Source organism: Caldalkalibacillus salinus (genome assembly GCF_016745835.1).
In the GTDB taxonomy this organism is placed as follows: domain Bacteria; phylum Bacillota; class Bacilli; order Caldalkalibacillales; family JCM-10596; genus Caldalkalibacillus_A; species Caldalkalibacillus_A salinus.
Window position 1 is genome coordinate 57,672 of the sequence record NZ_JAERVL010000018.1, and the last position, 57,671, is coordinate 115,342.

Here is a 57,671-nt window from a genome sequence, read left to right on the forward strand (position 1 = left end):
GTGTACCAGGGTTAATTCTCATCTTAGTGATTGCCTTGATTATATTTGGACCTTCAAAACTACCAGAACTCGGTCGGGCAATAGGCTCAACGTTAAGAGAGTTTAAGAAGTCGACTCGAGACCTGGTCAATGACGAAGAGGCAAAGGAAAAAAAACAGGAGCCAACGACCCAAGATGATAAGACTGCATGAAACTAAAAAAAGAGAGATGACAGGCGTTGAACGCACGTCTGCATCTTTCTTTCAACAGAGGTGTGACAGTTGGAGAATCAAGAAATGGACCTCGTAGGTCATTTAGAAGAGTTACGAAAGCGATTGATGATAACGTTCGGTACCTTTATTGTTTTCTTAGGCCTATCTTTTGTGTTTGTACAGGATGTTTATGACTGGCTCGTCAAAGACATTCCAGTGAAACTGGCTATATTAGGCCCTAGTGATATATTATGGGTCTATTTCGTGCTTTCGGGTGTGTTGGCCATAGCGATCACGATACCCGTTGCCGCACACCAATTGTGGCTGTTCATACGCCCCGCCCTAAATGAACAAGAACAGAAAATAACGCTTGCTTATATACCGGCCCTATTCATCCTCTTTCTTCTCGGCATAGGGTTCGGGTACATCCTTATCTTTCCGCTCGTCTTTGATTTCCTTCTTACAATGTCAGAAGGGATGTTTATGGATTTTTTCACTGCTGAGAAGTATTTTCGTTTTCTGGTGAGTATGACATTGCCGTTTGGCTTTTTGTTTGAATTGCCTGTTGTTATCATGTTTTTAACGCGTATGGGTATCATAGATCCTAATCAATTAATGAGAATACGAAAATACGCTTACTTCGTGCTTATCGTCATTTCTGTGGTCATCACCCCGCCTGATTTTCTGTCTGATATATTGGTGATCATTCCTTTATTCTTTTTATATGAGTGTAGTATTTTACTATCTAAAGTGGTTTATCGTCGAAAACAAGATAAGACAGAGCTCGTAGCCTAAACTTGAAAGTCCTCAATGCAGGTCACTTTCGAGGAGCTGATTGTCTTTGGGGATCTGACTTTCTTCATGCGTAGTGTAAGAGAAGTGATGACACCCATTTTTCTATGGTCTGAAACATCCAGTTCAATGATGACCCCTAACAGATCATATCCGGGTGGGTCCAATACGCCCCCTATCGTAAGGACCTCCCCGTTAGGCCGTACGACTTCCGCCCCTATGATGCTATGATAAAGCCCTCCTCTCTCTGTCTCATTTTCAGCCCGATGTTCACTATTTCCCTTGGGACGGAACACCTGAGACCCCCTCTCTCGCCAAGCGTTGGGTACATCTTGGGGGGTATTCACCGATATCCCCTGTGGTAGATCTAAAAGATTAAAACCAGGCTGAACAACCACTGCTTCGTTCTCATCATCGATCTTTAAGAGACGATCCATTTTGGCAAGGCTCACCAACACTTCTCCACCCGATGGTGTAACGTCAGCACGACCACTCGTAAGCGCCCCTGTCTCATAGAAATGGTAGGCAAGACGATGTTTGTCTAGATACCGTAAGACGTGCTGAACATCTTGTGTACACTGCGGGTAGATGATAGCGAGGGGAAGGTTCGCGGTCACGTTCTCCTGATCACTTGCCTTATCGTCAATACCGAACCCTACCCTAAGTAAGTCCTGTTTGCGATACAGCACGTTGTCTTCTTTTATCATTGATATGAGTGCCTTAACATGTTCACCAGCTTCCTCCTCCGAGGGTCTCCACTGACGAGTCAGTTGTTTAACTAATCTTCTTAATCCGTTATGTCTTTCTTCGTTATGCTTATTGGTATCTCTTTCCTCGGTTTGTGATTGTTGTGATTGTAAGGATGTCTGTTCGGTGGTGTGATCACTTCCATCTATGCGGCTCAATTTACACTCCTCCTATCATCAAACGTTTAGGGCTGAGAACATGATCAGGGTCCATCTTGTTTTTTATATCCAGCATGAAGTCGATATATGAAGGATGTGCCCCCCACGGGTACACGTTCTGCCTGAAAGTTAGAGGCGCGTGACTGACGATAACATAACGGTTCGACCCTCGGTAGAATCCCCGACACTTCTGTACGTAAGCTCTTAGTTGTTCAGTCGTGCCTGTGAGATAAGCCTTGATGAGCCCTGTCCCAGCACTAGCGTGTGACAACACTCTTACATCCAGTTCTTCTGCGAGTATATCTAGCGTTAGCAATACATCAACCGCCTCCACCGGTTTCACCCCAATTTTCAAACCAATATGTATATGCTCAGGACGTTGGGCCGTCGGATAGCGGATATGGCTGCAATTAGGATACAAGTGTGAAAATGATTTCCACCATGCATCAGTTTCCGGTGTATCCAGGGTTAGCACTGCTTGACAGTCTTTTTGCTCAGACAGTAGGTCCTGCACCTGTGCCTCAACCATTCGTTGTTCACCCTCGAAACCGACAGCGAGTACGTAGGACACGTTGCCCCCGTGCCTGTCATTTTGACTGTCATTTTGACTGTCATTTTGACTGTCATTTTGACTGCTGTCATTGTGACCATCATCGTTATCATGTTCTGGCCACATTTGTTTTAACGCTTCGTTGTCAGCTGATACTTGCGCGTTTACCGCCGACGCTAAACTTTGATTGAGAAGTTCCAAACAAACAGGTTCAAGAGATGTAGCCTGTTTGATGTGTCGTATGCGTTGCCGTACCGCATTTGTATCATTGTACTTGTAAGTGAAAAGCACGAGGTGTCTCGTGCTAGGGATCGGTACTAGCTTCAAGGTTATGGTAGAAAAGATGCCTAAGGTCCCCATCGAACCGATATACACTCTCACACTGTTGCATGTGTCAGCATCACTCAATCTCTCGCCAGCTTGTCGCACATCACCGTTTGCATGAATCACCCTCATGCTAAGCACGTGATCACGTGGGGCGCCGTAACGCATGCGCTTCGGACCACTATCGTTGGCTGCCACAATACCTCCGATCGTCGCTTTCTCAGGACAAAAGGAGTCAAAAGGAACCATTTGCCCCGTTTTGGCCAGCTGTTCGTTCAGTGCTTTCAGTGGTGTACCAGCTTTAACACTGACAATCATATCGTCTACTGCGTGGTCAATGACGCCTGTATATCTAGATAGCGAGCAGCGTATATCGAATTGGGATAAAACCCCGCCTAATCCTTTTTTGGTTTCCCCACCGGATGGGATACACGTCCACTGATAAGAGGAGCACATCCGCATCATCTGCTGAATGTGTGTTTCTGCTTCAGGGTAAACGACGAGTTTACCTTGATTCCCAAAAACATCTAAATGAACGGGTTCGTACTCTATCTGTTCCTGATCCAGAATTCTAGATAACTTGTCTAGCAAGCCCACACCCCATTTCGCATAGATCCATACGTTCTCATTCATACGTCTATATAACCTTATGAGGACGTGCATGAGTTTATGATATACCATCAAATGAAAGCGCTTATATTATTCGTTACTCGAAATGTCTGTTATAATAGAGTTTAAACAATCATAGACTTTATATTCGTTACTGTTATAGTCAACGTAGAGAGGAATGTGAGGACTTTTGGACAAGTGGAAAAAGAATCTTGTCATTCTGTGTGTCGGACAATTCATTTTCATGGCTTCTATGAGTCAGATTATCCCGTTCCTACCCTTATACTTACAAGATTTAGGGTTGAGCGATCCCGAAGAGGTTAGTCGGTGGTCGGGACTCATCTTTGGGGCGCAGTTTCTTACTGCGTTTCTAATCTCTCCTATATGGGGAAAGATAGCGGATCAATATGGTCGCAAAATGATGCTGATACGTTCTGGTATCGGTATGGCCATCGTCACAACTCTAATGGGGTTTGCGACAAGTCCCATGCAGCTGCTTTTACTTAGACTGCTTAATGGAACCATTTCTGGTTTCATTCCGGCAGCTATCGCTTTAACGGCGACTAATACACCTAAAGCAAGAACGGGTTACGCCTTGGGCATTCTACAGTCTAGTGCTGTTGCCGGCTCTATATGCGGTCCCTTAATGGGGGGTGTACTGGCTGAGTTCCTCGGCTTTAGTACCATTTTCATGTATACCGGCATTTTTATTTTTATTGCTACATTAATTGTCATCTTTTTCGTCCATGAGACATTTGAAAGAAAAACGTCACAAGAAAAAACGAGTTTCAAGCAAGACTTTAAACTTATTATTGCTAGAAAACCGATACTGTCCCTCTTCATCATTGCCACTTTGGTACAGTTAGCAATGCTTGGAACGCTACCACTCATTCCATTATATGTACAGGAGTTAAGAGATTCTGAACAGTACCTGGCCTTTTTTGCTGGTTTAGCGGGGGCTGTCATGGGATTAGCTAATATGCTAGCTGCACCCAAGCTCGGTAAAATAGGAGACCGATATGGCTCTCAGTTCGTCCTCTTCTTTGCCACGCTTGGCGCTGCTGTTATGACCTTACCACAAGCATTCGTGTCGAGCTTATGGCAGCTCATTGCGATGAGGTTCCTCGTCGGTCTATGTATGGGTGGCATGTTACCTTCCATACACGCCTTACTACGTCATTATGCACCTGAAGGTATGGAAAGTCGGACGTATAGTTATTCTAATTCTGCTATTTTCTTAGGTAATCTCATAGGACCTATCACTGGCGGTTTTCTAGCATCACTCTTTGGATTAAGCAGTATCTTTATCTACGCTACGATACTCTTAGTCATTTCAGCCCTTTGGGTGAAATGGACCGTGATTCATCACATGAACCAAACGAGCGACACCAAACAGATTACAACCACTTCGCAGAATACAAACAACCCGTCCGTTTAAGTCTCATACTGTTTGAGCATAAGTTTAGATATTGTTCGAAAAGATCAAATAACTTAAACAGTGCCTTCACAAAAAGAGCAGGTCCCTTCGGCCTGCTCTTTTGTTTACGTTTATTGTTTATTTCATCTATCAAAAACTTCTGCCGTAATACTGCCAGAGTTCGTTTCCAAGTAAAGCGTGTTCGACGCTTCCGGTAACTGCCTTATGGCTCGTGTTTGCTGTTCATTTATGTCTGACCAAAAGGTTTCATTTTCGTGAATGTGACCGTGAAATGCGTTGGCATGGACATTGACGTCTTCTTGATTATTTACCCGTGCTGAGATGGACCGACTCTTAATGTGCCAATCTTGCTGTATGGCGTCCACTTTTATCGTCGTATCGCTGTTCACCATGTCCCCATTTACGCTTAAATGGTGAGGAATGGCGATACTAATTTGACCTCGTGCAGGTGGGTGAAAGAATAACTTGTTTTGAACATTGTTTAATGTGATATACATCGTTTGCCCTTCAATTGAAGTCTGAATCGTATTTTCTATTAAAGCACGTGCCTGCGTTTCACTCTCTGCAAAAATATTTCTCCAATTGGAGTGGATTAACATTCGGTCACTGTCTGTCGTCTCCAGCTGTAGCGCTGCCACTTCACTTCCTACGATCATAACCTCCTCGACTTGGTCTGGGATATCTTGTTCAACGGGGGTACTTTGAATACTATAGGACTGACTTGCAAGCGTTTGATGGGCAAAAGTGACCACACCAGACTCTTGGAAAGCATACAGAAAGAGTGTTGCAAATGAAAATAGGATCACAATGAAGATGGACAGGATATCATAACGAATCTTTCCGTTTTCGTGTGACGCTTCGCTTGATTTTGTTCGTTTAACACCCCACAGAATTTCTCCCCCGATCAAAATCAATAAGAGTGGCCACCAGTTTAATAACTGACTTACCACGGAAAAATCAAAAAATAACTGAAGTAACAACCCTAATCCTAAACAGACGAACAGTATGCCGGCACTCGTTGTTCCTACTCGATAATTACTCATGGTCTTTCCCTTCTTTCATCGCTTGACTCTCACCCTGCTCTGTACTTGATTTTCTAGACTTCAAGAGACGTGTACCAATGAAAATGAATATCGCAGCTATAAAAGCGTCCCTCAGTTGGTAATACGGCAAGCGATAATCAAAAGCGATACGCATAATATCTCTCGTCATTGGTACGAGAAATTTCTCAAACATGATAAATACACCGAGTACAATGAGAGCGTATGCCACCCACCGATGGTTGAGACGCTCAAATCTAAGCATTTGTAAAGGTTCATCCTCAATGACCCCTTCATTGACACGCTGACGAGCCTGTAAAGCGTCAAAAAAACTGTAGAACCAGATGACCGGTAACATCACCATTAACGCATCAATTCTAATAAAGTGAATGACGAAAGCAGAACCAAAAAACAACAACATGAATTGCAACCCGCGAGTCATGAGACCAAGGTATAAATGTCCCACACCAGGTACAAATGAGAGTATTAATGTGGCAAATTTACTTTTTTCCAAGTAAAATCCTCCTTTTTATTTCTATGAATCGACGCTATCGATTAACCATTCCCACCAATCTAGAGGTGTTTGTTGTAGACGTGTCAGCCAAGAATCGGTCTGAGCTGTGATCACTTCAGTTTGGTCCATGGCATGAACAAATTGGTCAAAAAAACCAAACGTGTAGATCAGGAAAGCGAATGATGCCGCAACCGCGTAATGGAAAAACGTTGTGAAATCACGGTCCTTCTTCTTTTTCACTATGACAGGAGCTTCTTGGTCAGCTTTGGAGGAAGCATTGTCGACTTTGGCTGAATGCATGACAGGAGTCGATTTAATATCAGCCATGACGTCTTCAACGATATCTGGCGCTGGCCCTATCGCCTCTTCTAATTGATCTAAGTGAAGCTGAATGGCATGTTCGTAATAAGTTAAACAAGAATCACATTCGGCGAGATGCGCTTCTAATTGGTCCGCTTCCACTACTGACACTTGCTGGTTCACATAACGTTCCCAGTCCTCGTAACGATAAAGACAATTCATGACTTAACCTCCTCCTTCCACATCACCTTTAGCTTCTGTCTGGCACGGTATAATCGAGATTCTATCGTTTTCGTTTCTACACCTTCGTGTAAGGCGATCTCCTGGTAGCTTTTCTGCTCAAAATAGTAGGCATATATAGCCTGTCGATACACATCAGGTAATTTTTTTAGATACTGATGAATGGTTGACTTAGACTCCTGATCCAACAAAGCGACTAACGGATCGGGGTTGGGATTGTCCTTCGCCTCGTCTACGATATCATGCACATAAGACACTGGTGTAGGTTGTTTCTTTCGCTTGTAATCTAGGGCTTTATTAATGGCAATCCGTGTCACCCATGTAGAAAACGATGCGCCCTGTTTAAAGTGTTCGAGTGATCGATAAGCTGAGAGGAAAGCTTCTTGAGTGAGATCCTTTGCTTCTTCACGGTCTTTAACGATATTAAATATAGCGTAATACACCCTCTTTTGGTAACGCTGAATGAATGCTTGGTAAGCCTGTTTATCTCCTGCTAGTATGCTTTGAATAGATTGATATTCACAAATAAGCTTCCCTCCTTTCGACCCTCTCACCTATTAGACGTAACACCCTCACGTTACCCCTGCAAAAAAATAATATTTTTTCTGGAGTAGGAAATAAGACAATATCGTCGAATATTGTCTATGCGTGTAAAAATCTGGCGCTCAAACGCCCGACCGCTCCACAATCATCTGCTACAAATCCAAATAAAATCATCTGCTACAAATGCAAATAAAATCAACATAACTAAGGTGGTAACATGACACAAAATAATATGACAAAAAATAGTCAACATTTACTCAATGCGCAGGCGACTAGTCGCCCTCAGTTTGGTGTTTATATAGGTGCCTTTTTATTTCCTACTCTATTAATGAGCCTCTACTTTTTTGTACTATATGGCGCCTATCCGATAGGTGATTTGACAATTCTTAGGATTGACTTATTTCACCAGTATGTGCATTTTTATAGCTATTTTAAGGAAGCGTTGACCACAAGCAGCAGCTTTTTATATAGTTGGCACTCTGGGTTTGGGGCCAATCACATTGGCACGCTGGCCTACTACACTGCTAGTCCATTTATGTTCCTTTTATTATTATTTCCGAAAGCTTACTTGCCTGAAGCAGTGGCATTGATGGTCCTTTTAAAAGTAGGTTGTATGTCAATGGCTATGTGTTATCTGATCAGGAAGAAGTTCAACCTGGAAACGTTAGAGACGGTCATCTTCTCCACCTTTTATGCCCTTATGGCCTTTAGCGTTGTCAATTATCATAATGTGATGTGGCTAGATGGGCTCATCTGGTTACCCATACTCGTCTTAACCATTGACTTACTCTTAAAAGAACAAGTCATCACGCCTTTTATGCTCATTCTCTCTCTATTGTTTATATCTAACTTCTATATTTCGTATATGGTTGGCTGTTTTATCTTCTTGTATTTTATCACGAACCTTGTGCAGCGCGGTCAACAGTGGGCTAAAGATCAAAAAATAAAGATTTGCGTTAAATTCTTTTTGGGGACGCTTATTGCGGCGGGCATATCAGCGTTCCTTACTCTACCAACCTATCAACAACTGACAACTGCGGGTAGTGGGGTGACGCACAACGGTTTCAGCCCTAATTTTAACAGTCTCGTATTTATTCAAAATCTATTCAGTGGTTTCTACGATTCTATATTATCGGGAACACCTTATATCTATGTTGGCACCTTTGTTCTCTTATTAGTGCCCTTATATTTTTTCAATCGTGGTATTGCCCTGTCTCATAAGATAACATGGGGCATCATCCTTGGTATATTACTCGTCAGTCTGCAAATCCCTTTCCTTGAATGGACATGGCACGGATTTGCCTCACCAAATAACTATCTATATCGCTTTAGTTTTCTAGTGTCTTTTGTCTTACTGTATTTAAGTATTGTGGCATTGACACAAATCAAGCATATCAGTAAGTCTACTTTGGTCGGTTTATACGGGTTTATTCTCAGTGGTATAGGTCTAGCGCAATGGATGAACGTCATAGACGTCAATCTAGTGATGAACTTAATCCTCATATCGTTATTCTTTGTTTACTTACTGTTATACATCATGAACTATAAACGTTTCTTATATATCTTGCTCCTCATCTATGCCATAGGTGAACTGACCTTTAACAGTGCCACTAGCTTTATCGCCCTTTCACAGGAGACCGGTTCTGTGCCGAGAGAGATGTTTGATGCTTATGAGGCGTATGAGCAAGCGGTGCAAGTGATTAATCACCAAGACTTAGAAGGTCAGCATGGATTGTATCGTGCAACTAACGACCTTAAAACAACACCTAATGATGGTCTTTTACTAGGATATAGCGACTTTAATCAATTCAATTCTATGTTACGGGAAGATTTTGCTGAAAGCATAAACAAATTAGGCCTGCACATCTCAAAGGCCGTGTACAGAGAAAATGGGGCAACGGTATTTACTGACTCGCTTCTGGGTTTGTCCTACTATATAAGTGCTGAAGACGACGTCAGAAGCGGGTATTACGTTCCGTTTGCGGAGCATCAAAATCTGACCCTATATCGGAATGACCTGGCCTTACCTGTGGGTTTCACGGTTGACGAAAATTTTGGCCATATAACATTAGATGATATGGATCAACCGTTTGAAAACCAAAACAAGGTGTATCAAGCCTTAAGCGGACGTGATGAACCATTATTCAAAGCTTTGGACCCTGAGCAAGTGACGACAACATATGAAAATGTAGCGGACATTGAGCAAGAGCAAGGGCGTATGATATTAACACGTGAGAATGAGCATGCCCCACTGACAATTAAACATACGCTGGATGTGAGAGAGGAAAATACACTGATGTATGCCTACATCACCATGCCCGCTATGTGGAAGCAGTATTTAAATTTCTCTGATATCGTACCAGAAACATACGTTAATGGCGTTCTGATAGAAGAATATCCTAGATACGAACATGAGGGTATATTAGACATGGGGACCTTCTCTCAAGGACAGGTGACGATGACAATTAACATCGATGCAGACGATTTCACCTATGAAGAGATGCAATTCTATGGTTTAGATATCTCGGCTTATCCCACTATGGTAGAACACATCGATGTCCAGGGTTTAGATGTTACTTTACGAGAAGGTAACAGATTACAGGGAACGGTCAAAGCTGAAAATGACCATGATTTTCTCTTCCTCACTATCCCCTGGGATGAAGGTTGGCGTGTGAAGGTAAACGGTGAGACGATACAACCTAAGAAGCTCTTGGGTGGGTTTATGGGCATCCCTACAACGGTCGGCGAAAACGACATAGACATGACTTTTATACCGCAGGGATTTCTCACTGGGTGTATCACGTCATTCGTAAGCTTGATTCTACTTGGCTTAATCGCTAGAAAAGAGTACGTTTCGTGGAAAAAGAAAACAACACAAACCTCTACTAAAATGAACCTGTAATTTGGTTTAACAAAAGCTGGTTAAGGCCACGCCCCTAATAGCGTGTAGCCTGACCAGCTTTTCAATGATCTTACATTATTGGTTCATTTATTAGCCTTTTTGTAGTACTAAAAATTGGGCCATCACGGTCTTTTTAGTCTAGGTTTAGTCTAGGCTTTTGTCTGTCAGTTATAATCCTCACTCTGATTCTTCGAAAACGACAGGTCTAAGGTCTTCAGTCCCCTCAAGCGACGAGATCATCTCGACTAACAAGTCAATCTCTTCATTAATATCTTTCAGGCTGACTGTTTCAACTGGGGAATGCATGTACCGGAGTGGTAAAGAAACAAGTGCGACTGGCACCCCTTGTCCTGTTAAACGCATCCGATCTGCATCCGTTCCAGTCGAACGAGGGGTAAGCTCATACTGGACGTTAATTTGTCTTTTCGCTGCTGCTCTCTCTAACCATTCATTCACTTTGACATGAATCGGTGCGCCTTTCGCTAATACTGGCCCACCGTCTAGTTTGATATCACCATACTTATTGGTGTTAACACCCGGATAGTCTGTGGCAAAAGTGACATCGCAAGCCATGGCTATAGAAGGTTTAATGCCAGCCGCTGCAAAGTAGGCGCCTCCTAAATTCGTCTCTTCATTAACAGTGCTCACAGCATATACACCGACTTTCGGTTTCTGCTCGGCGAGTTTGCGACACACCTCAGCCACAATAAAAGCACCTGTACGATTATCTAACCCTCGACCACTCACTCTGTTATTTAGTAGAATTTCTGGGTCTCTTTTATACACAACCAAGTCCCCGATCTGTACATAGGGTTCAACCTCTTCTTTACTCTTTGCGCCACAGTCAATATACAGGTCTTCGTAATCAAAGTCATCCTTAATCCCACCGTGGTGCTCCGCATTGACACCGATCACCCCTACGAGTGATTTGCTTTTCCCTCGTATCGTGACCTTCATTCCAATAGCAGGCTTATGGCTAATCCCACCCACTTTAGAAAAACGCAGGAAGCCATTATCGTCTATTTTATTAATAACAAAGGCGATCTCATCTATATGGCCTGCAAGAAGTACTTTAAATGGGGCTTTAGGGTTAAGCGTTGCATAAGCGTTTCCAGCATGGTCCGTATGAACTTCATCAGCAAATGGATGTACGTACTTGAGCCATTTTTTCTGAATGTCCATTTCCATACCTGACGGTGAAGGCGTTCTGAGTAGTTCCATTAAAAAGTCTTCAGACGATTGTTTCATTGTCATGTCGTCCTCCTTTATAACCAATGGTTGTCAATATCTCATAAATGTCGTGTTGTATCATAAATCATAAAGCCTAAAAAGATAATTAACGATTGACCACGTTAATAGGGTCCCCTTGTAAGAATTGATAAGCGTTGTTCACTGCAATATTCATCAGTCTCGTCCGCGCTTCAACTGACGCCCACGCCATGTGCGGAGTCATGATACAATTCTTCACGCCGTACAGAGGATGTTCAGCTTGAGGCGGCTCAGTTGAAAGGACGTCTAATGCGGCCCCAGCGATCCGCTTTTCGTCTAATGCTTTTGCCAAATCCTCTTCAACGATGAGCTTTCCGCGGGCTGTATTAAGGAGCAACGCCTCCTTTTTCATCATTGATAGCGTATGTCGGTTAATCATCCCTTCCGTCTCAGTCGTTAATGGGCAGTGTAGACTGACGATGTCCGCACATTTGAACACTTGATCTAAATCTGTTGCCCACTCAAACCGTTCATATGGTGGTGTGCCTCCGGGTGAACGACGATACGCCATCACATTCATTCCCATTACATTGGCGATCTTTCCAACCTGTTCTCCTATAGCCCCATAGCCTATAATTCCCATCGTTTTCCCCTGGAGCTCTATTTGCGGTGTCAGCCAAAAAGAAAAATCCGATGTTTCTGACCATTGTCCTGCGTGTACTGCATCGCTGTGTTTTTGCACACGATGGGCCAGAGAGAGAAGTAAGGCAAAAGTGAACTGAGCAACTGATGCTGTTCCGTAAGTAGGGATGTTGGTGACCACGACTTCATGCTGTATTGCACTATGTATATCAACTTGATCAAACCCAGTTGCTAAAACCCCAATGTATTTTAATTTGGGACAAGCTTGTATCGTTTCTGCACTAATAGGGGTCTTATTGGTCAAAATGAGGTTCGCTTCCTTTGCCCTTGGGATAATGTCTGCTTGAGATGTTCGATCATAAACGGTCACATCGCCAAGATGCTCAAGGCCTTGCCAACTTAGGTCTCCTGGATTTAAAGTATAGCCATCTAGCACAACAATCTTCATCCGGTACATCCTCCTATACCATGATATAAGTAAATAACACGCATCCTGCCGATGCATGTTATTATTTCAATTATCTGCTGTTCATTCTATCTTTTTTTCTACACTAGGACAATTTTGTCATATGATTCGCCTTAGGTTTTAGGACACGCGTGGTGAAGGAAATGGCGTAAAAGGACTGTTAGGGGAGTGTTGCTTGCGTAAATATTCTTGTATTTTTTCTTCAACAGACATCTTCAAACCCTTTAATCCTATGTTCCCAAATAATACGTTAAACTCGAATATATACAGATGATCATTAACGAGAGCCACATCAAACCCTGCATGATTAATATTAAGCCGTTTTGCGATGTCCTCCACAAGCTGTACCGCCTCATAGGGAACGAATTCATATGATACGTGTCCACCCTGTGAAATATTATTCAAATGACTGTGGCTATCCCCTATTCGCCAGTAGGCGCCGATGACTTCATCGCCCACATATACCAAGCGCATATCTCTATCAATCGGGAGATACTCCTGTACATAGAGCACCCTATTTTGTCGCGCATACTCGTGAAACTGTGCCTCATTTTCTATATAGAAAACACCTTTACCCTGCGAGTTTCTTACCTCCTTAGCCATGAATGGCATCGGGCATTCATCTAGCACGCGTCGTACATTAGCGTCTGTGCTGGCTAGGATTTGTGTATACGGTACGTGTTCGGGTACGATCATATTTAATACTCTTGTCATTTCAATCTTGTCATGGCCGAGATGGAAGGTTTCAATACTTGGGAAAATTCGTTTTTTTAAGCCGTATACCAGCGAGTTAACCTGCCAGTACTCCGGAAATAGAAGCCAGTCAGCCTCTTGTATCCCTTCTTTTTCTTGAAACATGAGCTCAGGTTTAATATATTTGGTATTCGGTATACCAATCGTTCGTAAAGGATTAAACGTCACATATTTCATGTTGTTCCCTCTCCCTCATCCTTACCCTATGCGTATTTTATTTTTTATAGCCTATCATCTTTATACGATATTTTTTGACAATCGTCTATACTTTTTTCACGAATGAATAGTGGGAGCCTCGATGATATCTGTACATTGCTTGAGATCATCAATGGATGCCACGAACTTCCTCTGAACGTTGGCGGAAGGGAGCATACATGTATCCTGTTGACCAAACCAACGATATCTATTTCTCGCCACAAAGCGATAAATGAAATCTCTTACAAAGCGTGGGACTATGCCACCCACAGTAGCTAGAACACGCCAGGTTCCACCAAAACCATACAGTACTCGGAGGGCCGCTGAGGATTGAATCTCATATCCTTCATGGTCAATATAGATAAAGGTATTCAGTTGACGATCACTTAAGCCGTATTGTCTTATAAGATATTGTCCCGCTTCAGACTGTAAGGAAGCATACATAAAGCGATCGTGTTTATCCCTTTTGAGGACAAATTGAACCGCACTGTTACATAGGTTGCATACACCGTCGTACAAAAGAATGGCTCTACCATTTTTAGATTGTTGTTCTCCTTCTGCTTCGTTGTTATGTCGAAACGGTTTATTTGCCACAAGAATCCCGCCTTTTTACCGCTTATCTTGTTCATCCATACGTTAGACTCATTTCCCCCATTACTTATCTGTACATGACTTAATCATACATTCACTCATTCTACTTCATTATACTACACATGAAGATACTTTTGATATTTGAACCCTAGGACATAATTGGGAAAGAAGACCCTCATAAAGGCGGTAGATAAACCCTCCAGTACATCCCTTCACCCCGCAGTGTTTTTGATTTTTCCGTCTATCCCAACATATCTTGTAAACCCTAAAAAAGAGTTCAGAGCTATAGCTCCGAACTCTTTTTAGTCAAACGTATTTCTCTCTAGTGGTACGTCTCTGTATTACTTTTTACCGATTAAGGCCTGTTCATAAACGACGTTGCCATCTGCATTCTCTGCCTCAAGTGTGACTGTCCAAGGCGCTTTCCCAGACATCTTAAGATCTTGCGCATCAAACGCTAAGGTATTGACATCCTCTTTATCAAAGTCCGCTTTGGTCCAATGGTACAACTCGTTACCATTAGCCGCACGTACGACCAAAGAAACTGAGTTGATATCTTCGATACCACCCTCATTTGTCACTGCTGCTTGAACATCTACTGTTTCATTACCGGATATGCGTTCTGGCGTCACATATAATACGGCATTGATTTCCTCTGCAGCATCTGTTTCGTAGGAGACTTCCCAATTACCACTATAACTTGTGACTGTGTTATTTCTCCCATCAATGCGAACGGTCCACGTCCCAGGTTCAGGGAATGTGACCTCCACAAAGCGAGAATTTGAAGTGTCTAATAGAGCAGCTGATTGTGCCGTCGCTGCGTTCGTATCCGATACATCTGCGCCTGGTTCATAAAGAGAGATATAAAGGTTCTCGGCTTCATTCTCCCAAGAAAGATCTGCATAAGCTTTTAAGGCGCCTTCTTTCACTTCAAACGTATGCGTTTCATACCCTTCGTTGGATTCCCAAGTGTTAGCAGGCACTGTGCCTTCATATGAGCCTGACTTAACATCGAGCTGAGCCGGCCACTCGAAGGTAACAAGATCTTCTTCCGTTACTTGAGTTGGTATATCATTGTTAACCGCACGTTCCACCGCCAATTGGGCATCAACAAAGCCTGCTCCAGTATCATGGGTTTGATACCCGTGCATCACTTCTTTGTTTGCTGTTACTTCCGTTAGACGGATTAAGTCTAATGGACTAAGGCTGCCATCATTGTTCTCTTCATAAGCATCAATGACAAGTCCCAGTACGCCTGTGACCATCGGTGTGGCCATCGACGTTCCACTTGCAGCGCCGTACAAAGTACCCGTTGTGGTCATCGGATGGAGCGGATTTTGTGCTGAAACGATATCCGCACCTGGCGCTGTGACAGACGGACGATAAAGACCGATTGGGTTGGCATCGAAATCCCATGCCTCTTGCTCGTCACTAGAAGCAGCAAGATAAGCTTCGAAGTTTTGTAGGGCTCGTTCACGATCGTGGTTGGCATCTTCGATTCCTCTAGATGAGAAACCTGTTACTTTGTACGCTTTATCCGTTGCACCAATTCCTAAAACATAAGGGGCTGTCGTATAAGGGTTACAAGTATTCACATCAGGACCTGAGTTCCCATAAGCGAATACGCTAAGGATGCCCTCTTGATACGCTTCATACGTTGCAACATTTACAGCGTTATGCGGGTTAAATTCACATCCTTCTGAACCCCAGCTGTTGGAGATCAGACGGATATCTGCGTCATCGTTTTTCACCTGGTCAAGGATATGGTCGTATGCTTCTACTGTGAAAACGAGTAGGATACCTGCTGATGAACTGTAGCTTTGTACGCTGGCCTGAGGAGCCATCCCACGGTAGTATCCGTCAGACGCATCACCTGTACCTGCAATTGTTCCGAACACATGAGTGCCGTGTCCATATTCATCTGTGTTGACTGGAACACCAGTCTCTTCCTCCACATCGATAATAGACGTATCGACATCAATCCCATCTGGTGTCGTACTCACATACCCTGAGTCACTGATAAGCGTCCCAGCAACCTGCCAGTTGTGAGTCATGTTGTCGATAAGATCCGGGTGAAGGCCGTCTGCACCCGTGTCAATAATCGCAATCTCAACATCTTCACCATCATAGCCTAACTCTTGTTGTACAGCTTCTGAGTTAGTCATTTCACGTCCTTCTGCATTAAATGTCTTCATTTTGCGGTTCGGTTCAATGAAACGGACCGTATCCCATTGTGTCACTTCTGCGATTTCAGAAGGACTTAAAAGGACACGCGCGATTGGTAGGTGATTGAATGACTTGACATCGCGATCAAAGCGGTCTAATAATGTCACGCTTTCTTTTGAATCAAATGTAATCAGAACATCATAATATAATAGTTCTGTTGTGTTCTCTAGTTCAGATGCAAAAGCTTGATCCAACTTGTCCGTGTCTACAGTCGATGTGGCCTGAGCATCACTATAGGCATAAATAAAAGGGGTTGCTAACAAGGCCATTACAATTAAAAGGCCAACTAGCTTCTTTCTTGTGTCAAATAAGTGCTGTGTTTCCGTCATATACATTCCTCCTCACCAATTTTTGTCGACCGCAAGCAACGTTTCACGCATTTCAGATAAAATATCCCTGGTAAGCAATACCTAAATCATTTACGCACGACCCAACGGTTCGACATAATTGGCTAAAATTTGCGAACACTTAAAATATTTCTTTCTGTAAGACTGATATTCCTGCTTTTTTACGCTATAGAAACATTGGGAAACATAGCAAATGGATGATCATCAATAGCTATGTATGAAGACACCATTGCGCAAAAATTACCATTCGCTTTCTCATGTGTCACTTGCAGTATAATGAACCAAATTCAGGTATAAAAAAAGGACCCCTGGTATGGGCCCTTAAATCGTGATCTATTATAAACAACCTTTTATTCTTTTTCCATCTTTTTCAGATAATCGTAGCAGTACTGAATGACATCACTTCTGCGAATAATCCCAATGAACACCTTATTATCATCAACCACAGGGACAAAGTTTTGCTCAGTGGCAAGTGATATGAGATCTTCCATATCAGCATTAATCGGGACTGGCTTATTTTTTTTACGAAAAGGGATTTCAGATAATGGGATTTGATCTGTATTTTCAAAAGAGACTTCTGGGGAGTCCTTTAATTTCCTCAATAGGTCTCCTTCTGTGATCGTGCCGATATATTTCCCTCTATGATCTATAATTGGAAGTGCGGTATATCCATGATGGTCTAATTTTTCTAGTGCTTGACGCATCGTCGCCTCAGGTGAGACAAATACCACGTCATCTTTAGGAACTAAAAAGAATGCTACATTCATGTGTTCTCATCCCTTCAAGTATCATGACATTTCTTCTGTTAATATACTCCTAGTCTGTTCTGTTAATAATATGGCGATATCATCAAATAAATAATGACGCCTGTTAAACTCACATATAGCCAGATTGGCATGGTCCACCTTGCGATTTTACGGTGCTTCTCAACCTGCATATTGAGCCCTCTAGCGACTGTGGTTAAGGCAAGTGGCACAATGACAATAGCTAAGATGATATGTGTTAATAGGATAAAAAAGTATAGGCTTCTAATGATACCCTCTCCACCAAAAGGCGTTGATTCTGATAGAGAATGATACGTGACGTAATTGATTAAAAACAGGGCAGTCGTTGTGAATGCTGCATAGATAAAGCGACGATGTAAAACGACTTGTTTTTTGATAATAAAATATAAGGCTAACAATAGAAAAATAAAAGTAAAACTGTTAAAGATGGCATTAAACATAGGCATTATGGTCAAATCTAAGTGGTCAAAGCCACGATAGCCGGGTAAAATGAACAGAATAATGACGAGTATATTAATGCCAAGGGATAGTCCAATAATCCATGGCGTATAATTTCTTTCTTTTACACCGTATTCGTTGATGTCACGATGTTCGTTTGTTTGTGATTGTTGGGTAACCACTGGTTCTTCTTGATTGGCATTCGTTTGTTTACCATGATCGGTCATCTCGTTACATCTCCTTAATTTTCCCTAGCTCCATGTGGTTCATATTCTTACTCTCTTAGAATATATAAATAGCAACATCATGACAACCTATGTAGTTAAAGAATTATTACATCTTTTTAAAACTTTTGGGCTTAAAACTTTTGACCCTCGTCTTCTTCTAATTTAAAGGCTTGAAAGTCTAAATACATCTGTTCATAGTATCCCTTCTTACCTTGCTCGTGCCATTCTTCATGAATATCATACGGGACCTCTCCCCTTCTACCATTCTCATCATATAAGACCACTTTTGTTGCATGTTCCTCTAATTTCAACTTAAGGTTAATGCTTTCTAACGCACGGACCAATGGCTTTTCAAACATGACCTTTCCTTCGTGGTAAGTCAAGTCATCCCTATGGTTTTCTACTAAGTAATCATGAATCGTCATCTCTTATCGCCTCCTGCAAGGTATACATCGTGATCAAATAGACGACAATGGAATAAAAAGGACACATCACACGACACATACTGTGTCCCATCGAGGGTTAAAATTTAAGTCAGTGATACATGAAGGAGGTTTCTTGCATGCCATTCTATTGTTGTCCTACATGCCAAGCGAGGTCTAGGTTTAACGTCATCGAACAGCACGTGACACCCATCAAGATCGACTTCGCTACGGGTGAAGAGTCTGTATTAGACCAGTTAGAACCTTTTCATATACAGTATCAAGGTCCGGATAAAAGAATCCAATGTGGAAGTTGTGGTCAAGTTGATGAGGAAGTGCGTTTTGTAAAAATGGCCGAACGTATGCGTCAACAATAAAGCCTCTGGCTACATATAGCGTTTGACCGTCCTTCGGCTGGCCCCTATAGCTATGCGAGCTTACATAAAATCTTCTAAGGTGAGTTGCTCATAGTCCAAATCTTCGAGATTGGAAAAACGTACACCAAAGAGAATGATTGGCGTCTCAGCAAGATGTTGTTGGTACAAGCTCTGAACATGATCATATAACACACTTTGATCCTTCGTTCCTTCCGCTAAGGTGACACTTTTTGAGTGAGAGCCTTTTCCTCGTTCTAGCTTATAAACGACGGAAACGGTTCTTACTTTCTTACGCTTTTGTTCCAACTTGGATGCCAGTTGTTCGACCATTCGACTGGCTAAACTCTTAATCAAACCTTGGTCGGTGGTGTGGTTCTGAAACGTGGTTTCTTTTCCAATGGTTTTGTCCCCTTTTTCTCGATCCGGATATATCACAGCACTTCCCTTGCCTTGGGCTGCATGCTGTAAGTGCTCACCTCTTTTTCCTAAAATTAATTTCACTTGGAGTGGATCTGCCTCGGCAAGATCACCGATTGTGAAAATATTATTTTTCTCAAATTTCTCTGCTGTCTTCTGTCCACACCCGTGTAATTGACTCAAAGGTTGGGGATAAAAGTATGTGCAGAATTGCTTAACACCTAATTGCACATAACCACGTGGCTTTTTAATTTCTGCTGCCATTTTGGCGATGATGCGATTGGACCCTACTCCTATGGAACAAGGCATATGCAACTTTTTCCATAATGTGCTTTGAATATACGTGGCGATATCCTGTGGCTTTTTCCCCTTTTGTACCAATGGTGTAATATCAACATAAGCTTCATCAATTGAAGCGACCTCAGTGTCACCGATCAACCGCAGGAAGTTCATAATTTTAGTAGAGTAGTTTTGATATAAAGTGTGATCTCTCATGACGAATATAGCCTCCGGACACTTTCGTTTAGCTTCATAGCTACTCATCGTTGTATAGACGCCCTTCGCTTTGGCTTCATAGCTTGCAGCGATAACCATCCCTCTCCTTTTAGAGGTTGTTGATCCACCTACGATGACAGGCTTATGTCTCAGAGCCGGATCTACACTTTGATGACAACTAGCGAAAAACGAGTTCATATCGGCTAACATAATATAACGAGACGGCTGTCCGTGCTGGTCATGATGTTTTTGCAGTTGAACATCACTCATCATATCAACTCTCTTCTTCGACGTTGCTTACACTATTATTTTGCTTAAAAACTGCGATTATAACCATGCAATCATATGTAGTCCGGTCAGAACGAATGGAATGAGTAAGACAAGAAACGCGACTAACCGTCCGTTTTGTTTGGCTACACGCCAAGGTGAAATGTTCATCAAACTAGACGCCATCAGTACTGAACCGGAAAAAGGGGAAACGGATGTCGCTAAGGCCCAGGCACATAGGAGTAAAATGGCCATATATTCCGAGCTCACAGAGAAAAGTTCAGGCTGTAGAGCGCCGCCAATGCCAATGACAACCACGACAGGATGAAGCCCCACAGTGGCTAAAAAAATGACAAATATCATGACGATAATAGACATCAGGTATATATGTCCGAACGAGGCGTATATGATTAAATCTGCAAACCACTCACCAACTGGTGTAAAGGTGAGGGCGACCCCGAAATACCCTGCACTGATGAATATCGCAAGCTCGTTTTTAAGCCGAACAAAAGATCGTTCAACGTATTCTACAGCGTCATAGATATAATGACGAAACTGGCGCACAGCAATGGACCAAAGGAATGGATATATTAATCCCATTAAAGACACGATGGTCAACATATTAATGTTGGTCACAGCATCTAAAGAAAGTGAAATAAAAAATAGAAAAAAAGAGGCGATTAGTAGGGTCTTTAGTTTTCGCTTAACACCTGGCCATTCTATATCTTGTGCAGATGCTTTGGCATCTACCCCCGCATCTTCAATTCCGTCCGTTTGTAGCGTTTGTGTCTGTGGTAACGATTCTCCATTCGTTTCTTTCACTCGTTTTTGGCCGGCCAGGACATCGTGTTCAAAATGGGTCCAGCGAAAGAAAACCATGCTACAGATTAGGTAAATAAGCGCAATCCCTAAACCGACCAATCCGATGTCGGCCCAAGATAAGTCGTATAAAACAGATATTAAGCCCACATTAACAAAATAGGGTGACCAAAACATACAGAACACAAACGCGCGTAGTATAACCTGCCCCATCCTTTTCTTATAAAACTGTGAAAAACTTTTCTCTGCAATGCGGAACACGATTGGCATGGAGCCGAGGTTAAGCACGAGCCCCATTGTCGACGTTAGTACTGTACTGAGTATATAAGGGTGAGATTCCCCATTTCGCTCCATCCTGAAAACCATCGCTTTTAGAGCTGATAAATATCCACCTACGGATATCATGACACCGATCAAAGGCACAATCACGAACAAAGCTAACAGATTCATGTTCTGCCCAAACGCATGTAGCACGTCAAGGGCGGGAACTTTCTCAACGATAAAAATAATACTGCCGATAGCAAAGAGGAGGAGGGCCGTGATCCCATTCCCTTTCCGAACTGTGCATACTGCTACAGCAAGCAAACATGCGGCCATGACACTGTATAGGAGGTGGATCCACTCCACTTCCCAAAAAACATGCACGAGATAAAGTAGAACAGAAACAAAGCTCATGATGCCTAAAACTCGCTCTGCTCTACCTATCGTATGATTCATTTTGGCTTGCTCTCCTTTTTAACCCGTATTAAACAATACGCGTACGAGTGTCTCTAGTGTCTTCTGTCGTCATCAATTTCGCTAGCTTCAATTGTAACCGACCTATACGTTTTTCATAAGCTTCTTTGTCACGTCGATCCGATTCTTTCATGCGTAACCGGGGCTTAGGACTACTCTGCCACTTCTCGTATGCTTTTTGTGCATAATGTAACGCCTTCTCGTAATCTTTGAATTGATGTTCGTATAGTTTAGCCAACTCTATTTCAACCTCTGAGGGGCTGTCATGATGGTGAGAAAGCTCTTCCCAAATGCATGTCGCTTGCGTGTACGATTTTGCCTTCTTCAGTAACAGGGCCATTTGATGTTTAGCTGGCCTTTGCCATCGTCCTTCACGTTGGGCTAACAGTTGGTATAGTTCCGATGCGATATGGACTTCGCCAATCGTCTCATACCAGCTTGCAATTTTGAATTTTTCCTTGTCGTGAGCCCGTTCCGGCTGGATATCCAGAAGCAATTGTGAAAGATGAATATACAGGGTCACTAGCGAACAGACGTCCCACTCGTTATGCTTAAGCACGCCCGCAACGATATCGGGGTCCTGCTCCTCTAGATAATCAAAATAGAGCATCGGTGCGAGATACCCTGGTGTATCTTCTATTCTCTTAAAGTTTAAGACTTCCTCTTCAACAACGGCTAATCGACAAGAGGGTAGATCGTGCTTCCATAGTCTTCTAGCTGCGTGTAATAAATCAAAATGTCCAAAACTCGGCAGTGTGGGCAACATGTCTCTAATCAACGTGTGTCGTGTCTTCACCTGTGGCCAGTCAAACGCTTTACCATTGTAGGTGACGAGGCGCTTCATCACTTTAATATCCTCTAAAAAGGCTTGATACATCGCTACCTCAGCCGAAGGTCCAGGTAAAAAGAGTTGCTTGACTTTCATTTCATGATCCAGCACTCGACTATACCCTAAAAGGAATATCGTCGTCCCTGTCCCCCCAGCCAGTCCGGTTGTTTCAGTGTCAAAGAAAAACAGATCTTCCGGTGAAAGCTGATATGAAGATAGGGGATGCGAACGCCTCTTCTTATTCCATGCTTCGATTACGTCTAATAGTTGACCATATCGATAACGGCCATGCTGATGCTCCAGAGGGTAACTCACTTCTCTGATCACTGCATTCTCTCCATCAAAATGAAACGGTCTAGCTTGTAATTCTCGCCACTTATGTTCATAAGGAAGACTGTGACCCGCTTCTAACGGAGGGTCTACATTTGGCTGAGCCACTTCATCCTTGACCTCATCAGCTTGATGAGACAAGTGTGTTTTATATCTATTGAGCTTATTTTTCAATGACATGATGTGCACCTTCCTCCTGTAGGAAACCAACGAGCTTTAACGATAGTTGCTTCATGTTCTCATCACTATCTAGGGTGCCGATACAAGAAGGACAACCACTTTCACACTGACACGAGTGGATGACGTGTTGCACTTCATTCAAAATGAGATTCAGCCCCTGATAAACCTGTTCGCTTAATCCTACGCCTCCAGGGTAGTGATCATATAAAAAGATGGTCGGTAACCCCGAGTGTACGGCTTTCACTTGTGGCACAACATGAATGTCTTGCGGGTCGCACATGACGAACAAAGGGGCCACATGGCGCAGAACATGAGCCAACCCCGTCAAACCTTGCTCTAGCTTCTCACGCCCATGTTCTTCCTCCCAATCGGCACTCAAGCTCAGCCACATGGCGGTGGTATGTAACTCTTCCTCAGGTAAATGAATCGGGCCAGAACCTATATTTTCATGCGTTTCGAATTTTATTTTCTTAAAAATGGTTGCTTTGGCGTTGACCATGACGTCCCCGTAGCCGATTTCGCCCTGTGATGCGAGAGCTTTGTGTTTATCCACTTCTATCACTTTGAGTTGAACAGCTAAGTTAGCGTCGGTGTAATAATCGGTGCTCACCTCACGGACAAAAGCCTTTTTCTCTTCATAATCTAACTTTTCAACCTGATACTGAACGCCTTGGTGTAAATAGATGGCTTCATCATGCAGCAAGGTCATGGCGCTAAAGCGATCCATTTCCCCTATCACACGGACATGAGCGACATCCGACTGATCGATGATGACCACATTTTCTTGTGAGGCTGATCGCAAACTGACATTATGGGCAGGGAAGGCATCGTTCATCCAATACCACTTCTGATTCTGATAATGCAACACTTGTTCTTCAGTGAGATACTCTAATACCTCTTCTACTTCGACGCCGTCGAACAATTCTCCTTGCTTAAATGGTAATTCGAAGGCGGCGCACTTCAGGTGGTCGACCAAGATAATGAGGTTGTTAGGAGAGATACGCGCATGTTCCGGCGATCGGTTAAAGAAATAATCCGGATGTTGAATGACATACTGGTCAATAGGGCTAGAGCTGGCGACCATGACGACCATAGATTCGTCTTGTCTTCTCCCTGCTCTCCCCGCCTGCTGCCAGGTACTAGCGATTGATCCTGGGTAACCTGTAAGCACGCAGGCCTGAAGCTGTCCTATATCGACCCCTAACTCTAGCGCGTTGGTACTGACCACACCTATAATATCCCCGTTTCGTAAGCCACGTTCAATCTCACGCCTTTCGTTCGGGAGATAGCCACCTCGATAACCACGGATTGATTTTGGACCGAACGTATGGGCAACGAGCTGTTGTAGATAATTTAATAAAATCTCAACACGAACCCGACTCCGAGCGAAAAGAATCGTCTGGATTTTATTTTTTAAAAACAGACGCGCCACATTTCTTGCCTCTAGGGTGGCACTGCGCCTAATGTTTAAGGGGTTATTGACTACAGGCGGATTATAGAAGACGATATGCTTCGTCCCTGTGGGTGCACCGTTGTTATTAACGAGCTTCATTGGTGCGCCGGTTAATTGTTCTGCCAGTTCCTGTGGATTCGCTATGGTAGCGGAAGTACATATAAATTGGGGATCACTACCGTAAAATTGGCAGATTCTTTTCAGGCGTCTGATGACATTGGCAACGTGACTCCCAAATACGCCTCTATATATATGTAATTCATCAATGACGATATACTTTAAGTTCTCAAATAAGGAAACCCACTTGGTGTGGTGTGGCAAAATAGCGGAATGCAACATATCTGGATTGGTGATGACGACATGCCCCGCTTTGCGAACCACCTGCCGAATGTTTGCCGGTGTGTCTCCATCGTACGTGTAACTTTTTATAGCAATATCCATTTCTTCTATCAATTCGTTGAGTTCGCTTTTCTGATCTTGAGCCAATGCTTTCGTTGGAAATATGTATAACGCGCGACTATTCTCGTTTTCGGATACCGCTTGTAACACCGGTAAATTGTAGCACAGCGTTTTCCCAGACGCTGTGGGCGTAACCGCAACAAAATTTTCGCCCTGAGTGGCCAGGCGAAAGGCGGTTTCTTGGTGTGTGTACAGTGAAGAAATACCTCGGTCTTCTAATCCCTTGCGAATACGTTGGTTAAGACCTTGTGGATATGGGACTGTTCGTGCCTTTCGTGGCGGGATTGTTGTCCAATTGGATATATTGTCTTTGAAATCTGGTTCTTCCTGTAATAAGCGGATAATATCTGACATGCTTTTCTTCTTCACCCGAATCACTCCCTCATATACCATTGTAGCGAATAAACGTTCGTTTCGACAAGTATAACCTTTCATTGACCGGTGGGTCCTTCAAACAAATGTACCACCAGTTAGCTCCAGCTTAAGTGAAGCAGAAGGATGGGTCCCTCATAAGGGGCATTAAAACGTAGCCACGCTTCACCTCATGAAAGGAGCTCCAAAGGCTCACATATACACGTGTGCCAACCCCTTTCTACGGACATACTACTACAAACGTATCTTACTCCCATCCAATCTTGTAACCACTTTTTTAGTGTGAAGGGACTGGTTAAGTGATGCTTCGGGACTCATTTATCCCCAAACTAATGCCAAAGTTATATTATATACGCAAGAGCTTTTGGTTCTTACCCTCTTTTTATAGCCTTATAGGCATTGTCCTGGCCATCGTTTCTATCTCAATTGAGCGTTATATGGTGACATGGTCTAACGTGAGCTGGATACCGGATATGATTTTAGTTGACATCGACCATGGCCGGTCTATTCTTGCTGCGCTCGTGACTGCTATACTGACGATGACAACGATCACGTTCTCAACCGTACTCGTCGTCCTGACCACTTATTCATCACAATTTTCGCCACGAACACTACAAAACTTTATCATGGAACAGAAAACGCAACGCGTCCTTGGTGTCTTTACAGGCACCTTTATCTACATTTTACTCATGTTCTTATTCTTGAAGAATTTATCTGAAACGATCGTCCTCATCTCACCGGCTATCGCTGTATTTTTCACGATTGTCTCACTTGGTTTTTTCGTTTCCTATATCCATTACGTTTCGACCTCCGTTCAGGTGAGTAATCTGATTGATCAGATCACTAAACGGACGAAAAGCGCGATTCAGAAAGCTTTTCCAAATGCGAAAACCCATCATTTATCCCAACCAACGGAAGCCCCTTGGCTCAGCTGGGAATCTGAGGAGATTAAACATCTTACACCAGAGCATGTCGTTGCACATAAAACAGGCTACATCCAATACATAGACACAGAAGGATTACGACGATATGCCACCCAAAAAGACATCATATTTCGAGTTGAACGGTATGTTGGAGAGTTTATAATCGAAGGTTCAGCTCTTTTCTCTTATTGGGGTTTACTTGAAACAACTCCTAATGTCACTGAACAGGAAGTATTAACGTATATCACGATTGGCGTTGAACGCACAACGAATCAAGACGTCAATTTTGGGATTCAAAAACTAGTAGAAATTGCTTTACGCGCGCTTTCTCCCGGTATTAATGACCCTAATACAGCCGTGGTATGTGTTAACGAATTAGCGAACATCCTAACGCTCTTGGGAGAAAGGCAAATCCCGAGTCCATACTATTACGATAAGGCGTCAAATCTCAGGATCATCATGCACCATCAGGACTTTTCTACTTACTTATATACATGCTTTTTCCAAATCAAGCAGTACGGTCGAGGTGACCTGTCTGTTATGTCTTCTGTATTAGAAGCATTAAACATGGTAGCCGAAAATAACGATCAAGAGATTAAGGATGAAGTGTGGGAATTCAGTAAGTATATCGTCTCAGGTATTCCCGTTGACAAGCTACACACGTTAGATAAGAAATTTATGAATGAAAAACTCATGACCTTAGCTGTCCATTGTAACCACCCGAAAGATTTCTGTCCGTTGTCATGAAGGATAGGGACATAATAGCATGCCCCCCCTAGGACATCGCAGAGTGAAACCCCTAGAACACCTCAGGACAATCAGGCGTTTTAGAGGCTTGACATTGACAGATCATGTTTATAGTTTATACACTTGGGTATAAGATAAGGATAGCATATAAAAAAGAAGGTGACAGAGATGGAAGAATTACAAGAGTTGATGGAACAAATCGAAACCAATGATAACGTCACACCTGAGTTAAAGGAAAAAGTTGTCGAGGCGCTCACTAATGTAGAGGACCCAGAGTTAGGAATAGATATCGTCAACCTCGGACTCGTCTACCGCATTGAAATGGACGAGAATAAAAATGTGAATGTTGTCATGACATTGACATCCATGGGGTGCCCTTTGGCAGGGATGATTGTGACATTGGTTAAAGAAGCGCTAGATAAAGTTGAGGACGTTCATGATGCCGATGTTGAAATTGTATGGAATCCACCGTGGTCAAAGGAACGTGTATCACGTATGGCCAAAATGGTGCTTCGAATCAGCTAAGTGAATAAAAAGGGATAAGGTCGTGGTGGCCTTATCCCTTTTATTGTATTCTACTTATTCCTCAGTTAGCTTTTCTTGTACAGCTTGTACCTTATCCTGCATCTTTCTTTTTTTGTCTCTACGATCGTCGATACGTATATTCGTCGCCACTCTTTGTACGCCGTTCTCAAACGGCACTTCATGTATGGCTTGTACGACCTCGAAGAGATCCTCCAATTCTCCCTCTATAAGCGTACTCATAGGTGTCAATTGAACATTGACTTTATCTTTGTATTGCTCGAGTACTTTCTGGATATCAGCCACATAAGTACTCACACTCGGTTCTTGTGTTCCTATCGGTATAATGGTTACATCCACAATGGCCATCAGACAACACTCCTTTTCATTCTGTTCATGACTCATATATCATAGCAGCCAATCCAACCATATGCACTTTTTATGGTATATAGACTGACTTCATTCTCTCATAGCTCTACCCCTAAAAAAAATCCCTTAAACGTCATGCGCTTAAGGGATTTAGTACGTATCTTAAGTATTTATTCTTCTTGTGCCGTACCTGTCATCTCGCTCACTTTGTCCTGGTTGTTCTCGATCCAGTCTCTTGCTGCTTCTTCAGGTGGGGTGTTGTTATTTTCTATTTCAGCAATCATATTCTCTACATCTTCAATTGGGATTTCCCAGTTGCTGAAAAATTGATGCGCTTCTGGCGACGTCTCATCTAAGCCTGAACGCGTAATGACTCGAACTTCGGATGTTTCATAAAACGCCTGTGGATCTTCTAGTACCTTAAGATCCCAATTGACAAACATAGGATGTGGACGCCAACCTAAGAAGAGTACAGGCTCTTGTGCATCTATTGCTTTTTTGGCTTGTGATAACATCCCTGGTTCACTCGAAGCGACATATTCGAGGTCAAGATCGTAGGCCTTTAACATCTCCCTCGATTGTTCTGACATCCCGGCTCCTTCTTCAATACCGTAGATACTCCCTCCAAATATATCTTCATTGCCTTTAATATCTTCAATCGAATCGATCTCTTCCACGTAGGTGGGTACCACCCAACCTAACTCCCCTTCTTCATAACTCACAGACACGACATCGAGGTTCTCTCCATAGCTTTCAATGTAGCTTCGATGCATATCCGGAAGCCACGCATCCATAAATACATCAATTTCACCCTGTGATAAGCCTGTGTAAACAACGCCAACCTCTGCGTCCTGTAGCACCACTTCATAGCCCATATCCTCTAATATTGCTTTGGCAATGTAAGTGGGTGGAATCGTACTTGTCCAGGGTGTCACACCGAACGTAATGGTCTGACCTGCACCAGGAGTGGCCTCGTTCTCATTAGGTGTCTGTTCGCCTGCGCCTGATTCTCCTCCACCATCCTCACGGTCGACACCACATCCGGTCAGGACAAGACTAAGCGACAATAGCAATAGGAAGCTTATTTTGGTCAATTTTTTCATCCGTTTACACTCCTTCAATGGATTACCAATCTAATCAGTATCAGCCCGTTTAGAATAGTTCTCTAATCTTGATCTGTTTAACGATTCTCTTGCGTTGATTTGTCTAATCTTGATGATCTTGATGATCTTTTTGATCTGGTTTTTGAGACTCTTCTTCTTCGCCTGTGCCTTCTTTCATCTCTTGAACAGTATCTGAGTTTTGTTCAATCCATTCACGTGCCACCTCGTCCGGTGACGTCCCTTCATCAATCTGGACAATCATCTCTTCAACATCCTCTACTGGAATGTGCCAACGGCTAAGAAAATCAAATGCCTCCGGTACGTCCTGAGCTAAATCCTGTCTGGTTAACACGTGAACTTCTGAGCTCTGTAGAAAGCCCTGTGGGTCTTCTAATACTCTAAGGTCCCAATCGGCAAACATGGGATGCGGACGCCATCCAACAAATAGAACAGGCTCTCCTGCGTCGATCGAACGTTTGGCTTGGGCTAGCATGCCTGATTCACTTGAAGCAACATATTCTAAGTCGAGGTCGTAGGCTTCAATCATGTCACGAGAGGTTATCGTTAAACCATCTCCTTCTTCGATGCCGTAAATCTTCCCCTCAAACTGATCCTCACGTCCTTTTAAATCTTCAACTGATTGTATGCCTTCGACGTATTCTGGGAGGACCCAGCCTAGCTCACCCTCAGTATAGCTCACGGCCACGTCCTCTAATTGATCACGATATTGTGCCATGAAATTGCCATGCATATCTGGAAGCCAGGCATCCATAAATACATCAAGCTCTCCCTGAGACAAACTCGTAAACACAACACCTACGTCAGCTTCCTGTAGATCAACCGTATAACCCATATCTTCCAAAACATTTTTGGCCACATATGTGGGAGGAACGGTACTTGTCCATGGCGTGACACCAAACGTAATGGTCTGCCCTTCTCCAGGTTTGGCTTGATCCGTTTCTTGACCAGGGTTATCCTCCCCGGTCCCCGGTTGATCATTCCCATCCTCCTGCGCCATCCCACACCCCGTCGTGATGAGCACAATCACGAAGATGAGGTATAGGACCCTTTTTTCAAATGTCATATTGAGACACTCCTTGTGATTAATATCCAAAATAAGTGACGACGGAGCGACTTCATATACAATGGCAGTCATTAGCTATTCTAGGACAGTGTTGGAAAAATATACATGGCAGTCGATTAAGCCTTTTGTGTTTGCCCTAACCCTTCTGTGAGCCTGTCTAATATAATCGCGAGGACAACAATACCTAAGCCTCCAACGAGTCCCATCCCAACGTCAACACGTGAGATGCCTGCTAGTACAATTGAACCTAATCCTGGAGCCCCGATCATAGATGCTATAACAGCCATAGATAGGGCCAGCATGATCGTTTGGTTCACCCCGGCCATAATCGTCGGCAGGGCCATCGGTAGTTGGACTTTGCTCAACATTTGCCAAGAGGTTGAACCGAAAGCTCTTGCGGCCTCTACAACGTCTTCAGGCACTTGTCGAATCCCCAGATTCGTTAATCTAACGGCTGGTGGTGTCGCGAAAATAAACGTCGCGATAACGGCTGGCACACCACCGATACCGAATAAAAGAATGGTGGGTATCAAATACACAAAGCTTGGTAGTGTTTGCATAAAGTCAAGCACAGGACGTACGATTTGGTGCAGCTTCTCAGATTTTGCACTTAGGATGCCTACAGGTATGCCGATGATAATGGACAACAATGTGGCCACTAACACGATAGCCGTTGTCTGCATACCGGCAATCCATATATTCTCGTTGCCAAGATCAACGCTGCCGAGAAACAGTAAGCCAAGCACGGTGAAGACCGCAAAACCTATCCCTGCTACTCTCCATGCGAAAAAGGCAAGAATTATGGTTAATAATTCAGGCGGAATAGCAATAAGTAAATCGGTTAATGCCGTCAGTATGATGGAAATATAGTCACTAATGATCCCGAAGAAAGGACCGAGTGTAGGAATCAACCATTTATTAACGAACGTATTGGTCCATTCCTGTAGAGGGAAATCAAAATAATTCATTTACTCTCACATCCTTTTTTTTAAGTCTGGTGCTTATCGCAAAAACGGGTACAACACGCTAGTCTCGTGGTCCAACATATTCATTTTTGTTAACGTTAAAATCTTCGGTAGGCTCCAGCTCTTTATTTTCCTGTTTAGGGGAATGATCCTCGCCATCCTCAGTTTCTTGTTTAATGGCGTTTTCTCCGTCAACCTCATCCTGATCATCATCCTCTTTCCCCAAAACAAGACCAGAAAGGATTGAAACGCGGACGATAATCCCTTTTAGTATCCCTTTCTCTACCACTGCGATTGGGTAATTCGTGTCTGCCGCTACTGTAATGAGCTCATGCAAGGGCGTATCTGGTTCTGTTGAGTGAAAATCTTGAACAAGAATCTCTTCTCCCCATTTGTTCTCTCTAACGGCGTTAACAGCGTCATCTATGGTCAATAAGCCTTTGAGGGATCGATCTCTATCCGTCACGAAGATGCTTGATATGCCTTGCTCCTGCATCTTGCGGATGGCCACACGTGGTCCGTCCTTCCAATAGGCCACAACATCAGGCTTCTTCATAACATGTGAGGCCAGTAAGACTTTTGAACGGTCAACGTCCTGTACAAAGTTTGACACGTACTCGTTTGCAGGATTCGTCATGATGTCTTCTGGTGTGCCTATCTGGACAATCTTACCGTGTTTCATCATGGCAATACGATCGCCCAATTTTAACGCTTCATCTAAATCATGCGTGATAAACAAAATTGTTTTTTGTAGTTTCTCTTGTAATTCGATTAACTCATCTTGCATTTCTTTACGGATAAGCGGGTCTAGTGCACTGAACGCTTCATCCATTAATAAAATGTCTGACTCATTAGCCAGGGCTCTGGCTAACCCAACACGCTGTTGCATCCCCCCACTCAATTCATCCGGTTTGCTGTTTTCATAACCTTTTAGACCTACGACCTCAAGGGAGTGACGTGCTTTTTCCTCCCGTTCACTCTTTGATAAACCTTGCACCTCTAGTCCGTATTCAGCGTTTTCTAAAACGGTGCGATGAGGGAATAACGCAAAACGTTGGAACACCATGGCAATCTTTTTTCTTCTGGTTAGCATGAGGGTTTCTTTGTCCATGGCTGTGATATTCTCATCGTCGATATAGATTTCTCCATCGGTAGGCTCAATTAACCTGTTGACAAGTCTAATTAGTGTCGATTTCCCACTACCTGAAAGACCCATAATGACAAAAAGCTCACCTTCTTTGACATCAAAGCTCGCTTCGCTTACCCCCACAGTCATACCCGTCTCTTCAAATATTTGATCTTTGCCCTGTCCTTTTTTTAACCTTTTTAATCCTGCTTTCGGGTCAGGTCCAAAAATTTTCGTTAAGCCTTTTACTTCAATTTTGCTCATCTGTACATAACCCCTTGAATCTTTAGGATTGGAGTAACTTACCTACGTACTCCTTGTGTAGTTTTACTTTTTCCCTAATAAAAAATAAAATGTATGTATGAAAGCGTTTTATCAATATGATGTGAAGAGAAAGGAGAAAGGGCAATGAAAATTGATCCGTCAACACTCAGTCGAAAAGAGGCGTATAAGCTTTTGATTGGCTCTGTAGTCCCTAGACCGATCGCTTGGGTCTCTACAACAAATGAAATGGGTGTTCATAACATCGCGCCATTCAGTTTTTTTACCGTTGTCTCTACTAATCCTGCCATGCTCGCATTTAACATTGGACCTAACAAGCGTGAAGATGGGAGTGAAGAAAAAGACACATTAGCTAATATTAAGGAAACGAAGCAGTTTGTTATCAATTTAGTGACGATGCCGAACGCTAACGCAATGCATGAGTCTAGTCTGCCCTACTCACCTGAAACAAATGAGTTTGAAAAAGCCGGTCTGACAGCTATCTCCGGAGAACGTGTCAAGGCGCCACGCGTCAAAGAGTCACCAATTAATATGGAATGTGAACTGGACCAGATCATTGAATTGAATGATGATCGTCTGGTGATCGGTAAGCTGGTCTATTTCCACGTCGATGATGAGTATTACATGGCTAACGGTAGAATTGACATTGAAAAGTTACAAGTTGTTGGACGTCTAGCTGGGAACTATGCTCTAATAGAAAATCTTTTTGACCTCCCCCAGTAAATAGCAAATCCATCACAAGAGAAATTAAAATGATGCCTTTCCTTCATAAGAAGATTAGGGCATAACTTATCTATACATCAAAAGGCCTATATATCTTGTATTTATGGAAATTTATAACTTCTGTTCATGACAAAAGACTCTTTTCAATCAAAATTCAATTAAATTACAATACTTATAAGGCATAAATGGGTCTAGTATGGGTAAATATTTTTTTTGAGGGATGAGGTGAGTGACGATGCCGGCACAGTACGATACAGATTATAAAAGCGTACGAATACCCATTGTGGTACATAAGTGTGATACTTTTACATGTCGTTTAAAAGGATTGATGTTCCGTAAACAACCTTTGGAGCAAGAAGGGCTTTGGTTAATCCCTTGTAATGCCATTCATATGTTTTTTATGTCTTTTCCTATCGATGTCTTGTTTTTGGATAAAAAACAGAAAATTGTTAAAACGGTGTCTAGGATTAAACCATGGAAGACACAAGGCAAAGTAAAGGAAGCACACTCTGCACTAGAACTACCAGAAGGAACCATCGAGGCTTACGACATTCAAGAAGGAGACTATATTCTTGTAGACGATGAACATGAAATATTACTCAAACGTGGTCGCACGATGACGGTTGAAGATATTGAGAATATGAGTCGTGATGAAGAGAGACAGCAAGAGTTGTCAGAAGCACAAAAAACTAGTTAAAAATAAACGCTTGGGGCATTCCGTTAAGGTGGAAGTGCCAAGCGTTTTTTTATTGCTTTTGACCCCTGCATCCGATAAAGAGCCCCGTATGCTTAGTAAGCTTGACGTCTCATGTGATTATGTTTTAATGAAACAAGGACACTATAGAGCTCGAGGAGTGAAACTGATGGACAAACTAAAAAGAAAGCTTCAACAAATAGATGGTAAGGGATACAAAGCTTATAAAGATATCCAAGGCCAATATGAGCACGAGAATATGTATGTGTGCCTTGACCATATTCAAGGTGACCCGTACGCCAGTCCTTCACGAGTACGAGTGATATATAAGGGAGACGTATCCTTCATTGACCCTGCCTGGTTACACCAGCCCCATTTGAAAACGGCTGTAGAAGATTATATAACCAGAGCGGTGGCCAAACATATCGATCGCGTACATCACCAAAGTACATATAAATGTCCCATCAACCGTGCAATACTCATTGACCGCCCGGGACAAGAAGTACTCCCTCGGACGTCTTGCAACGTAAACGATAAAGAAATAGAGATACGTTTATCGGTAGAGTTACCCGCTAGAGGAAGAAGAATTAAGGGACAAGAGGCGATTCAGTTACTCTGCTATGCCTTACCAGACATCATTAGAAATACCTTTCAACCTTTTGACTTGGCCCAATGCCAACAACATGTGACACTGGCCCAACAACAGGCGGATATCCGTACCTATTTACAGCGTGAGGGATACCTTTCTTTCATCGCGAATGGTGCCATTCTGCCAAGAGAAAGTGGCGTGAGTCAACGGCCGTTATCTGAAAAAGAGGCGATTCCTTTTCAATCCCCACCCTCACAAGAGATCAATATTCCTTTATCTGACGGCACCGAGATTAAGGGCATGGGGATTAAGGCCGGCATTACGCTTATCGTTGGTGGAGGTTATCATGGTAAAAGTACGCTACTCCAGGCCATCGAGCGTGGGGTATACTCACACATCGCAGGAGATGGGAGAGAATGGGTCATCACCGATGATACAGCTTATAAAATCCGTGCGGAGGACGGTAGACGCGTTGAAAAAGTGAATATCACACCGTTTATCTCTGACCTGCCGTATGGTAAAGATACAGATACATTCTCAACGGAGAATGCGAGTGGTAGTACCTCTCAAGCGACGAATATCATTGAAGCATTAGAGGTTAAATCTCGCGTTTTACTAATAGATGAGGACACGAGTGCCACTAACTTTATGATCCGAGATGCGCGTATGCAGCAACTGGTGGCCAAACAGAAGGAGCCGATTACACCTTATGTAGATAAAATCCGTCAGCTGTATCAAGAGCTCGGTGTGAGTACAATATTAGTGCTTGGCGGGTCTGGAGACTATTTTGAGGTTGCGGATCAAGTCATTATGATGGATGAGTATCGTCCGATCAATGTCACGCAAGAAGCAAAAGAGATCGCTCAAACCCATCAGCATATGAGACAACACGAAGGTGGCGAACAGTTCGGAAAGCAAAGCGCCCGTGTTCCTTCGAAGCAAGGGCTCAATCCGCAAAAAGGTAAAAGAGAAAAAGTGGATGGACGCGGTGTACACACCATCCTCTTTGGACAAGAGGCCATCGACTTGTCTCTCGTCGAACAAATTGTACATCCGAGCCAAACGAGAGCGATAGCGAACATCCTTCGTTATCTCACAAAGAACATGATACAGGAGAAACTCACTTTAAATGATATGTTAGATAAGCTTTATGAGCGAATAGATCGAGATGGCTTGGACTTTTTATCTACTCACCGTGGTCACCCAGGCGACATGGCCTATCCTCGTAAATACGAAGTGGCAGCGGCACTGAATCGACTGCGCACCTTAAAAGTAAAATGATATCACGCAATGTGATGGGCATGCGAAATACTGAGGTGTGTTAAATTGTGAATCAAAGCCAGGGTGTCTCTCCCCTGGCTTTTTTTGTGACGATGTTTAGACGACGACCCAGTTCGGTCCGTGTGGAGAATCTAGTGAAGCTAGTGAAGCCGTTAGATTTTGTCTTTGTTCAGCTTCGATAGTTTCTGGAGGAAACAAGAACGTCCACGGTGTACATGATGCAGGTTGTACTTGGAGATCCGAGATAGAAAACGTATGGGTGGCCACGGTGTCATGGTCTATGCGGTATTGAAGAGATGACTGTTCATACTGAACCCTTTCTTGAGTCGCATTTTGAATAATCACGGTCGCATAGAGATTGCCCTCATGAGTGAGCCCGGTTCGAACTGGTAGGTAACGTAACGTCCCCTTTTCAGGCTGATAACAGGCATTTAGTTCTGTGAATAGCGCTCTGTCCTGCTCAGACACTGCCCGTTGCCAAGTGTGTTGAAATATGATGGGATACACTATATGATCTGTCAATGCGTTCCCTCCTTTGTATTTGTGTCGCTTAGCCTAAATGGTTCTACTATACCGAGCATCACCCAACCACTTATAAAGAGAATGATTGATCCGGTGTAAAAAATAATGTCTAAAGTGAAGAAATCGATCAGCATGCCACCTCCGATGATGGCAAGCCCAGACGATATGGCGGTCCAGAAGTGATAACGACCGATACGTTGACCTCGACTACGGTACTCGGTCAAATCGGCAAGTAAAGCTTTTTCACTCGTTTTTTGCATGGCACCAAATATCCCTAGGAGAATCTGTAAGGCATAGACCTGCCATATGGCTGTCACGATAGGCAACAGTAAAAATAAAAGCGCCATGCCCCATGCATTAGCGACTAGAAAGGGGACCCGACCAATATAGTCTGTCAATGTGCCGATCCAACGGTGGACTATAGCAGAACTTAGAGTAAACAAACCGTAGGCGAGTCCAAATTGGGTAAAACTCGCACCGACTTCCCGGATGAATATGAGATAAAACGGAAATACAAGACTAGCGCCTAAGATCGTTGTCCCTTGTGCGACGATGAGCATGAACCACGGTGATTTAGTGTTCATAATGATCCTTTTCTCCTTCTAACGTACCCACCCGTTCATCCGTTTCCTGGGTTAGCTCTCGTTGTTGCTGATAATACTCATAGAATTCATTCATAAACCTTTCCTCTGGGTCGTAGTGACGTTTTAAAGCAAAGAAATCATTCACATCAGGATACATCCTCTGTAATTGGTCTAATGACGGATATCTTTGATATGTCAGATAGTATGTGCCATTATATTGGTCTGCTAAATCAACTAAACGTTGGGTGGCCGCTTCCATGTGCTCACGGTCCTTTTCAGTTAAGCCCTGATTGATTAAGAAAACAAAAGCAAATGTCTCTTTTTCTGAGTACGACAAGAAAGCTTCATCGTGCTGTGGGACATACCGTACTGTAATGTTCATGATATTAATGTCTTCTTCTACGAGTAGCTCTCTCAAATCATCAACATACGCCGTATAATGCTCAATTGGAATAAAGTACTCTTGAAGTATATCCGTATCTTTAGAGGATGTATACTCCAAGAACTCAATCGGGGGTCGCATCGCGTTATTTCGATTCACAATACGAACCTCATCAGGATCATAAATTTGCTGTTGTAGCCCCCATACGAGTGATTTTCCCCAATCAAAGTGTCGTGACAACCCAAATAAAAATTGATCCCGCTTCACATTTTTTTCTTCTGTTAACGGCGATAGGGCTTCAACTTGCTCAGCCCCCACCTGATCTGTTCGTTTATAATTATGGGCGTACATGCCCGTTAAGAAATGATCCGGTGCCACAGACAGTCTCGCTATGTGCAAGTCCACATCCGGATCTCCAAGGACATGCTTCTCAAAATAAGACGGATACGCTTGATAGTCCATCGGTTCATTATGTTCTTCGTACCATACATTGTCCGCTAACTGTAACTCAACATCGAGGATGACACCAAAAAGACCAAATCCACCAATGACGAGAGAAAATAACTCAGGATGCTCCTCCCTACTCACTTCAATGATTGACCCGTCCGCCTGAAGTAGTCGAAAAGATTTAACAGTCTCTATTAAAGGACCAAAACGGACATCTCGTCCATGTACGTTGGAACTGAGAGAACCTCCAACAGTAAAAATATTAGATGATTGCATCACGGCCACCGATAGGCCGTAGGGGTGAATATAATCCTGAATGTCGGACCAAGTCGCCCCACTCTGTACACGTATGGTCTTCTCTTCTTCATCCAAACTCAATATCTTATTAAAAGAAGTCATATCCAAATGAAGCGAATCCTCATAAAAGGCATGGCCGCCCTGCGAGTGTTTCGTCCCCGCAATTGAGATTTTAAGATCATGCTCTTGCGCCTGATAAACCGCTTGGATAATGCCTTCCTCTTCTTCCTCTTCTATAATTTCCATCACTTCTACAGGGAATAACCGACTAACATCATGCACGAGCAGTTCATCATTTGTCTGTGTTTCATTTATGGACCAAATAAAAACGGCCCCATAAGCCAAACTGCCTAACAAAGCGATTAACCCTATCCACTTAAGCTTAAACCTCTTTATCATTGTTTTTGTCCACCTGCTATTATTTTTTGTCATTGACACTGCAACATTTTTTTCCTGCTCCCCGTTTATAAGATTAAAGGAGTTATTATAGGGGGTCAATAAAAATGAGTACAAAAATGAAATGGCAAGTCGCGTTTGGTGCCTTGGCGATGTGCTTAGTTGTAGGCACATTCTTCATCCTTATTTCTGAGCCAGCCAAGATTTCTTCACACAACGATATTACAGATGACTGGATTGGAGATCAAGTTGACGAGAATGAATTACCAACCGTTCAAACCGCCGAACAACTTCACCATCTCATTAAACAATCCTATGAAAAGCAGAGACAAAACATGCAAAACGAGTCTCTTGCTGTAGAAGAAGCAGAAATGGTTGAAGTGCCCGCTGCTGGTTCGGCAGATATGGCAGGCGATGGCAGTGAACGTGCTTTTAAAGAAGAAGGTAGTCTAGACAGCGTGGAGGATTACTCAGGGACGAATGTCCAAGTTCAAGGAGTCGACGAGGCGGATGTCATCAAAACTAACGGAGAGTATCTCTATCAAGTTCAAGGTAAGAATGTACAGGTTACACAAATCTACCCTGCTTCAGAGATGGAACTGATTGATACGCTTACTTTCGATGACCAATTTTACCCGAACCAATTGTATTTAGATCATGAACACCTTGTGGTTATAGGGGCCCACCACATCCCAATGTTGAGACCGGAAAATATGGGTTCGATAGAAAGGGCAGATACGCCTTCAACGGCTGAGGAAGCCAAATCACACGCTTCGGAATCGCAAATGATCCCTCATCAGTCGATGACCAAAGCTTACGTGTATGCAATAGATGATCCTTCAGACATTACATTAGTACGTGAGGTCGAGATCGAAGGCGGCTATTTAACCTCCCGTAAAATTGGATCTAGTGTCTACTTACTAACCAACCAGTTTATCTCTTTCCATGACGAAAAAGGCGAGGTGATGGATGGAGAGCGTATTCCTAAACCGCTCTATTCAGACACAACCCAAGCTGACCAAGCACAAGAAGAGTACCAGCAGCTTGATTATGGGGACATCGCCTATTTTCCAGGCGGGGAATTCACGTCTTATCTCAATATCGCAGGGTTTAACCTTAATGATGACCAGCCTGTACAGCTATCCTCTTACCTCGGTGCAGGTCAGAATGTCTACGGCTCTCAGGATCACCTCTATGTTTCTATTACGCAATATGACCCTGACCGCGACGACGATAAACGTTATACGGAGATATACCAATTTGCCTGGGAAGATAGTCAGGTGACATACAATGCAAAAGGTGAAGTCCCTGGTCACTTGCTTAACCAGTTTTCCATGGACGAACATGAAGACCACTTACGGGTTGCTGTGACCAGTGGTGATATGTGGAATGAACAAAATATCTCTAAAAATCATCTATACGTGCTTAATCACGACCTACAAGTGGTAGGAAAGGTAGAAGATTTAGCACCGGGCGAACGTATCTACTCTGTCCGTTTTATGGGAGACCGGGGGTACATGGTCACATTTAGAACGGTTGATCCGTTATTCGTGTTAGACCTAGAAGAACCTACAGCGCCCTCCCTACTCGGAGAATTGAAGATACCAGGTTATAGTGATTATTTGCATCCGTATGATGAAAATCACCTTATTGGCTTTGGAAAAGAAACCGAGGTCCATACGGAAAAAGGACACGATGGCTCAGAGCGAGAATTTGCCGTTGAAACAGGGATGAAAATGTCTCTATTTGATGTAACGGATGTACACAATCCAAAAGAAAAATTTGTTGAATATATTGGAGACCGTGGCACACACTCTGAATTACTCCATAATCACAAGGCTTTACTTTTCTCTAAAAAACGTAACTTATTAGCATTCCCTGCTCAAGTCAGAGAGATTAGTCAAAAAGATCAAGAACGTAGCCCACTTCAATCTCACGGAGCATTTACTTTCCAAGGAGCCTTGGTCTATGATATTGATCTAGACAACGGATTCCAACAACGAGGCGGCATTACCCATCTTACTTCACAAGACAAAAACAACCCTTATTGGCATGAACAGCAAAACTTTGTCCAACGCATCATTTATGTTAACGATACGCTATATACTATTTCAAAGGGCGCGATCAAGGCGAACCAATTGGATAACTTAGATGAGTTAAACACCCTTTCTCTCCCTGAGATACAACATTAAACTTAACGCTTCCCTATTGTGAATCGCTAGAAGGTAGCTAAGGACATAAAGGACATACTTGAAAAGTAAGCATCATCATATAATTGTAAAAGACACGCGTAACGAAGCAGCGTGTCTTTATTTTTTCCTTATACGATTGCTATGTTCACCTGTGTTTATGCACCTTTACCTACATCATGACTAAGAGAACCTCGGAGGACTGTCACCGCTTGCCCTTGAAGTTGAACCCGATCATCCTGCAATTGTAATTTTAAGATTCCTCCTCGTGGTGACGCTTGAAAGGCATCAAACTCATGTTGGTTCAATTTCTGTTGCCAGTACAGGGCCAGTGCACAATGCGCCGAACCAGTCACGGGATCTTCGGGAACGCCTAATCCTGGACAAAAAACACGGGACACAATATCAAACGGGCCATCGTCAGCCTGACTTGTGACAATGACACCATGGTCTACTAACTCTGCCAGCATGCCCATGTCCGGACTCAGTTGACGGACCTGTGCTTCAGACGCCAATTCTACTACGTAATCAAAATCACTTTTGACCACACGAACGGGGTCCACACCTATTGCTTCAGTGACTTGTGGAGGAACAGGGCCTTCTTCATGACCGACCACAGGGAAATTTAACGTGATCCATCCGTTTGACCGTTCAGCCGTTAGCGGTCCGCTGTTCGTGTGAAAGAGGATCTCATCATCTCCCTGGACTAAATCCTCTTCCCATAAAGCGTGTGCCGATGCTAACGTCGCATGCCCACATAGATCTACCTCAGTCGTGGGGGTAAACCAACGTAAACGATACACGCCCTCACCTTCTTCTAGTAGAAAAGCGGTCTCTGATAAATTCATCTCCGCAGCAAGGCTTTGCATCCAATCGTCTGTTTGTGCTTCATTCAGGATACAGACCGCCGCAGGGTTTCCTCCGAAAGGTTTATCCGTAAAGGCATCTACTTGTAGTAATCTCATTTATTCTCATCTCCTCTCCATCAGAATCTATACTCAATCCTAACATATACAAGTATTGAACACTTCAAGGGGCCACTTGGTGACATCAATTTTTCATGATAAAATAATATGTCTTGATAATCTATAGATAAGTAGGTGACTCCATGGTTAAAAACAAACGAACAGCTATAATCCGCGCCGTATGTTACCTCACAGGACTTTTGATTTTGGCGCTTGGCATTACTTTTGTCATAAAATCTGGTCTCGGTGCCGGTGCTTGGGATGCGCTCCATGTAGGACTTTCGGAAACATTTGGTCCTACGGTAGGCACTTTTGTTGTGATAGTAGGGCTCATTCTTATTGTCACAAATGCGCTAATACTATGGCATAAACCGCAAATACTCCCGATTATAACCATTTTCATATTGGGCGCATTCATAGACTTCTGGAATCTGTGGGTGTTCGGTCCTTTTATGCCTGAGCCTTTATTTTATAGGGCTATCGTATTCGCCGGGGGCATGTTAGGCATGGCCGTCGGGATTGCGATCTATTTACAAGCACAATTTGCACTGATCCCTATTGACGGTTTTATGCTGGCCATTAAAGCCCGTTTTAATGTTAGTTTAAGAATGGGCAAAACAATAGCAGAAATGGTGGCACTGATTTTAGCTTTTATTTTTTCAGGTCCAATCGGTGTGGGAACATTTATTATTACGTTCTTTATCGGCTTTTTCATCCAGTTCTTCCACCAGCGCATACAAGGGCTATTGCGCCCACTCTTGTAACTGGCTATCGCTCGGTAGCAGATAGGCCAAGATGCCGACCAATGGTAAAAACGCAGACGCTATAATGATATGGGTTAATCCAAATATATCAATGAGACCACCTAACGCGAGTGACCCGATGGCGCCCATACCAAAAGCCAACCCGATGGTGAGACCCGACGCCATACCCACCTTTCCTGGTAAAAGCTCTTGGGCATAGACCACCGTCACCGAAAAGCTAGATAAGATAATAAAGCCGTTGATGAGATACACGAGGTACCCTAGTTGATGTGGCACAAATGGTAAAGCAAGGGCAAAGGGAACAGAACCGAGCATGGAAAAAAGAATGACTTTCTTTTTCCCAAATCGATCCGCTAACGGACCTCCAACGAAGGTGCCGACCGCTCCAGCTGCTAGAAATAAAAATATATAGATTTGTGCTTCACTAATGCTGATCCCGTACGTTTGGATAAGATAAAAAGGATAGTAATTGGTTACACCAGCATGATACCAAGAACGTGCGAAAATAAATAACAACAAGATAAACATCGCCATACGTACAGCCTTGTAACGTTCAGGTGGCCATTTTGCTGGTTGTTTATGCTCTGTCTTGTTCGCTTTTGCCATGCTCCTAGCCTGTAATTGACCCTTAGACCAAGCAGCAATGAAAAGTAAAACGACAAAAGCAACCGCGGCGAGGACGGTAAACCAAATGGCACCAAATTGACCAAGAGGAACAAAAATGAGGGCTGTCATGATCGGTGCTAAGGATTGTCCTCCATTTCCCCCAACTTGGAAGATAGACTGAGCCAATCCCCTTTTTTGCCCCGCTGCTAAATAGACGACTCGTGAACCCTCAGGGTGAAAAACGGCTGAACCTAGTCCTACAAATATGACAGCACCTAGTACTAAGGCAAAATTTGAAGCTAAGGCAAGCCCCAGCATGCCCAGGAACGTACACACCATTCCTAGCGGTAATATGTACGGTGAAGGTCGTTTATCCGTATAGTAACCGACGACAGGTTGCATCACAGACCCCGTCATGTTCAGGGCAAACCCAATCATACCCAATTGAAAGAATGTAAGCCCCATTGATTCTTGTAGTATTGGAAATATAGCAGGTATGACAGCCTGCACGGAATCGTTTAGCAAATGGACAAAGCTAATGGCAAACAGAACCTTGTAAACGGTACTGTTATCCACCTGTGGTCGCGTCTGTTCTGTGGTCACTTGTGTTTGCATGATACCCCTCCTGTCACCCACCCTATGCTTAGAGCAACTCATCATGATAGTACTCATAACTACTAAACAATTTCGACATTAGTCAGAGATTTCCTACACAGTATACAAAAAAGCTTGGGCGGCGGCCCAAGCTACGTTTTCCTTTGTCTTTTCTATCAAGCTTGTTATTTGGTCATCGCAACATCATGTCGACTTGACGAGGATTGGCCGGCATTGTTGAGAAGTACTTTCAATCCATCATTCATATCGGAAGCGAGAATATACTGTCGGTCGACAAAGACGCCCCATACAAGAGCCGGATCTGATACATAGGATCCCACTTCCACTGGATTAGATGGGTCCGTGATATCCACCATACGGACACCATCGGTATAATGGGAGAGATATAGCGTGTTACCTCTTACTTTAGGATCATGAACAGTAAATGTCCCTGGTTCACGTTCACCCGCTTCTATTTGAATCATGCTGTTCATCGTCCTAAAATCACCGATCAGTTTTGGATTACTTTTATCTTTGATGTCAAAGATGCGTGTATAACCCCATCCACGCTCAAATTGCTCATCGTGTGGATCTGGATTAAATACTTCTCTCGTTTCAATAAGTACTGTTCCACCCTTGGCCAGTGCGGCCGAATGTGCTGCACCCTGAACGTGACGTTCAAACTGAGTATGCCCTACAACCTCAGGCGATTCCGGCTCACTAATGTCCATGATCACAGTTCCTAAATCCCAAAACGAGATATAAGCATACTGACCCGTTTGATCTGTAATGACACTGTGCGCAAAGGCGTATCGCTGTGCCCCTTCTTCATCTGTATACGTGTAACCATCATAGTCTTCTGCAGTCAGGATCTCTCTCGGGTCCCAGTTGTAAACCATTTCTGGTTCACTTGGGTTTGTGACGTCTACAATGGCAAAATCGTGAAACTCAGCGTCTGTATAATAATCAGCGTAAATGTTAGCAGCCAAGACGAGGACACGATTCCCTTGCTGGGTAAGGTACAGCTCATGCGTACCGGTACGAACCTCTTCAGGGAGTTCCCAAAAACCTAGTTGTTCTGGTTCTTCGGGGTTACTCACGTCATACAGAAGCACCCCTCCCGATTTCGTTTGATCCTGACGGTATTTTTGTACACTTACCGCTGCCAGATCACCTTTAAAATGAGGCGTATTCACGCTCTTAACAATAACCTTTTCTTGCCATGTTCCGGGTAAATCGTTCGCAAACACGGACACTTCTTGTGGGTCCTCTGGATGAGACAAATCAAAGACACGGACACCCTCATTGGAGTGAGAGCCCACGTGCGTCCCTAAGTAGGCGTAGCCTTTATGAGCGAATACATCAGCTGTAGTGACGCTCACACCTTTGTGCTCTTCCGGGTATACAGAAGCTACTTCCTTTAAGTTGTTGACGTTCTTATCTCCTTCAATTAATGGGACCCCACCGAACTGTTCAGGTGCCGTTTCTACCGCTTCCCATTTACCGCTCTCGATCCCAAGCCCACACGCTTGAGCAACGGGTGCGCTGAGAAGCATCAACGCAGCAACCATGGCCATGCACACTTTTCTCATGTTCTTATGTGGCAATCCAACACCCCCATCAGAATATTTTAAATTTACAAATAAATTATATTAAAAAAACCCTCTTTAGACCTAAGAAAAGTGACGACTAATATTTAACTAATTATGTCATTTATTGTTATATAAGGATGTTGAAAGGTGAAAAAACACCCCCTACCGCTATAGGTAAGGGGAGAGCAAAATGTCGAAACATTTAAGTGTATCAATCTATTCTTTTAAAACACATATTGTAAGTTGATAAGTTGACTGATGGTCTTGTATTTTATCTATACTTATTGTTTTCGTCTCGTTTATAGTTATTGTTCAACTAACCTCACTGCGTCAGCGATAATATAGCCTGATCCATTCGTCCACCTTGAAACACCAACGACCCAATCATCGCCACCGTTAATATCGAATGTCCCTAAGTAGTTCCATTTACCCCCATTGTAACGCTGGTCTACGTGAACCACTTGATTTCCACTCGCTGTGCTAATGACATAAGGTGTATTGTTATTGTAGCCGCTATTGGCTGGCCACCACGCGTAAACAGCATAATTCCCTCTAGACGGGACATCGAACTTATACCAAGCAGCATCACTTGTCTCGAGTGGTGTTGTAAAACGATAATTATCGCCATACTTTTGTGAACTCCAGCTACTACCGTCCCAGTTGCTGCTGGCTAAAAAGCGTCCGGACGTACTATTATCTACGATCATATCAGAGCCGCCACCGCCAGTTGAACCTGTCACTAGGGACATATAATAATTCCAATCCCAATGTGGCCCAGGATCCGTATGAGTGGCACCCGGGACCTCATTATGTCCAATAATGCGTGAACGCGTCTTTGGAATATTATGTCGCTCGCAAATCCAACGGGTAAGGTCTGCAGATGATCTATACATCACATCCGTATACCAGCTAGGATCATCAACGTAGCCCTCATGTTCGAGGCCTATACTGTGTTTATTGTATTCCCAGTTTCCGGCATGCCATCCTATATCCTTATGATGAACCATCTGTGTCACTTCGCCATCACTAGAACGTAGTACATAATGCGCACTAACGTTAGAGCTAGAGTTCTGGAACCATGAAATTGCTCCTGCGTATGAACCTTGGGTGGTATGAACAATGACGTAATCAATTGTATTGCCGTCACTCTCACGGTTAGCTGACGTATAGTTGCTGCTATGTGCGGCTACCCAGCGTGCACCGGGATATTCAGCGGAACTCATCGCGCTCATATCGTCAAGTTCAGCGTAGTGGCCACGATGAGGCTCCACTGATGTCGCTTCTAAGTATATATCCTTATCATCAACGACAGCATATACACCATCATTAATGAACTGATACACGTCGTCCGCGTATATCTTTCTCGCCAACTCACTTTCCAAACCACTGTATTCGGCTACAGTCGTATACCAGTCAGCTAGCGTTGTCGGTGTTGCCTCATTCAGTTCCTGTGCAAAGTGCTGCAGAACTGCCGCCGCACCACGTATGTTATGCTTTCTGTTTGATTTAATCACATCCTCAGACTGTTTTAGTAAATCAGCCGCTAGGACGAGAGATTGATTATGAGGATTATCAGCGAGGTGCATCAACCCATAACCGTTTAGTTGACTAGCCCCCTCATGTTGATTCCATCTCGACTCTGCGTAGCCAATCGCGAGTAGAATGTCCATTGGCACGTCAAACTCTTTCGCAGCTTGCTCAAAAAACTGGTATAACTCGCCTGTTTGAAGTTGCTTATCGCCATTCGTGATCGGAACGTTCGCTTGTGACGGGACAACATCACTCGCTGGTGGTGTTTCTGACGCTGGCCCTCCGTTTGCCCCAACCGCTGGTGAAATGACAAGCAACAGAAGTAAGGTCCAAATCATCGCTCTTGTACCCTTACTACGCAAAAAATGATTCAAATGCAAAACCTCCTCAAAATTTTGAATAGGTCACCTCATCCACAAGGTGGCCCTACTCCTTTACCTATTCGGTAATACGCATGTTATGAACGATGCAAAACCTTAACTAAAATAGCATGAAAATTCAAGGTGATTTTGTAATATTGTGTCGTTTTTTAGCAAAAAGTCGTATTTACTGTGTAAGAGGAAACGAAGGTATCATTAGCGAATATGATGTATAAAACACTATGCACGATTGATGATCAAGTTCTGGTAAATGATACTATTAAAGGAAATAGACAAGGAGGTTTATAGATGAACGGGCGAAAACAAAGCGATGACAAACTTGGTCATGAAACGAAGGGCAAACCCCATTTTGAGAACAGTAAGATGGTGCAGGATCGGGCACAAACACTCATGGATGCTGCATTTGCACAAGCACAGGAAAAGGGAGATTTTGATGATCTGCCTCATAAAGGGAAAAAGCTAGACCTATCTAGCGGAGACGCACTGTCCAACGTGCTCAAAAATGCAAATTATGTCCCAGGATGGGTCGATTTACAGCAACGCATTCGTGATGAGATACGTGAAGTGGTTCATACCCTAGACCAACAAGATGAGAACCATATCAACCATATCGATAGTCGGATTGAAGAGATCAATGAATTAATTGCCAAGTATAATCGCGAAGTCCCCAACCCTCTTTTACAGAAATCAAAAATTTATCGAGATCGCATTCAACAACAGTTACAAAAATGGGAATAGTGAAAGCCGAGTGGCTAATATAACCGCTCGGCTTAGTGATGAAGGGCTGATCATTCATTTTTGTTCTTCACATACCTTCATTCATCATATTCTACGTTAGCTCTCGCCTCTTCTTCACCTTGTTGATCTTCCTCTTCCTCCTCCTCTTCTTCTATTTCAAGCTGAACTAACCTGTGACCCTCTAATTTGAATTGTTCAACTGCATCAGATAAACCCTGTGTGTATGCCTCAAACACACCTTTTCCTTGGTATACGACCGTAAAATGCTCTACCCAATCGTTAACAACGAGATACTCTAACTGACCCTCTCTCCATTTGTAAACGGTTGTGATTGGTCCGTTCCCATGACGAGTCACCCATTCGTCACGATCATCATCGTCAACATCCGTGACGGTTAAGTGACCATCAAGTATCATATAATGCATGGTCTCTCCATCTGTACGTATCACCTTGGTTTGCATATAGTCCTCATGGTATAAACCACTCACAACGATGTAAGCCGTACCCATCACGATGTCACGCTTCAACTCTATCGAGTCAAGAAATCCAGCCCGACTCACTGAGAGATAGCGATACAACTCACCGTTCTCTCCTTTTGCCCCTAGGTATATCTGGTTAGGGTCCTCACTGTGGGCTTGATCAGACTCCGATTGTGTCTCCGTCTCTTCCGACGGTGATTGATACTGAAATAAGACAAACGAGTCGCCCTGGAGATCCTTCTCTCGAAGTATGTCCACAGGCTCCTCTACACGTGTGACCGTCTCTTCAAGCTCAAAAACGGGTTGATATTCAAAAAGCACAGCGCTTCGTTTTAGGCGGTCGCGCCAACTTACATCTTCATCTAGATCTTTACTTATACCCTCATTCTCGGATGAAGGACTTTGGTGAGTCCCGTCCTGCTCCTGATCTAACTCCTCTGCTTGGGATTGATGAGCATCTCCAGTGTTTAATACGTACTTTTCTGCAGATACAATGGGGGCTCCCACATGTTGAAATGAAGCAATGATGTTGTATTCCCCCGCTGGGACTGGACGCCCCTCTATTGCATTAGAATATAAGAGAAACGTTCGACTAATGGTGTCCCCACTTTCAAGATCATCTGACACCACGTCTTCTGTACATTCTGAAGCACCGTCTTTTCGCTCCGTTACTAACGCTGTGTCACTTTCAACATGTATGGCTTCTATATATAAGTCCGTTTCACAACCCTCTGTTGAGCTACCGATAAAATAAGGAACAGATTGTGCAGACTGATTCGTCACACTCGCTGTAACCTCAATCGGCCAATCATTTGTTGTACTCGTTACTTCAAAATCGAGGTTATTTATCGTCTCCGACCATTGAATCTTCTCATTAAAGGTCATGCCCTCAGTTGTGACTTGAGATGAATTTTCCGCACCTAAATTCAACAGTGAACAACCGCTTGTGACGATCACGACGAATACCAATACCGTTACAAAGGTCACAATTTTGTTCAATTGTTTGTTTAATTCTTTTCTGTTTTGCACTGTTTGTTGACCGTTGTTTTTCTTGCGTTGCAACTTCATCACACTCTCCCCATTCTACAAAGCTTCTTAAAAGTTGTTGATAAAGATTCGGATAAAGATTCGGAACAATGTCTCCATGATAATGTTTCATCCATCATGGTCTGCACTAAAATTCGACACCGTTCTTCATATTCCTTCATTTCTTCTAACGACACGCCGATACTCGATAGGTGTTAGCCCTTCTGTTTTTTTAAACAGCTTAGAAAAATAAGTTGGATCTAATATACCTACATCTTTTGAAATGGAAGACATCTTTTTGTTCGTGGTGGCTAGCAGATGTTTGGCGATGGATAAGCGATACTGTCTGAGATACTGTAATGGTGATAACCCTGTCATTTGTTGCATGCACCGCGTAATGTAATCTGGGTGAAAGAGTAAGGCTTGTCCCAGGTCTTCCATTTTAACAGGCTCTTGGTAATGATCATGCATATATTGAATGACACGCTGGGTGACCTGTTCAGCCGAACTTGGCACACTAAAGGCTTCCTGCTGTAAGTGAATAATCAAATCTTGAAAAAGGACCTGTTGACGGAGCTTCTGTTCTGGGGTTTGTCTTTTATTAAACGTGTTGAGTCGATGTAATAAGTCTTCCATTGTTTCCCTTTGTTTGAAATGCCCAAAACGGGGGATATGAAACTGATAGGTAGCGGGTTGGGTAAACGTCGCGTCCTGTTTGATCACATGACTCCAGTCGCTCACGGCATTTGTCGCTAACTCATAAGTGGTAGGAATCTCAAAGTGAAGCCAATAAAAATTCGTTTCTATTTCACATGGTCTATGTCCTCCATGTTCTAAGCCTGGTGCTAAGATGATATACTCTCCTTCACCTATTTCATAAGAAACCCCATCCTCGGAAAAATACAATTTGCCTTTGGAAACGTAGAGAAGATCAAAAACAGTAAAGGTGCGTTGAAAATGTTTTTTTCCTTTTTGGAACGTTGCATGCCCTCCGATGATATATGTTGGAAATGGCGGTGCAGAAAAAGTTAATATTCTCACCCAATGCCCCCTTTAAATGATGAGGTCGGAATTATCCAAAATAAATCGATTCTTTCCCTTTCTATTCTATCGAAAACCTTATATACTTTAAACTGTTTTCATGTTAATGTTAGTGCCGTCCATGAGCTATTGCTTCATTGTAGTGCTAACAAGGAGGGGACCATCCGTGAAAGAGGAAAATAAACAACCACAATCTCGTCACAAGTCAGTCGAAACAGGCAATCAAAAGGCGAAGCTCACATTATTTGCCCTCACTTGGCCTATATTTATAGAGATTTTACTCCATATGCTTATGGGTAACGCGGATACTTTAATGCTTAGTCAGTATTCCGATAACGCCGTCGCTGCCGTTGGGGTTTCCAATCAAATTATCATGATGATTATCGTTATGTTTGGATTTATTGCCACGGGGACTAGTATTATCGTGGCGCAATATTTAGGGGCGCAAAAAGAGAAAGAAGCTTCGGAAGTGGTTGTCGTATCACTCGGGGCCAATCTTGTGTTTAGTTTTGTACTCAGTATTTGTTTATTTCTATTCGCTGAACCTGTGTTATTACAAATGGGGGTCGAGCCTGAAGTCCTAGTAGATGCTGTTCTATATACCCAGATCACAGGCGGTTTTGCGTTTATTCTCGCCTTAATCATGACCACTGGGGCGGCGATTAAAAGCTATGGATTCACACGTGATGCCATGTACGTGACCATGGGGATGAACATCATAAATGTCGTAGGTAACTATATGTTTATTTTTGGTCCTTTTGGTCTGCCAGTACTAGGGGTTCAAGGGGTGGCTATAGCCACTGCTGTGAGCCGCTCATTAGGGTTAATTGCCATTATCTATCTCTTGGTTAAGAGAGTTGAAACCCCTTTACCATTTAGACAGATATTCTCGTTACCTAAGGGTTATCTATCGAAACTACTGAGAATTGGTATCCCTTCTGCTGGGGAGCATCTAGCATATAATACGTCTCAGGTCCTGATTACCTTCTTCGTTGTCATGTTAGGCACAGAGATGATTACCACGCGCGTATATACGATTAATATTATGATGTTTATCTTTGTTTTTGCCATCGCCATTGGTCAAGGCACACAGATCCTCATTGGACACAAGGTCGGTGAAGGTAAACTGAGTGACGCTTATCAAACGTGTAATCAGAATTTGCGTTATGCGCTGGTGATATCCATTACTATGGCCATCATTGCCACTACTTTGTCCGAACACTTATTTAGCATTTTTACAGACAATCCTAACATTATTGCCGTCGGGAGTACGCTGATCATGTTATGTATCATTCTAGAACCGGGTCGATGCTTTAACGTCGTCGTCATCAATTCTCTGCGTGCAGCGGGGGATGTTAAGTTCCCGGTATACATGGGGATCGCTTCCATGCTGGGCATCAGTGTCCCCCTCGCTTACTATCTTGGGATTTATCATGGTTTGGGACTTATGGGTGTGTGGATAGCGATGATTGTCGATGAGTGGCTGCGTGGTATATTAATGATGATGCGTTGGCGTTCTCGCGTATGGGAAAATATGAGCTTTGTCAGAGAGGAAAAAGAAAAACCTCCTGTTCAAGAGGAGGCTGTCAGTGGATAAAAGGATAACTCTATCACGCCAGTCACGCTTATCCTTTCACCGCACCTTCTGTCATACCTTTTGAGATGCGACGCTGGAAAATGGCGTAGGCGATAATAACAGGAATGATCGATATGGTTAAACCGGCAAACAAAGTCCCCCACGCATTGGTGTATTGCGCCTCTTTGTTCAAAAAGTCCATTGCCAAACCTAACGTGTACTTTTCAGAGGACTGGAGAAAGATGAGCGCCATAAAGTACTCGTTCCAAAAAAAGATCGCATTCATAATGGTGACCGTGATGATACCAGAGAGCGATAAAGGCATGACCACTCGAAAAAGTGTGCCATAAGGGGACAGCCCATCTATAGCGGCTGATTCCTCTAACTCTTTAGGTATCGAACTCATAAATCCCGTGAGGATAAAGATGCTGAAGGGCACTTGGCTTACTGCGTAAACCAGAGTTAATCCGAATAAACTGTCCAATAGATTAACCTCTAGGAGTAAAAAGAACAAAGGAATCCACCCAAGTACCATGGGGATCATCATGGCTGACAGATAGAGATAATATAAAACGGTATGGCCACGAAAACGGACCCTCTCTATGGCATAAGAAGTCGGGATGGCGAGAGCTAAGGTCAATAAAGCACCCATGACAGTCACAGTTAAACTATTAAAGAAACTGGTGCTAATATTATACTCTGACCATGCTTGGGCAAAGTTCTCAAAACGTAGGGTTTCGGGCCATCCCCAAGGTGAAGCATAGATTTCAGCGTTTGACTTCAAGGCCCCTAATATCATCCAAATGATAGGATAGAGTACTGCAATCGTCCACAATACCAACGGTACACGGATGATTATCTTTGTTAACAGTGCCTTAATAGACGTCTTTGTTCCCTGTTTGGGTGTGTTTGGTGTAGGTGTCCGCCCACCTTTCATCCGTTCTGTCGGCAAGGGGGTTGTGGTTGTGTTTGTGTTCATGTTTATATCGACTGACTTCTGATTCTGTTTCACGCGCTCTCCCCCCTAGTATTGTATTTTCTCTTTTCTTAAGAAGAATTGCATGATCATCACGGTAATTAAGGAGATGATCAGGATCATGACACCTATCGTGGCCGCATACCCGAAGTTATACTGTTTAAAAGCTTGTTGATAGAGATAAGAGCCCATCACATGCGTAGCATTATTCGGTCCCCCCTGGGTCATGACCTGCACGATGATAAAAGAACCATTCAACGTGGTAATGATAATATACAGAATAGAGTTTTTAATTTGAGGCCATATGAGTGGAACTGTCACTTTCCAAAACTGTTGCCATTCAGTGGCACCATCAATCTTGGCCACTTCATATAAACTCTTAGGTACGTTCAGAATCCCTCCCATGAGCATTAACATAAATAATCCTATCCCCGCCCAAACGGAAGGTAAAACCAGACTCGGCAGAGCCCATCTCTCACTCCCTAACCACGGTTGCGTATACTGGCCTAAACCAATTGCTTCAAGTCCAGCATTGACAAAACCTAGATTCGGATTATAAATAAAAGCCCACAGTATCCCAATAACCACGACAGACATAATGTTCGGAAAAAAGAAAACCACACGGTAGAACGGGGCTTCTTTTATCCGTAGTTGAGTCAGCGCCACAGCGAAAAAAGTAGCCAAAATCATAATGCCAATTACCTTTGTGACCACGAGAAAATAATCATGGATAATCGTTCTAGGAATGATAGGGTCATTCATTAATTGTATGTAATGGCTTAAACCCACAAATTCTTTATCCGAAGCTGAACCGGACCATTCAAAAAAAGAATAATAAAGACCGCTAAATAATGGATAAATGGTGAAGACTGCAAATAAGAGCAGTGTCGGAAGAATACAAAACATTAAGAATATGATACGTTGAGATTTAGGTTGAACCATGTGTTCACCTTCTTATTGTGTAGTTTAGGTTTGGTCAATAATTATGATAGGAATGTGACGAAAAATCGCCACATTCCTAAAATCTCATACATTAATCTCTATAATCGGCTGCAGCGGCCTCAGCTCTCTCACAAAATTCTTCTGCATCAATATTACCTGTCATCAGTGCTACAAGTGCGTTACTGATTGGTGTTTCTAAGTCTGCGCTCATCGGATGCGGCAGAGAGTTGATCTGAACTTGGTCTGGATCGTTAAACATCTCATTCGCTTCTTTCAGGTAGTCTGGTACTTGATCATTGCCCGTTAAGTCAACCCCCGTCAAGTTAATAATTGCCCCTGTATATTCAGAGAAGCGTTGTGCGAACTCGCGATTGAATGCAAATGCCACAAAGGCTTTAGCAGCTTCAGGATTTGAAGCTTCTTCGGCAATCGCCAACGGTCGTAAGTCTGGTACAATACGGTAGGGTTCACCCGGCTCCTGCATCGGTGAAGGGATGAAACCGAATGTAAAGTCATCCGGGATATCATTGGCCATCTCATTTGGTAGCCAGAAACCAACCGGGATAAAAGCATTCTGCCCTAACAAGAAGTTCATTTGAGACTGAGTGTGATTAAACGCCGCGTACCCCTCATCTATCATCCCTTCTTCCTGCATTCTTTGGACTTTTTTCATCACCTCTAATACAGGTTCACTCGTCCACGCCCCTTCTTGTCCTGTCACAAGGTCAGCGAGTAGCTCATCTCCTCCCACAGAAGCAAACGCGGGATATAGTACCCCTCTTAAAAAGTAATATGGATGTTGACCTGTCGTGGTGAACGGTTCAATACTTTCACGATCTCTAATCTCTGTCATGGTGTTCATCCAGCTCTCGAAGTCCGTTGGCACTTCATACCCTTCTTGTTCAAACAAGGCTGCGTTATACCACATTCCCCAAGTGTCAAAGACTAGCGGTAGTGTGTAAAGTTGACCTTCATGACGGTTAGGCTCAACGATAAAACTATCTAGCAAAGGAGAACCATCTTCTAGTGTAATCTCACTGGCCCAATCCGTTAGATCCATTAATTGGCCATCTTCTATCATTTGTGTTTCACTAGACCCCGCTCCGTCTATGTAGACAACATCTGGTGGGTCGTTTGAGATCCATCTCGTTCTCATTTCCTCGTTGATGTTTGGTCCAGCATGTTCGATTACAGTCACGTCAGGGTATTGCTCGGTAAAATCAGCGATGACCTCTTTCCACCATGCGTCTCCATAACCCCCGACAAAGTATTGAATCTCTAGTTCTCCAGATATCTCACCATCTGCTGATTGGCCGCCCTGGCTTCCTTGCTCTTCAGGTGAATCGGCCGACTCAGAACTACACCCCACAACCAGTAATACTATAGCCACAAACAGAAAAAGTGGCATCCACCGCATTTTTTGACTTTTTGTAACATTCATGTTTGGCCCCCCTCAATAACGTCTTAGTTATATCGTCAGTTTATTCTCTTTACAGCATTTTAAGAATACGATCACTCTCCGAAATCTAACCCCTCCCCGTACTCATATAACACGCCACCTTCAAGGTTCGGTATGGTCACAGGTAACTGACCTGTTGGAGACTTTTCACCAAATAAGATATCTGCCGTGGCCTTAAAGCTCGCTTCCCTGAAACCATATTGGGCCAAATAGGCGTTCACGTGAGGATATCCCATAATGTCATAAGGATTACGAATGGCGATCCCGACCATCGGTTTATTCATGGCCTGTAACTGTTGAAACAGTTGCATATGGGGATGATCTGGTGAGCGCCCGGCTACGTTATATGTATAGGACCCTACAATCATGTAATCCGCTTCTTGTACTAGTTGTTCTTGTTCACTTGTCAGCGTGCGTTGTGACGATTGGAGTTGAATCAGTGATACGTTGTCATGATGTTCCTCCACGGCTTCAGTCAGCGATGACACAAAAGACTGACCAATGACAACTATATTCTCGTCGGTTTGAGGCTTTAATGGCAGTACCCCTTCATTTTTTAACAGGGTCACCGACTGATCAGCAATGTTTTGCTCTATGGCTTGGTGGGCCTCAGACCCGATCACTTTTTCTGCTTGTTCAATTTGCTCTTCGGTAGATTCAAATGTTTCTGACTTCAGTATCCCACGACTTAATTTAAGCGCCAGTATTCTTTCAACCGATTGATTGATTCTTTCTTCTGAAATTTCCTCTTCATGAACAGCATCCAGTATGCCGTTAAAGACTTCCTCTAATCCGACCGGCATCAAAATAATATCGGCACCCGCTTTAACCGCGCGAATGGTAGCGTCAACTGAACCGAAATGATCCGTGATGGCATTCATGTTCATCGCGTCTGTCATGACAACACCTTGGTACCCCATCTCTTCACGCATGAGCTCTGTGAGGACAGGATAAGATAACGTGGCGGGAATGGCGATCTCTTCCCCATCTTTTCTAGATATGGCTTTTTGATCATCTATCATTGGAAAAGTGACATGCGCTGTCATGATGGCATCGACACCTGCATCCATCGCCCTTTGGAAAGGATAAAGCTCTACATCACGTAATCGTTCTTTATCATGAGGGACTTCTGGTAAACCTAGATGCGAATCTACCGCTGTGTCACCATGTCCCGGGAAATGTTTGAGCGTTGCTGCCACGCCATTTTGCTGTAGTCCATGGACATAGCTAACCCCCATGTCTCCTACGAGAGTAGGGTCTTCTCCAAAGGAACGTACACCAATAACAGGATTATCTGGGTTATTATTCACATCAACAACTGGGGCTAAATTCATGTTAATACCAAGGACCTCCAGCTCATTGCCGATGACGTCTCCTGCTTGAAACGCTAAATCTTCAGATCGAGTGGCTCCGAGTGCCATATTTCCTGGTAGGTCGGTCCCGTTTTGAAGACGTGTCACAATGCCCCCTTCTTGATCGATGGCGAGTAATAAGCCTAATTTTTCTGCAGCCGCTTGATATCCGTTAACGAGTTCAATGATTTGAGGCGTGGACACCACATTCTCTCTGAATAAAATCACGCCTCCCACGTGGTACTCGCGTATCATCTCTTCTATTTCAGGCAGGACTTCGACAACAGCCTGACCATCCCAGTAGCGAAAATCGGGCATTAGCATTTGGCCCACTTTTTCCTCTAGGGTCATTTGTGCTCGTATCTTCGCTACGATATCATATCGATCACCCGTCTCCTTCAAGATTTGTACTGCTTCATTTGGTTTTCCCTTGTGCTTATCAGCATTCGGGGCGTTCACTTTATAATCTATAGCAATACGATCCTCGTGCATACCATTGGTGACCGTGATAAATGTTCTCCCGTTCTGCTCCGTCAATGTGACCCGTCCGTTCTGGTCAACTGTGGCCACATTCTGATTTGTTGATGTCCACGTCAGGTTGGTCTCCGTCAGACGGACATCACCATCGGTATATATCGCTAAGGCATCAAGTTCTAACTGAGGCCTGCCTGACTCAGCTGTCTTGACGTCGGATACTGTTACTTCAGGTACATTCTGATAGATGATGACATCACTAGGCGCTACATCATCATTGGCTTGCGACGGTTGCTGACCGACGATGATCTGAGAACATAGTAACCCTAGTACAAGTAACAGGTGTAGTGTCACTCTCATGTATAAGGATCCCCTCTCTGGTATCTATTTCACTCATTATGTTATACCACGGGTGTTTTCAGCGATCTAACATGTCTATCCTCAACCATTATGGATTGGCCCGTCGTTGTTTTGGATGCTCATCGATAGCTTCTGCAACTTTATTTGCCAAGCCTTGCCTCCAAGGATTGATGGAACCGGTGTCACGTGTTGGGTGTACACGATTGGTAA

51 protein-coding genes (2 of these 51 cut by a window edge) are annotated in these 57,671 nt (G+C 43.4%); 14 read left to right on the forward strand and 37 right to left on the reverse strand.

The annotated features are described in order from the left end of the window. Together JKM87_RS11870 and tatC are read left to right on the forward strand one after the other, a co-directional pair. A protein-coding gene (locus JKM87_RS11870) for a twin-arginine translocase TatA/TatE family subunit (protein WP_202080586.1) crosses the window boundary here: on the forward strand, nt 1-191 show its 3' portion. The gene continues 13 nt to the left of window position 1, outside the view; only the last 191 of its 204 coding nucleotides appear in the window; its start codon lies off the left edge, out of view; it ends in the stop codon at nt 189-191. A gap of 84 nt (nt 192-275) precedes the next feature. Next, complete coding sequence (gene tatC / locus JKM87_RS11875) at nt 276-986, forward strand: twin-arginine translocase subunit TatC (RefSeq protein ID WP_419761859.1); 711 nt, start codon at nt 276-278, stop codon at nt 984-986. Here the strand turns inward: tatC and JKM87_RS11880 are convergent. Continuing rightward, entirely contained in the window at nt 983-1,888 is a 906-nt protein-coding gene (locus tag JKM87_RS11880; RefSeq protein ID WP_202080588.1) for an FAD-binding oxidoreductase, read from the reverse strand. The genes tatC and JKM87_RS11880 overlap by 4 nt on opposite strands. A gap of 1 nt (nt 1,889) precedes the next feature. Further along, the gene (locus JKM87_RS11885) at nt 1,890-3,395 is read right to left on the reverse strand and encodes an FAD-binding oxidoreductase (protein WP_202080589.1); all 1,506 of its coding nucleotides are present in this window, start codon (nt 3,393-3,395) and stop codon (nt 1,890-1,892) included. A gap of 166 nt (nt 3,396-3,561) precedes the next feature. Here JKM87_RS11885 and JKM87_RS11890 point away from each other — a divergent pair, with 166 nt between their 5' ends. Then, nucleotides 3,562-4,809, forward strand: coding sequence for an MFS transporter (locus JKM87_RS11890; RefSeq protein WP_202080590.1), 1,248 nt, complete (start codon nt 3,562-3,564; stop codon nt 4,807-4,809). 122 nt (nt 4,810-4,931) lie between these two features. On the opposite strand, the gene JKM87_RS11895 is transcribed toward JKM87_RS11890, so the two are convergent. From JKM87_RS11895 to JKM87_RS11910, 4 genes are read right to left on the reverse strand one after another with little or no spacing between them, the layout of a single operon-like run. Beyond that, nucleotides 4,932-5,852 (reverse strand): LiaF transmembrane domain-containing protein, encoded by a 921-nt coding sequence (locus JKM87_RS11895; RefSeq protein WP_202080591.1) that lies wholly within the window; start codon nt 5,850-5,852, stop codon nt 4,932-4,934. Continuing rightward, nucleotides 5,845-6,363 (reverse strand): hypothetical protein, encoded by a 519-nt coding sequence (locus tag JKM87_RS11900; protein ID WP_202080592.1) that lies wholly within the window; start codon nt 6,361-6,363, stop codon nt 5,845-5,847. Before JKM87_RS11900 ends, JKM87_RS11895 begins: the two co-directional genes overlap by 8 nt. A gap of 21 nt (nt 6,364-6,384) precedes the next feature. Beyond that, nucleotides 6,385-6,885, reverse strand: coding sequence for an anti-sigma factor family protein (locus tag JKM87_RS11905; protein WP_202080593.1), 501 nt, complete (start codon nt 6,883-6,885; stop codon nt 6,385-6,387). Next, complete coding sequence (locus JKM87_RS11910) at nt 6,882-7,457, reverse strand: sigma-70 family RNA polymerase sigma factor (protein ID WP_202080594.1); 576 nt, start codon at nt 7,455-7,457, stop codon at nt 6,882-6,884. The genes JKM87_RS11905 and JKM87_RS11910 overlap by 4 nt, the downstream gene beginning before the upstream one ends. A gap of 206 nt (nt 7,458-7,663) precedes the next feature. Between JKM87_RS11910 and JKM87_RS11915 the strand changes: the two genes are divergently transcribed. Continuing rightward, nucleotides 7,664-10,348: a YfhO family protein gene (locus JKM87_RS11915; protein WP_202080595.1), complete on the forward strand. Its 2,685-nt coding sequence runs from the start codon at nt 7,664-7,666 to the stop codon at nt 10,346-10,348. A gap of 177 nt (nt 10,349-10,525) precedes the next feature. Here the strand turns inward: JKM87_RS11915 and JKM87_RS11920 are convergent, their stop codons facing one another. The 8 genes from JKM87_RS11920 to JKM87_RS11955 form a co-directional block, all read right to left on the reverse strand. Further along, nucleotides 10,526-11,596, reverse strand: a complete 1,071-nt coding sequence (locus JKM87_RS11920; RefSeq protein ID WP_202080644.1) for a M20/M25/M40 family metallo-hydrolase — start codon at nt 11,594-11,596, stop codon at nt 10,526-10,528. A gap of 88 nt (nt 11,597-11,684) precedes the next feature. Then, nucleotides 11,685-12,647 (reverse strand): D-2-hydroxyacid dehydrogenase, encoded by a 963-nt coding sequence (locus JKM87_RS11925; RefSeq protein ID WP_202080596.1) that lies wholly within the window; start codon nt 12,645-12,647, stop codon nt 11,685-11,687. A gap of 138 nt (nt 12,648-12,785) precedes the next feature. Then, nucleotides 12,786-13,595: an ATP-grasp domain-containing protein gene (locus JKM87_RS11930; RefSeq protein WP_202080597.1), complete on the reverse strand. Its 810-nt coding sequence runs from the start codon at nt 13,593-13,595 to the stop codon at nt 12,786-12,788. A 96-nt stretch (nt 13,596-13,691) separates the two neighbouring features. After that, nucleotides 13,692-14,207, reverse strand: coding sequence for a thiol-disulfide oxidoreductase DCC family protein (locus JKM87_RS11935; protein WP_336885173.1), 516 nt, complete (start codon nt 14,205-14,207; stop codon nt 13,692-13,694). 338 nt (nt 14,208-14,545) lie between these two features. Next, nucleotides 14,546-16,759, reverse strand: a complete 2,214-nt coding sequence (locus tag JKM87_RS11940; RefSeq protein ID WP_236838787.1) for a S8 family peptidase — start codon at nt 16,757-16,759, stop codon at nt 14,546-14,548. Between the two features lie 368 nt (nt 16,760-17,127). Then, a complete protein-coding gene (locus JKM87_RS11945) occupies nt 17,128-17,544 on the reverse strand; it encodes a CBS domain-containing protein (protein ID WP_202080598.1) in 417 nt (138 codons plus the stop codon). A 62-nt stretch (nt 17,545-17,606) separates the two neighbouring features. After that, entirely contained in the window at nt 17,607-18,227 is a 621-nt protein-coding gene (locus JKM87_RS11950; protein ID WP_202080599.1) for a DUF420 domain-containing protein, read from the reverse strand. A 131-nt stretch (nt 18,228-18,358) separates the two neighbouring features. Beyond that, complete coding sequence (locus JKM87_RS11955; RefSeq protein WP_202080600.1) at nt 18,359-18,652, reverse strand: hypothetical protein; 294 nt, start codon at nt 18,650-18,652, stop codon at nt 18,359-18,361. Nucleotides 18,653-18,789: 137 nt separating this feature from the next. On the opposite strand from JKM87_RS11955, the gene JKM87_RS11960 reads away from it, so the two are divergent. Beyond that, nucleotides 18,790-19,026 (forward strand): DNA alkylation repair protein, encoded by a 237-nt coding sequence (locus tag JKM87_RS11960; RefSeq protein WP_202080601.1) that lies wholly within the window; start codon nt 18,790-18,792, stop codon nt 19,024-19,026. Nucleotides 19,027-19,086: 60 nt separating this feature from the next. Here JKM87_RS11960 and JKM87_RS11965 read toward each other — a convergent pair whose 3' ends face one another. From JKM87_RS11965 to JKM87_RS11980, 4 genes are read right to left on the reverse strand one after another with little or no spacing between them, the layout of a single operon-like run. Further along, the gene (locus tag JKM87_RS11965) at nt 19,087-20,208 is read right to left on the reverse strand and encodes a Y-family DNA polymerase (protein ID WP_202080602.1); all 1,122 of its coding nucleotides are present in this window, start codon (nt 20,206-20,208) and stop codon (nt 19,087-19,089) included. Between the two features lie 57 nt (nt 20,209-20,265). Continuing rightward, nucleotides 20,266-21,741, reverse strand: coding sequence for a hypothetical protein (locus tag JKM87_RS11970; RefSeq protein ID WP_202080603.1), 1,476 nt, complete (start codon nt 21,739-21,741; stop codon nt 20,266-20,268). A gap of 28 nt (nt 21,742-21,769) precedes the next feature. Next, nucleotides 21,770-23,098: a ribonuclease H-like domain-containing protein gene (locus JKM87_RS11975; protein ID WP_202080604.1), complete on the reverse strand. Its 1,329-nt coding sequence runs from the start codon at nt 23,096-23,098 to the stop codon at nt 21,770-21,772. Beyond that, nucleotides 23,082-25,403 carry a DEAD/DEAH box helicase gene (locus tag JKM87_RS11980; RefSeq protein ID WP_236838801.1) on the reverse strand — a complete coding sequence of 774 codons (2,322 nt, stop codon included), beginning with the start codon at nt 25,401-25,403 and terminating at the stop codon, nt 23,082-23,084. Before JKM87_RS11980 ends, JKM87_RS11975 begins: the two co-directional genes overlap by 17 nt. Nucleotides 25,404-25,714: 311 nt before the next feature. Here JKM87_RS11980 and JKM87_RS11985 point away from each other — a divergent pair, with 311 nt between their 5' ends. Both JKM87_RS11985 and JKM87_RS11990 read left to right on the forward strand, forming a co-directional pair. Next, a complete protein-coding gene (locus tag JKM87_RS11985) occupies nt 25,715-27,052 on the forward strand; it encodes a DUF2254 domain-containing protein (RefSeq protein WP_202080606.1) in 1,338 nt (445 codons plus the stop codon). Nucleotides 27,053-27,220: 168 nt separating this feature from the next. Continuing rightward, the gene (locus tag JKM87_RS11990; protein WP_236838788.1) at nt 27,221-27,577 is read left to right on the forward strand and encodes a metal-sulfur cluster assembly factor; all 357 of its coding nucleotides are present in this window, start codon (nt 27,221-27,223) and stop codon (nt 27,575-27,577) included. A 54-nt stretch (nt 27,578-27,631) separates the two neighbouring features. Here the strand turns inward: JKM87_RS11990 and JKM87_RS11995 are convergent, their stop codons facing one another. The 5 genes from JKM87_RS11995 to JKM87_RS12015 all read right to left on the reverse strand — a co-directional run bounded on the left by JKM87_RS11995 (nt 27,632) and on the right by JKM87_RS12015 (nt 32,485). Then, nucleotides 27,632-27,943: an MTH1187 family thiamine-binding protein gene (locus JKM87_RS11995; RefSeq protein WP_202080607.1), complete on the reverse strand. Its 312-nt coding sequence runs from the start codon at nt 27,941-27,943 to the stop codon at nt 27,632-27,634. 170 nt (nt 27,944-28,113) lie between these two features. Continuing rightward, a complete protein-coding gene (locus tag JKM87_RS12000; protein ID WP_202080608.1) occupies nt 28,114-29,046 on the reverse strand; it encodes a glycine betaine ABC transporter substrate-binding protein in 933 nt (310 codons plus the stop codon). A gap of 103 nt (nt 29,047-29,149) precedes the next feature. Next, nucleotides 29,150-30,130 carry a glycine betaine ABC transporter substrate-binding protein gene (locus JKM87_RS12005; RefSeq protein WP_236838789.1) on the reverse strand — a complete coding sequence of 327 codons (981 nt, stop codon included), beginning with the start codon at nt 30,128-30,130 and terminating at the stop codon, nt 29,150-29,152. 116 nt (nt 30,131-30,246) lie between these two features. After that, nucleotides 30,247-31,098, reverse strand: coding sequence for an ABC transporter permease (locus JKM87_RS12010; protein ID WP_202080609.1), 852 nt, complete (start codon nt 31,096-31,098; stop codon nt 30,247-30,249). A gap of 58 nt (nt 31,099-31,156) precedes the next feature. Then, complete coding sequence (locus JKM87_RS12015; protein ID WP_202080610.1) at nt 31,157-32,485, reverse strand: quaternary amine ABC transporter ATP-binding protein; 1,329 nt, start codon at nt 32,483-32,485, stop codon at nt 31,157-31,159. Nucleotides 32,486-32,629: 144 nt separating this feature from the next. On the opposite strand from JKM87_RS12015, the gene JKM87_RS12020 reads away from it, so the two are divergent. The 3 genes from JKM87_RS12020 to JKM87_RS12030 all read left to right on the forward strand — a co-directional run bounded on the left by JKM87_RS12020 (nt 32,630) and on the right by JKM87_RS12030 (nt 35,790). Beyond that, nucleotides 32,630-33,226 carry a flavin reductase family protein gene (locus tag JKM87_RS12020; RefSeq protein WP_202080611.1) on the forward strand — a complete coding sequence of 199 codons (597 nt, stop codon included), beginning with the start codon at nt 32,630-32,632 and terminating at the stop codon, nt 33,224-33,226. Between the two features lie 235 nt (nt 33,227-33,461). Then, complete coding sequence (locus JKM87_RS12025; protein ID WP_202080612.1) at nt 33,462-33,923, forward strand: DUF192 domain-containing protein; 462 nt, start codon at nt 33,462-33,464, stop codon at nt 33,921-33,923. Nucleotides 33,924-34,089: 166 nt separating this feature from the next. Continuing rightward, nucleotides 34,090-35,790 (forward strand): ABC-ATPase domain-containing protein, encoded by a 1,701-nt coding sequence (locus JKM87_RS12030; protein ID WP_202080613.1) that lies wholly within the window; start codon nt 34,090-34,092, stop codon nt 35,788-35,790. A gap of 96 nt (nt 35,791-35,886) precedes the next feature. On the opposite strand, the gene JKM87_RS12035 is transcribed toward JKM87_RS12030, so the two are convergent. From JKM87_RS12035 to JKM87_RS12045, 3 genes are read right to left on the reverse strand one after another with little or no spacing between them, the layout of a single operon-like run. Then, nucleotides 35,887-36,312, reverse strand: coding sequence for an SLAP domain-containing protein (locus JKM87_RS12035; protein WP_202080614.1), 426 nt, complete (start codon nt 36,310-36,312; stop codon nt 35,887-35,889). Continuing rightward, nucleotides 36,309-36,896, reverse strand: coding sequence for an MFS transporter (locus JKM87_RS12040; protein WP_236838790.1), 588 nt, complete (start codon nt 36,894-36,896; stop codon nt 36,309-36,311). The genes JKM87_RS12035 and JKM87_RS12040 overlap by 4 nt, the downstream gene beginning before the upstream one ends. After that, complete coding sequence (locus JKM87_RS12045) at nt 36,886-38,421, reverse strand: FAD-binding protein (protein ID WP_202080615.1); 1,536 nt, start codon at nt 38,419-38,421, stop codon at nt 36,886-36,888. Before JKM87_RS12045 ends, JKM87_RS12040 begins: the two co-directional genes overlap by 11 nt. Nucleotides 38,422-38,525: 104 nt before the next feature. On the opposite strand from JKM87_RS12045, the gene JKM87_RS12050 reads away from it, so the two are divergent. Then, the gene (locus tag JKM87_RS12050) at nt 38,526-40,610 is read left to right on the forward strand and encodes a beta-propeller domain-containing protein (protein WP_202080616.1); all 2,085 of its coding nucleotides are present in this window, start codon (nt 38,526-38,528) and stop codon (nt 40,608-40,610) included. A 155-nt stretch (nt 40,611-40,765) separates the two neighbouring features. On the opposite strand, the gene JKM87_RS12055 is transcribed toward JKM87_RS12050, so the two are convergent. Beyond that, nucleotides 40,766-41,572, reverse strand: a complete 807-nt coding sequence (locus tag JKM87_RS12055; RefSeq protein WP_202080617.1) for a PhzF family phenazine biosynthesis protein — start codon at nt 41,570-41,572, stop codon at nt 40,766-40,768. Between the two features lie 143 nt (nt 41,573-41,715). Here JKM87_RS12055 and JKM87_RS12060 point away from each other — a divergent pair, with 143 nt between their 5' ends. Beyond that, the gene (locus tag JKM87_RS12060) at nt 41,716-42,336 is read left to right on the forward strand and encodes a YczE/YyaS/YitT family protein (protein ID WP_202080618.1); all 621 of its coding nucleotides are present in this window, start codon (nt 41,716-41,718) and stop codon (nt 42,334-42,336) included. Here the strand turns inward: JKM87_RS12060 and JKM87_RS12065 are convergent. From JKM87_RS12065 to JKM87_RS12075, 3 genes are all read right to left on the reverse strand, one after another. Continuing rightward, nucleotides 42,316-43,557, reverse strand: coding sequence for an MFS transporter (locus JKM87_RS12065; protein WP_202080619.1), 1,242 nt, complete (start codon nt 43,555-43,557; stop codon nt 42,316-42,318). The two genes, JKM87_RS12060 and JKM87_RS12065, sit on opposite strands and share 21 nt — an antisense overlap. A 164-nt stretch (nt 43,558-43,721) precedes the next feature. Next, nucleotides 43,722-45,143, reverse strand: a complete 1,422-nt coding sequence (locus tag JKM87_RS12070; RefSeq protein ID WP_236838792.1) for an LVIVD repeat-containing protein — start codon at nt 45,141-45,143, stop codon at nt 43,722-43,724. Between the two features lie 290 nt (nt 45,144-45,433). Next, complete coding sequence (locus JKM87_RS12075) at nt 45,434-47,032, reverse strand: golvesin C-terminal-like domain-containing protein (protein WP_202080620.1); 1,599 nt, start codon at nt 47,030-47,032, stop codon at nt 45,434-45,436. 294 nt (nt 47,033-47,326) lie between these two features. On the opposite strand from JKM87_RS12075, the gene JKM87_RS12080 reads away from it, so the two are divergent. Beyond that, a complete protein-coding gene (locus tag JKM87_RS12080; protein WP_202080621.1) occupies nt 47,327-47,776 on the forward strand; it encodes a DnaJ family domain-containing protein in 450 nt (149 codons plus the stop codon). A 77-nt stretch (nt 47,777-47,853) separates the two neighbouring features. On the opposite strand, the gene JKM87_RS12085 is transcribed toward JKM87_RS12080, so the two are convergent. Both JKM87_RS12085 and JKM87_RS18215 read right to left on the reverse strand, forming a co-directional pair. Continuing rightward, nucleotides 47,854-49,323: a hypothetical protein gene (locus tag JKM87_RS12085; protein WP_202080622.1), complete on the reverse strand. Its 1,470-nt coding sequence runs from the start codon at nt 49,321-49,323 to the stop codon at nt 47,854-47,856. A 126-nt stretch (nt 49,324-49,449) separates the two neighbouring features. Next, a complete protein-coding gene (locus JKM87_RS18215; RefSeq protein WP_202080623.1) occupies nt 49,450-50,322 on the reverse strand; it encodes an AraC family transcriptional regulator in 873 nt (290 codons plus the stop codon). Nucleotides 50,323-50,488: 166 nt separating this feature from the next. Between JKM87_RS18215 and JKM87_RS12095 the strand changes: the two genes are divergently transcribed. Further along, nucleotides 50,489-51,919: an MATE family efflux transporter gene (locus JKM87_RS12095; RefSeq protein WP_474001479.1), complete on the forward strand. Its 1,431-nt coding sequence runs from the start codon at nt 50,489-50,491 to the stop codon at nt 51,917-51,919. 28 nt (nt 51,920-51,947) lie between these two features. Here JKM87_RS12095 and JKM87_RS12100 read toward each other — a convergent pair whose 3' ends face one another. From JKM87_RS12100 to JKM87_RS12120, 5 genes are all read right to left on the reverse strand, one after another. After that, nucleotides 51,948-52,835, reverse strand: coding sequence for a carbohydrate ABC transporter permease (locus JKM87_RS12100; protein WP_202080652.1), 888 nt, complete (start codon nt 52,833-52,835; stop codon nt 51,948-51,950). Between the two features lie 87 nt (nt 52,836-52,922). Then, nucleotides 52,923-53,816: a carbohydrate ABC transporter permease gene (locus JKM87_RS12105; RefSeq protein ID WP_202080624.1), complete on the reverse strand. Its 894-nt coding sequence runs from the start codon at nt 53,814-53,816 to the stop codon at nt 52,923-52,925. A gap of 91 nt (nt 53,817-53,907) precedes the next feature. Then, on the reverse strand, nt 53,908-55,257 hold the full coding sequence (locus JKM87_RS12110) for an ABC transporter substrate-binding protein (protein ID WP_202080625.1): 1,350 nt from the start codon (nt 55,255-55,257) through the stop codon (nt 53,908-53,910). Between the two features lie 71 nt (nt 55,258-55,328). Next, nucleotides 55,329-57,461: a glycoside hydrolase family 3 N-terminal domain-containing protein gene (locus tag JKM87_RS12115; RefSeq protein ID WP_202080626.1), complete on the reverse strand. Its 2,133-nt coding sequence runs from the start codon at nt 57,459-57,461 to the stop codon at nt 55,329-55,331. Nucleotides 57,462-57,549: 88 nt separating this feature from the next. After that, a protein-coding gene (locus JKM87_RS12120; RefSeq protein WP_202080627.1) for a serine hydrolase domain-containing protein crosses the window boundary here: on the reverse strand, nt 57,550-57,671 show its 3' portion. 1,237 nt of this gene lie beyond the right edge of the window; the window shows 122 of its 1,359 coding nt (coding positions 1,238-1,359); the start codon falls outside the window, past its right edge — the gene reads right to left on this strand; its stop codon occupies nt 57,550-57,552.

Bases quoted from the DNA above. Each gene is read 5' to 3' on its own strand.
- tatC (WP_419761859.1), top strand. From the start codon at position 276: ATGGACCTCGTAGGTCATTTAGAAGAGTTACGAAAGCGATTGATGATA.
- JKM87_RS11885 (WP_202080589.1), bottom strand. From the start codon at position 3,395: ATGAATGAGAACGTATGGATCTATGCGAAATGGGGTGTGGGCTTGCTA.
- JKM87_RS11895 (WP_202080591.1), bottom strand. From the start codon at position 5,852: ATGAGTAATTATCGAGTAGGAACAACGAGTGCCGGCATACTGTTCGTC.
- JKM87_RS11905 (WP_202080593.1), bottom strand. From the start codon at position 6,885: ATGAATTGTCTTTATCGTTACGAGGACTGGGAACGTTATGTGAACCAG.
- JKM87_RS11915 (WP_202080595.1), top strand. From the start codon at position 7,664: ATGACACAAAATAATATGACAAAAAATAGTCAACATTTACTCAATGCG.
- JKM87_RS11920 (WP_202080644.1), bottom strand. From the start codon at position 11,596: ATGAAACAATCGTCTGAAGACTTTTTAATGGAACTACTCAGAACGCCT.
- JKM87_RS11925 (WP_202080596.1), bottom strand. From the start codon at position 12,647: ATGAAGATTGTTGTGCTAGATGGCTATACTTTAAATCCAGGAGACCTA.
- JKM87_RS11930 (WP_202080597.1), bottom strand. From the start codon at position 13,595: ATGAAATATGTGACGTTTAATCCTTTACGAACGATTGGTATACCGAAT.
- JKM87_RS11940 (WP_236838787.1), bottom strand. From the start codon at position 16,759: ATGACGGAAACACAGCACTTATTTGACACAAGAAAGAAGCTAGTTGGC.
- JKM87_RS11945 (WP_202080598.1), bottom strand. From the start codon at position 17,544: ATGAATGTAGCATTCTTTTTAGTTCCTAAAGATGACGTGGTATTTGTC.
- JKM87_RS11950 (WP_202080599.1), bottom strand. From the start codon at position 18,227: ATGACCGATCATGGTAAACAAACGAATGCCAATCAAGAAGAACCAGTG.
- JKM87_RS11955 (WP_202080600.1), bottom strand. From the start codon at position 18,652: ATGACGATTCATGATTACTTAGTAGAAAACCATAGGGATGACTTGACT.
- JKM87_RS11960 (WP_202080601.1), top strand. From the start codon at position 18,790: ATGCCATTCTATTGTTGTCCTACATGCCAAGCGAGGTCTAGGTTTAAC.
- JKM87_RS11965 (WP_202080602.1), bottom strand. From the start codon at position 20,208: ATGAGTGATGTTCAACTGCAAAAACATCATGACCAGCACGGACAGCCG.
- JKM87_RS11970 (WP_202080603.1), bottom strand. From the start codon at position 21,741: ATGAATCATACGATAGGTAGAGCAGAGCGAGTTTTAGGCATCATGAGC.
- JKM87_RS11975 (WP_202080604.1), bottom strand. From the start codon at position 23,098: ATGTCATTGAAAAATAAGCTCAATAGATATAAAACACACTTGTCTCAT.
- JKM87_RS11980 (WP_236838801.1), bottom strand. From the start codon at position 25,403: ATGGTATATGAGGGAGTGATTCGGGTGAAGAAGAAAAGCATGTCAGAT.
- JKM87_RS11985 (WP_202080606.1), top strand. From the start codon at position 25,715: ATGCCAAAGTTATATTATATACGCAAGAGCTTTTGGTTCTTACCCTCT.
- JKM87_RS11990 (WP_236838788.1), top strand. From the start codon at position 27,221: ATGGAAGAATTACAAGAGTTGATGGAACAAATCGAAACCAATGATAAC.
- JKM87_RS11995 (WP_202080607.1), bottom strand. From the start codon at position 27,943: ATGGCCATTGTGGATGTAACCATTATACCGATAGGAACACAAGAACCG.
- JKM87_RS12000 (WP_202080608.1), bottom strand. From the start codon at position 29,046: ATGAAAAAATTGACCAAAATAAGCTTCCTATTGCTATTGTCGCTTAGT.
- JKM87_RS12005 (WP_236838789.1), bottom strand. From the start codon at position 30,130: ATGACATTTGAAAAAAGGGTCCTATACCTCATCTTCGTGATTGTGCTC.
- JKM87_RS12010 (WP_202080609.1), bottom strand. From the start codon at position 31,098: ATGAATTATTTTGATTTCCCTCTACAGGAATGGACCAATACGTTCGTT.
- JKM87_RS12015 (WP_202080610.1), bottom strand. From the start codon at position 32,485: ATGAGCAAAATTGAAGTAAAAGGCTTAACGAAAATTTTTGGACCTGAC.
- JKM87_RS12020 (WP_202080611.1), top strand. From the start codon at position 32,630: ATGAAAATTGATCCGTCAACACTCAGTCGAAAAGAGGCGTATAAGCTT.
- JKM87_RS12025 (WP_202080612.1), top strand. From the start codon at position 33,462: ATGCCGGCACAGTACGATACAGATTATAAAAGCGTACGAATACCCATT.
- JKM87_RS12030 (WP_202080613.1), top strand. From the start codon at position 34,090: ATGGACAAACTAAAAAGAAAGCTTCAACAAATAGATGGTAAGGGATAC.
- JKM87_RS12040 (WP_236838790.1), bottom strand. From the start codon at position 36,896: ATGAACACTAAATCACCGTGGTTCATGCTCATCGTCGCACAAGGGACA.
- JKM87_RS12045 (WP_202080615.1), bottom strand. From the start codon at position 38,421: ATGATAAAGAGGTTTAAGCTTAAGTGGATAGGGTTAATCGCTTTGTTA.
- JKM87_RS12050 (WP_202080616.1), top strand. From the start codon at position 38,526: ATGAGTACAAAAATGAAATGGCAAGTCGCGTTTGGTGCCTTGGCGATG.
- JKM87_RS12055 (WP_202080617.1), bottom strand. From the start codon at position 41,572: ATGAGATTACTACAAGTAGATGCCTTTACGGATAAACCTTTCGGAGGA.
- JKM87_RS12060 (WP_202080618.1), top strand. From the start codon at position 41,716: ATGGTTAAAAACAAACGAACAGCTATAATCCGCGCCGTATGTTACCTC.
- JKM87_RS12065 (WP_202080619.1), bottom strand. From the start codon at position 43,557: ATGCAAACACAAGTGACCACAGAACAGACGCGACCACAGGTGGATAAC.
- JKM87_RS12080 (WP_202080621.1), top strand. From the start codon at position 47,327: ATGAACGGGCGAAAACAAAGCGATGACAAACTTGGTCATGAAACGAAG.
- JKM87_RS12085 (WP_202080622.1), bottom strand. From the start codon at position 49,323: ATGAAGTTGCAACGCAAGAAAAACAACGGTCAACAAACAGTGCAAAAC.
- JKM87_RS12100 (WP_202080652.1), bottom strand. From the start codon at position 52,835: ATGAAAGGTGGGCGGACACCTACACCAAACACACCCAAACAGGGAACA.
- JKM87_RS12105 (WP_202080624.1), bottom strand. From the start codon at position 53,816: ATGGTTCAACCTAAATCTCAACGTATCATATTCTTAATGTTTTGTATT.
- JKM87_RS12110 (WP_202080625.1), bottom strand. From the start codon at position 55,257: ATGAATGTTACAAAAAGTCAAAAAATGCGGTGGATGCCACTTTTTCTG.
- JKM87_RS12115 (WP_202080626.1), bottom strand. From the start codon at position 57,461: ATGAGAGTGACACTACACCTGTTACTTGTACTAGGGTTACTATGTTCT.